General features: G+C 63.4%; 41 protein-coding genes and 3 tRNA genes (1 of these 44 cut by a window edge). 20 read left to right on the top strand and 24 right to left on the bottom strand.

The window, feature by feature from the left end; all coding sequences use genetic code 11:
* Positions 1–30 precede the first annotated feature (30 nt).
* Positions 31–2,676 carry a hypothetical protein gene (locus tag ACH6CV_RS01710; protein ID WP_456356424.1) on the bottom strand — a complete coding sequence of 882 codons (2,646 nt, stop codon included), beginning with the start codon at positions 2,674–2,676 and terminating at the stop codon, positions 31–33.
* Between the two features lie 179 nt (positions 2,677–2,855).
* Between ACH6CV_RS01710 and ACH6CV_RS01705 the strand changes: the two genes are divergently transcribed.
* Positions 2,856–5,495: an AAA domain-containing protein gene (locus ACH6CV_RS01705; protein ID WP_456356423.1), complete on the top strand. Its 2,640-nt coding sequence runs from the start codon at positions 2,856–2,858 to the stop codon at positions 5,493–5,495.
* A 5-nt stretch (positions 5,496–5,500) separates the two neighbouring features.
* Positions 5,501–5,740 carry a YdbC family protein gene (locus tag ACH6CV_RS01700; RefSeq protein WP_456356422.1) on the top strand — a complete coding sequence of 80 codons (240 nt, stop codon included), beginning with the start codon at positions 5,501–5,503 and terminating at the stop codon, positions 5,738–5,740.
* A 417-nt stretch (positions 5,741–6,157) separates the two neighbouring features.
* Here ACH6CV_RS01700 and istB read toward each other — a convergent pair whose 3' ends face one another.
* The 8 genes from istB to ACH6CV_RS01660 all read right to left on the bottom strand — a co-directional run bounded on the left by istB (position 6,158) and on the right by ACH6CV_RS01660 (position 16,295).
* The gene (gene istB / locus ACH6CV_RS01695) at positions 6,158–6,919 is read right to left on the bottom strand and encodes an IS21-like element helper ATPase IstB (protein ID WP_456356421.1); all 762 of its coding nucleotides are present in this window, start codon (positions 6,917–6,919) and stop codon (positions 6,158–6,160) included.
* Positions 6,912–8,027, bottom strand: a complete 1,116-nt coding sequence (locus ACH6CV_RS01690) for a Mu transposase domain-containing protein (RefSeq protein ID WP_456356420.1) — start codon at positions 8,025–8,027, stop codon at positions 6,912–6,914. Before ACH6CV_RS01690 ends, istB begins: the two co-directional genes overlap by 8 nt.
* 269 nt (positions 8,028–8,296) lie before the next feature.
* Positions 8,297–9,040, bottom strand: coding sequence for a copper homeostasis protein CutC (locus ACH6CV_RS01685; protein ID WP_456356419.1), 744 nt, complete (start codon positions 9,038–9,040; stop codon positions 8,297–8,299).
* Positions 9,041–9,057: 17 nt separating this feature from the next.
* On the bottom strand, positions 9,058–11,574 hold the full coding sequence (locus ACH6CV_RS01680; protein ID WP_456356418.1) for a transglutaminase domain-containing protein: 2,517 nt from the start codon (positions 11,572–11,574) through the stop codon (positions 9,058–9,060).
* Positions 11,575–11,577: 3 nt separating this feature from the next.
* Entirely contained in the window at positions 11,578–12,405 is an 828-nt protein-coding gene (locus ACH6CV_RS01675; protein ID WP_456356417.1) for a carbohydrate ABC transporter permease, read from the bottom strand.
* 16 nt (positions 12,406–12,421) lie between these two features.
* Entirely contained in the window at positions 12,422–13,306 is an 885-nt protein-coding gene (locus ACH6CV_RS01670; protein ID WP_456356416.1) for a carbohydrate ABC transporter permease, read from the bottom strand.
* 280 nt (positions 13,307–13,586) lie between these two features.
* Positions 13,587–14,873, bottom strand: a complete 1,287-nt coding sequence (locus tag ACH6CV_RS01665; protein WP_456356415.1) for an ABC transporter substrate-binding protein — start codon at positions 14,871–14,873, stop codon at positions 13,587–13,589.
* 93 nt (positions 14,874–14,966) lie between these two features.
* Positions 14,967–16,295 (bottom strand): alpha-L-fucosidase, encoded by a 1,329-nt coding sequence (locus ACH6CV_RS01660; RefSeq protein WP_456356414.1) that lies wholly within the window; start codon positions 16,293–16,295, stop codon positions 14,967–14,969.
* A gap of 140 nt (positions 16,296–16,435) precedes the next feature.
* On the opposite strand from ACH6CV_RS01660, the gene ACH6CV_RS01655 reads away from it, so the two are divergent.
* The gene (locus ACH6CV_RS01655; protein WP_456356413.1) at positions 16,436–18,175 is read left to right on the top strand and encodes a sensor histidine kinase; all 1,740 of its coding nucleotides are present in this window, start codon (positions 16,436–16,438) and stop codon (positions 18,173–18,175) included.
* Positions 18,147–18,974, top strand: coding sequence for a response regulator transcription factor (locus tag ACH6CV_RS01650; protein WP_456356412.1), 828 nt, complete (start codon positions 18,147–18,149; stop codon positions 18,972–18,974). The genes ACH6CV_RS01655 and ACH6CV_RS01650 overlap by 29 nt, the downstream gene beginning before the upstream one ends.
* A gap of 9 nt (positions 18,975–18,983) precedes the next feature.
* Here the strand turns inward: ACH6CV_RS01650 and ACH6CV_RS01645 are convergent, their stop codons facing one another.
* Together ACH6CV_RS01645 and ACH6CV_RS01640 are read right to left on the bottom strand one after the other, a co-directional pair.
* Positions 18,984–19,178 (bottom strand): putative motility protein, encoded by a 195-nt coding sequence (locus ACH6CV_RS01645; protein ID WP_456356411.1) that lies wholly within the window; start codon positions 19,176–19,178, stop codon positions 18,984–18,986.
* Between the two features lie 186 nt (positions 19,179–19,364).
* Positions 19,365–19,637, bottom strand: a complete 273-nt coding sequence (locus ACH6CV_RS01640; RefSeq protein WP_456356410.1) for a late competence development ComFB family protein — start codon at positions 19,635–19,637, stop codon at positions 19,365–19,367.
* Positions 19,638–19,811: 174 nt separating this feature from the next.
* On the opposite strand from ACH6CV_RS01640, the gene ACH6CV_RS01635 reads away from it, so the two are divergent.
* From ACH6CV_RS01635 to ACH6CV_RS01600, 8 genes are all read left to right on the top strand, one after another.
* A tRNA-Leu gene (locus ACH6CV_RS01635) sits at positions 19,812–19,896 on the top strand.
* 15 nt (positions 19,897–19,911) lie between these two features.
* Positions 19,912–19,987: transfer RNA gene (locus ACH6CV_RS01630), tRNA-Gly, on the top strand.
* Between the two features lie 255 nt (positions 19,988–20,242).
* Positions 20,243–20,316: transfer RNA gene (locus ACH6CV_RS01625), tRNA-Gly, on the top strand.
* Positions 20,317–20,569: 253 nt separating this feature from the next.
* Positions 20,570–22,927, top strand: coding sequence for a diguanylate cyclase domain-containing protein (locus tag ACH6CV_RS01620; RefSeq protein ID WP_456356409.1), 2,358 nt, complete (start codon positions 20,570–20,572; stop codon positions 22,925–22,927).
* A 3-nt stretch (positions 22,928–22,930) separates the two neighbouring features.
* Entirely contained in the window at positions 22,931–24,187 is a 1,257-nt protein-coding gene (locus ACH6CV_RS01615; RefSeq protein ID WP_456356408.1) for a diaminopimelate decarboxylase family protein, read from the top strand.
* Positions 24,188–24,328: 141 nt separating this feature from the next.
* Positions 24,329–24,892, top strand: coding sequence for an aminoacyl-tRNA hydrolase (gene pth, locus ACH6CV_RS01610; protein WP_456356407.1), 564 nt, complete (start codon positions 24,329–24,331; stop codon positions 24,890–24,892).
* A gap of 17 nt (positions 24,893–24,909) precedes the next feature.
* The gene (gene mfd, locus ACH6CV_RS01605; protein ID WP_456356406.1) at positions 24,910–28,599 is read left to right on the top strand and encodes a transcription-repair coupling factor; all 3,690 of its coding nucleotides are present in this window, start codon (positions 24,910–24,912) and stop codon (positions 28,597–28,599) included.
* 10 nt (positions 28,600–28,609) lie between these two features.
* Positions 28,610–30,547 carry a YgiQ family radical SAM protein gene (locus ACH6CV_RS01600; RefSeq protein WP_456356405.1) on the top strand — a complete coding sequence of 646 codons (1,938 nt, stop codon included), beginning with the start codon at positions 28,610–28,612 and terminating at the stop codon, positions 30,545–30,547.
* An 82-nt stretch (positions 30,548–30,629) separates the two neighbouring features.
* Here the strand turns inward: ACH6CV_RS01600 and ACH6CV_RS01595 are convergent, their stop codons facing one another.
* A complete protein-coding gene (locus tag ACH6CV_RS01595) occupies positions 30,630–31,403 on the bottom strand; it encodes a helix-turn-helix transcriptional regulator (protein WP_456356404.1) in 774 nt (257 codons plus the stop codon).
* Positions 31,404–31,500: 97 nt separating this feature from the next.
* The gene (locus ACH6CV_RS01590) at positions 31,501–32,370 is read right to left on the bottom strand and encodes a DNA-3-methyladenine glycosylase family protein (RefSeq protein ID WP_456356403.1); all 870 of its coding nucleotides are present in this window, start codon (positions 32,368–32,370) and stop codon (positions 31,501–31,503) included.
* A gap of 155 nt (positions 32,371–32,525) precedes the next feature.
* Here ACH6CV_RS01590 and gltX point away from each other — a divergent pair, with 155 nt between their 5' ends.
* The 4 genes from gltX (at position 32,526) to ACH6CV_RS01570 (ending at position 36,375) form a co-directional block, all read left to right on the top strand.
* Positions 32,526–33,971 (top strand): glutamate--tRNA ligase, encoded by a 1,446-nt coding sequence (gene gltX, locus ACH6CV_RS01585; protein ID WP_456356402.1) that lies wholly within the window; start codon positions 32,526–32,528, stop codon positions 33,969–33,971.
* A 1-nt stretch (position 33,972) separates the two neighbouring features.
* Positions 33,973–34,884, top strand: a complete 912-nt coding sequence (locus tag ACH6CV_RS01580; RefSeq protein WP_456356401.1) for an ATP-grasp fold amidoligase family protein — start codon at positions 33,973–33,975, stop codon at positions 34,882–34,884.
* A gap of 178 nt (positions 34,885–35,062) precedes the next feature.
* The gene (locus ACH6CV_RS01575) at positions 35,063–35,752 is read left to right on the top strand and encodes a PHP domain-containing protein (RefSeq protein WP_456356400.1); all 690 of its coding nucleotides are present in this window, start codon (positions 35,063–35,065) and stop codon (positions 35,750–35,752) included.
* An 11-nt stretch (positions 35,753–35,763) separates the two neighbouring features.
* Positions 35,764–36,375, top strand: a complete 612-nt coding sequence (locus ACH6CV_RS01570) for a YdcF family protein (protein WP_456356399.1) — start codon at positions 35,764–35,766, stop codon at positions 36,373–36,375.
* A gap of 378 nt (positions 36,376–36,753) precedes the next feature.
* Here ACH6CV_RS01570 and ACH6CV_RS01565 read toward each other — a convergent pair whose 3' ends face one another.
* From ACH6CV_RS01565 to ACH6CV_RS01555, 3 genes are all read right to left on the bottom strand, one after another.
* On the bottom strand, positions 36,754–36,927 hold the full coding sequence (locus tag ACH6CV_RS01565; protein ID WP_456356398.1) for a hypothetical protein: 174 nt from the start codon (positions 36,925–36,927) through the stop codon (positions 36,754–36,756).
* A 37-nt stretch (positions 36,928–36,964) separates the two neighbouring features.
* The gene (locus tag ACH6CV_RS01560; protein ID WP_456356397.1) at positions 36,965–37,852 is read right to left on the bottom strand and encodes an RluA family pseudouridine synthase; all 888 of its coding nucleotides are present in this window, start codon (positions 37,850–37,852) and stop codon (positions 36,965–36,967) included.
* A gap of 130 nt (positions 37,853–37,982) precedes the next feature.
* Entirely contained in the window at positions 37,983–40,814 is a 2,832-nt protein-coding gene (locus ACH6CV_RS01555; RefSeq protein ID WP_456356396.1) for an Ig-like domain-containing protein, read from the bottom strand.
* A 201-nt stretch (positions 40,815–41,015) separates the two neighbouring features.
* Between ACH6CV_RS01555 and ACH6CV_RS01550 the strand changes: the two genes are divergently transcribed.
* Positions 41,016–42,392, top strand: coding sequence for a glycine--tRNA ligase (locus ACH6CV_RS01550; RefSeq protein ID WP_456356395.1), 1,377 nt, complete (start codon positions 41,016–41,018; stop codon positions 42,390–42,392).
* Positions 42,393–42,459: 67 nt separating this feature from the next.
* Here ACH6CV_RS01550 and rpmA read toward each other — a convergent pair whose 3' ends face one another.
* The 3 genes from rpmA to rplU are packed head-to-tail and all read right to left on the bottom strand — an operon-like array spanning position 42,460 to position 43,390.
* Entirely contained in the window at positions 42,460–42,756 is a 297-nt protein-coding gene (gene rpmA, locus ACH6CV_RS01545) for a 50S ribosomal protein L27 (protein WP_456356394.1), read from the bottom strand.
* Positions 42,744–43,082, bottom strand: a complete 339-nt coding sequence (locus ACH6CV_RS01540; RefSeq protein ID WP_456356393.1) for a ribosomal-processing cysteine protease Prp — start codon at positions 43,080–43,082, stop codon at positions 42,744–42,746. Before ACH6CV_RS01540 ends, rpmA begins: the two co-directional genes overlap by 13 nt.
* Positions 43,082–43,390 (bottom strand): 50S ribosomal protein L21, encoded by a 309-nt coding sequence (gene rplU / locus ACH6CV_RS01535; RefSeq protein WP_456356392.1) that lies wholly within the window; start codon positions 43,388–43,390, stop codon positions 43,082–43,084. The genes ACH6CV_RS01540 and rplU overlap by 1 nt, the downstream gene beginning before the upstream one ends.
* 278 nt (positions 43,391–43,668) lie before the next feature.
* Between rplU and ACH6CV_RS01530 the strand changes: the two genes are divergently transcribed.
* The 3 genes from ACH6CV_RS01530 (at position 43,669) to fusA (ending at position 48,815) form a co-directional block, all read left to right on the top strand.
* On the top strand, positions 43,669–45,459 hold the full coding sequence (locus ACH6CV_RS01530) for an Ig-like domain-containing protein (RefSeq protein WP_456356391.1): 1,791 nt from the start codon (positions 43,669–43,671) through the stop codon (positions 45,457–45,459).
* A gap of 400 nt (positions 45,460–45,859) precedes the next feature.
* Positions 45,860–46,609 (top strand): glutamate racemase, encoded by a 750-nt coding sequence (gene murI, locus ACH6CV_RS01525; RefSeq protein WP_456356390.1) that lies wholly within the window; start codon positions 45,860–45,862, stop codon positions 46,607–46,609.
* Between the two features lie 124 nt (positions 46,610–46,733).
* Positions 46,734–48,815 carry an elongation factor G gene (fusA, locus tag ACH6CV_RS01520; protein ID WP_456356389.1) on the top strand — a complete coding sequence of 694 codons (2,082 nt, stop codon included), beginning with the start codon at positions 46,734–46,736 and terminating at the stop codon, positions 48,813–48,815.
* 27 nt (positions 48,816–48,842) lie between these two features.
* Here fusA and ACH6CV_RS01515 read toward each other — a convergent pair whose 3' ends face one another.
* The 5 genes from ACH6CV_RS01515 to ACH6CV_RS01495 all read right to left on the bottom strand — a co-directional run.
* A complete protein-coding gene (locus tag ACH6CV_RS01515; RefSeq protein WP_456356388.1) occupies positions 48,843–49,742 on the bottom strand; it encodes a carbohydrate ABC transporter permease in 900 nt (299 codons plus the stop codon).
* Positions 49,743–49,756: 14 nt separating this feature from the next.
* The gene (locus tag ACH6CV_RS01510; protein WP_456356387.1) at positions 49,757–50,686 is read right to left on the bottom strand and encodes a carbohydrate ABC transporter permease; all 930 of its coding nucleotides are present in this window, start codon (positions 50,684–50,686) and stop codon (positions 49,757–49,759) included.
* Positions 50,687–50,780: 94 nt separating this feature from the next.
* A complete protein-coding gene (locus ACH6CV_RS01505) occupies positions 50,781–52,001 on the bottom strand; it encodes an extracellular solute-binding protein (protein ID WP_456356386.1) in 1,221 nt (406 codons plus the stop codon).
* A gap of 74 nt (positions 52,002–52,075) precedes the next feature.
* On the bottom strand, positions 52,076–53,854 hold the full coding sequence (locus tag ACH6CV_RS01500) for a glycoside hydrolase family 2 protein (protein WP_456356385.1): 1,779 nt from the start codon (positions 53,852–53,854) through the stop codon (positions 52,076–52,078).
* Positions 53,855–54,031: 177 nt separating this feature from the next.
* Positions 54,032–54,807, bottom strand: the 3' portion of a protein-coding gene (locus ACH6CV_RS01495) for an ArsR/SmtB family transcription factor (RefSeq protein ID WP_456356384.1). The gene runs 169 nt beyond the window's last position; 776 of the gene's 945 nt are visible here — the last part of the coding sequence; its start codon lies beyond the right edge, outside the window; it ends in the stop codon at positions 54,032–54,034.

Below are 54,807 nucleotides of genomic sequence, written 5' to 3'. Positions count from 1 at the left end.
CGGCCACCGTGGATCACCTCGATTGCTTTGTCATCTGACGCCCACTCCGGCGTACTGTGTCTTGTTGAACTGCGCCAATTCAATGGCGAGGCTGCGCACATCCTTTTCATCCCGGACGTAGAGCCTGTCCACGCGCACGGTTACGCTCTGATCCTGGTGATAGGTCTTGCGGTTGTAGTAGGAGGATGTGCCGCCAACACCCGCCTGTGCCACGCCGGTCAGGAAACGCGCGGCGTTGCGAATGACCTTGGCCTGGGCCTCGCGCTCCAGCAGCACGCCTTCGCCGAGGCCTTTCATTGCCATACGACCCACCTCGTCGCGGAACACAGCCGAGGGCGACTGGATCTTGAGTTCGGACTTCGCCGTCAGCACCGCGTCACGCGCCACGGTCCCCATTGCGGCGACCACGAGCGCGCGCCCGGACAGGATGCCGAGGGCGAGGCCCAGCATGGCGTTTAGGCCAATGGCCGCGAACTGCGGGCCGGCCAAGGCGGCGGCGAGCGCGGAGGATACGCCGGCTGCGACGGCGGAGGCTGCGCCGGTCAAGTCGTGGCCCTTCATGCCCTCGCCGACGCCGGCGGCGACGCTTGCGCCCACCGGCTTCACGCGCGTGGAGGGCGACTTTATGCCCAGCGCGGCGTTGAGCGCGTTTTCGAGGTTGACGGCGACCGTCTGCGCCGCGGTGTCGGTGCCGGCCGCGGTCATGCCCTCGGCGATGCCCGCCAGGATGTTCTCGCCGACGCCAATGGAATCCATGAGGCTGACGAGGTTGGAAATCTCCTGCAGGTTGGCAATTACATCCGCCGAAAGCGCCTCTCCGTTGTTCAGGGCCGTGATGGCCTCGTTTACCACAGCCTGGATGTGCCCGATCTCGGTGGCGTCCAAGTAGTTGGAGATGGTATCCGCCGCCGCGCCCCGGTCCCAGCCGTCCATCCAGCCGCCGAAATTGAGCCACGAGTTCATCTCGTTGTTGATGCCGGTCAGGTACTCGTTCAGACGCTGGACATCGGCGAGCGTGTCGTCGCCGAACAGCTTTGCGCCGATGGAGCCTTGGTGCTCGGTGGACTTCAAAAGATCGGCCGCAGCCTGCACGGATTCGGGTGTGCCCTGCACCTCCGGGGTGATGAGGACGTGCATCGTGCCGTCTGCGCCGTAGACGAACAGCGTGTCGGCGGTGAGCTTCTCCCTGGGCACCACGTCCACCGGCACCTGCTTGCCATCCATGTAGAAGCTCGCCTTGGGTTCATGGAGCACATCCTGCGGATTCTGGTACATTTCGCCCAGCCGGACGCGGCCCTCGACCTCTATGGGATGATTCTTCACGAACCCGTTGTAAGCGGCGAGGTCATACCCGGTGATGGATACCTTGATGTTCAGGGTCGGTTTGACGGCGCCCGTATCGTCGTAAGCAGTGATGGTCGCGGTGAATGCCTGCATGAGCGTGGATTTGTCGCAGCCGGTGGCTTCGGCATAGGCATCCACGATAGCCTCCACCTGATCCGGTTTGAGCGCGGAGAGGTCGCAGCCCTCCGCTTCCAAGTAGGAGGCGACCTGCGCCACCACGTCGCTTGGCGAGAGTTGCGCGGTGGACGCGCCGGTTTCGATTTCCTTATAGGAAGAAACGAGCGCGTCCACGAGGGGCTGCGGCACGGCGGCTTCCTCTGCCTGCGTATAGTTGCCGATCACCGCGTCGGTCGTGATCGCGCCCGGATTGGCGGCGAATTCGGCCCAGCGCTGCTGCGCAAGTGTCAAATCGAGATCGACGGAGAGCTTCTGCATTTCCTCGGGGATCATCTCGTTCAGGATTTTCGAGAGGCCCGTAAGCTCCCCCGAACGCTGGGACGCAAAGTCAGCCAACGCCGCCAGCTCGTCAAGGTTTTGGGAAAAATCGAAGTCCGGGAACATGGCCTGCACTTCGGCTTCCGTCATGCCGCCATCCAGCAGAGATTGTACCTGATGCAAAAGACCGATGTAGGAAACGAGATCGTCCTCGTTCATCCCCGTCGTAAGCGCATCCATCTGCGAAAGCAGCGCCGGGTCTTGATACCCGTCCCCGCCAATGGTGGAATACTCGCGGAAAAGCTGCATCAGCTTGTCCATATCGGAGCTGGCCTGCTGGATTCCGTCCTCATTCCATACCGGGAGCACGATTTGCGCCAGAACATCCGCGTATTCCTGCGCGGCGGCCTTGCGGTCGGCGTTGTACCCAGCATCCAGCGCGGCTTGTGCGGCGGTCTTGTCGCTGCCTTCGGCCATGAGCTGGATCACCTTATATTCCGCATCGTACCGTTCGTCAATGGCGGCGGTCACGGCGGAATAGCCCTGGGCGGTGGCTGTCAGCCCGCGCTCATAGACGGCATTGTCCACATGCTTCTGCCCGCGCGCCTGCGCCTTGGCCTTCTCGGTTTCAATGCCCTGAAGGATTTGCGCATAGCCGTTTTCACCGTCAGGCACGAGGTTGTACTTGATCTGAATGGCTTCGCGTGCGTCGATCAGCTCGTCCAGCCGCAGCTTGTCCTTTTCAGACAAAAAGCCATTTTGCCGCTTTTTCAGCAGCTTTTCGACTTCGCTGTCCATCGCCGCCAGCGCGTCGATGTCCTTCTGGATGGTATCGGCGACATCCGAATGCCCGGTGGCGGTGGCGTCGGATTTGAGCTTTTGAAGGCTCTCGGTCATGCCGACGTTCAGCGCCTTGAAGGAATCCGTCCATTCCGCGACGATCTCCTTGGTTTCCTTCTTCCCGTCCGTCCATATCTTGAGCAGGCCGTCCTTCCAGGCGGACGCGCTTTTCAGCGCGAAGGCGCCTTTGAAGTCATCTTTTGAGAGGCCGAAGGACGCAAAGCGGATACCCTGCCTTGGTTCAGGCCATCCAGCGAGCTGGGATTAACTTGGCGCTCTTCGCTGGCCTTGAGCATGTAAACCTGACCAATGAGCAAGCCGTGGCATCAATACTCCGCGATTTGCATGGTCAGATTGAAAAAGCCCTCACCATGACAGCCTACATTTTGCTGCTATCTGAACCTGCACGGCTGATTCGGGGAACGCAAATGCTTCTCGGCGGCTGTGAGGATTCCGGGTTGTGCCAGCTGCTGCTGAACGCCATATTAGAGCGTGATACGGAAGCTTATGCGCAGCATTTTGCCGTGTTCCTTGATGTGACCTCCAAAATGCCGCTATTGATTCGTCGCCATCAGCTGCTCGGCAAAATCAAGCAGGTTGCGCCCATGTGGGCGGAAGCCATCAGTCAGCGCGTCGGTATCCACGGGCTTGCCGAAATTCCCGCAAGTATCCAGGAAAGCTGGCAGCTTAAGCAACTGGACATCATCGTTCAAAGAATCTGCACAACGCCCCTGTCAGATGCCGAGCGCCGTGTCAGCCGCCTGAAAGTGCAGTACCAAAGGGCTACCGAAGAACTGGCAACCGCCTTGGCATGGTATCTCCTATCCAAACGCATCACAGGAAACTTGCGCATCCGATCCGCGCTGATCGGCTGGAAGCAGACCATCAAGCGAATCGGCAAGGGTACTGGTAAGAATGCCAGAGAGCTGAAAAAACGGGCGCAGGAGTTGATGGCCGACAGCCAACAGGCTGTCCCGGCATGGATTATGCCCATCGGGAAGGTGATGGACAGCATTGACCCTTCTAAAACAAAATTTGATATCGTCATCATTGACGAGGCAAGTCAGGCGGATATAACGGCCATACCGATTCTATTCATGGGCAAGAAGGTCATTGTGGTCGGTGACGATGAGCAGGTTAGCCCCATGGCCGTTGGGATCCCCGAAGAGAAGATAAAAGTGCTGAAAGCCACCTATATCAAGGACCGGATTCCCAATTGGCACCTGTATGATGCTAGCTACTCGATTTATGACCTTGCCGGCAGCATCTGCAAGCCGCTCATGCTTCGCGAACACTTCCGGTGTGTGCCGGACATTATCGGCTACAGCAATTGGTTGTCCTATGAGGGAAGAATAAAGCCCCTGCGCGAGGCGGGAAATGATGCGGTTCAGCCTGCCGTTATCCCCTTCCGCGTAGAAGGCCAGCGCAAGGGTAAAACCAACCTGGCCGAAGCGGAAGCCATCGTGGCCGCCATTCAGGTTTTTATGGAAATGCCGGAATATAGAAATGAGACTTTCGGCATTATCTCCATGCTGGGCGATGAGCAGGTCAAGCTGATTGATAAGCTGCTCTATGAGCATATCCATCTTGTAGATCGCGAAAACCGGCGAATACTATGCGGCACCGCCTCGGATTTCCAGGGTGACGAACGCAGCGTTATATTACTATCTCTTGTGGACAGTAATGAGGGAGATGGACCGTTGCGCAAGATTACGGAAGGCAAATCCGATTCCACCAAACAGCGCTATAACGTTGCCGTCAGCCGCGCACAGAATCAAATCTGGATTGTTCATTCTATGGACCCCGCCGTAAGCCTGAAGACCGGAGACCTTCGGCGAGACTTGCTGGATTACGCGAAAGATCCGAAATCCTATGGCCAGAAGCTCAAACAAGTTGAAGGGAGCTCCGAATCTATATTTGAGGAGGGAGTTGCCAAGAGCCTTGTGACGGCAGGCTATCAGGTGACCCAGCAATATCCCGTTGGCGGGTATCGTTTGGATATGGTGGTCAGTTGTAAGGGCAAACGCATCGCATTGGAATGCGATGGTGAGCGTTACCATAGCAGTGAGGAAGAAATCCGGAACGATGTGGAACGGCAGAACGTACTCGAGCGACTTGGATGGCAATTCATCCGCCTACGCGGCAGCGAGTATTTCCGTGACAAAGAGCGTGCAATGGAGCGAATCAAGCAAAACCTAAATGAAGCTGGTATCGTCCCGGAGGCGTCCAGTATTTGCAACACCGACTTTATGCAGCAGCATGCATTGAAACAGAAGGTCGCAACGCGTATCCAGCAGATTGTCCGTTCTTGGCATTCGGATGACGATGACTATAATCCGATCCAAGAACCTGATAGGCATCCGATTGCGGAAAAGCCTGCCACCCAGCCGCAAAAACAAACGAGTATTGAACAGTTCCCTGTGGCATCAAATGGTCGTGAAACGCCCACTGCGACGAATACCCCGATTCCTATAGGGGGGAAGGATGCCGCGCAGCAGGAGTCAATGCCAGGGAAACCAAGCATCACTCCATCTCCCGTAAAGCCCGTGCATGCAGGCCATCCTTCTTCTGGAAGCGAAGCAAAACCGGTGAAGACTCCGGCCCCAGGGGTAGAACAGATTGGTTGGGGCGACCTTATTCCGGAATCCAAACTCAAGGGTGGCTTCTTGGAAGCATTGGATGCTGCGTCCTTTGAGTACATTGACAATCGGAGCACCAGCGGTATCCTGTGGGTCCTGTACAGCGTGGAACGGAAAGTGGAATTTGAACAGTTGGCAGCAGCCAATGTGATCAAGGCCTCGCTGGAAAAGCGAGGTGCGGTGGCTACAGCCAATCGTCCGGCATGGCGCATCATGGAGAACCATATAAAGGAGTGACTCCAATGGCGGATAAGCAGAATGAAGAAATCAAATTTGAAATTATCAACGAGATCGGTGTTCTCTCGGAAAGCGGCTCCTGGCGGCTGGAACTGAACAGGATCAGCTGGAACGGCCGCGAACCCAAGTGTGATTTGCGAAAATGGTCGGTTGATCACGCGAAAATGGGGAAAGGCATTACCTTCACAGATGAAGAATTGATTGTTTTGCAGAAGCTGTTGACTGAAGAAGTGGCATTTTTGTAGACTGATTGAGTACAAATCTACCAATGCCTGCAACATGCCGCTTAGCTTGATGTGTTTCCAAAGCCTTGGAAGCTTTATCAGCAGTTAGGGGCTTTGGACGCGTTTGAGTCTAAAAAATGTGCAATAAAACGGAGGCGGAACGGCTTCGGCGGTGCAGTATGACAAGGAGAAGCAACAGGTCTTTTTCAGAACTGGTTATTACCGCAAATCTTTAACTGTATTATAATTGTATCCGAAGCGCTTGCGTTGATGGAGCTGCGTATTCCGGCAGACTTGAATGGTAAAACGGAAAATACTTGAACACAAGAACGGAAACACTTGAACACTCTGCCGCGAGAAGGATTGCCCCATAGTATACTCGTTCATTGCAGGTTGCGCAAGCAGGGAATGCGCCCGGAGGGCGCGGTGGTGGTCGCGTCAGCGCCCGGGGTTCTCGTCCTCGAATTGCCGCAAGGCAAGCGTCTTTCGCATGGAGTCGCCGGCCAGATTGTACTTGTAGGCGTTGTGCACCAGTCGGTCCAGGGTGGCGTCGGCCAGTGTAGGATCGGGAAAGAGCTCATGCCAGGAAGACGGCGGGAGCTGGCCTGAGATCAATGTGGATGCCCGGCCGTAGCGGAGCTCGGCGAGTTCCATCACTTCGTGACACTCGTCCACCGAGAACGGCTTCATCCCCCAGTCGTCCAGGATCAAGAGAGGCACCTTCGCCAGCCGCCTTCTGAACAAAGAATACGAGCCGGAGGCGCGCGCGTCCTCGAGGCTTAGGAAAAAGTCGCTGGTGCGGATGTAGCGGACGGCCATGCCCAACTGGCAGGCGCAGCGCCCTAATGCGCAGGTAAGGTACGTCTTGCCGACGCCGGTCGGGCCGGATAGGATCACGTTCTGCTTCTTCTGGATGTAGGAGCAGTCGCTGAGCCGCAGAACGTCGTCCTTCGTGATTCCGCGCTTGTCGTGGTAGTCAATGTCTTCCACAGCGGCGGGGAAACGAAACTCCGCCTGCCGGACGAAACGCTCTATTCGGCGTCCGCGCTTTGCCAGCCACTCGGCGTCAACGAGCATGCCGAAACGTTCCTCGAAGGAGAGACCCTGCATGCCCGGCTGCTCCTGCAGCCAGGCGAGCTTGTCGGCCATGGCGGTGAGCTTCATCTCACGGAGCTTGTGATGCGTCGCCTTGTCAAGCATTCGCGTCACCCCCGTAATAGCTGCCTCCGCGCAGGTTTTCATGCCGGATCGGCGCGGACGGTCTTTTGTCCCGTTCCGAAGCCATGCGCTTGAACAGCATGCTGAAGTACTTGTAGGTGAACACGTTCTTCTCCTTCGCCGCGCGACACACGGCCTCCATGCCGGTGGCGGACAGCGATTCGCCCATGCGCAGGATACCCGCGCACGTCTTGAACGCCTGTTCCGGATGCTCCCTCCTCAGGATGAGGAAGCGGATGTAGTCGTGGGTGTCGGGACCGAACTTCCGGGCCCACGCTTCCAATCGCTCCGGCGTCCAGTCCGCCACGGCGCGATGGTTGGACGGCATGTGCTCCGGCAGCGTAACATACCGAACCTGGCTGGCGTAACTGCGGATGTGGGACGCGATCCGCTCGTGGTCACAGAATACCTCCATGGCGCCCGCCGTCGCCCGCAGTTCCAACCGCTTGCCCGCGTAGAGGTATGGAACGCTGTAGAAATGCCCGTCATACCGGACGTGGCAGTCCATGCCCGCCCGGACCTGTTTCCAGTCCGCGCATTCGTAGCGGGTGGGCGGCAGCGGACGCAACTGGGGTTGTTCCGTCTCCCTGAAAACGGACAGCTTGCTCCCCGGAAGCTTCTGGAACGGCTTGCGGTTCACTTCCTCCAATTCGTCGCGGACCGCCTCCCACACCTCGTCAAAGCCGTGAAGCTGTCGGTCCCTCAGCTTTGCGATGATCCGCCGCTCGGCAATCTGCACACCCGTTTCCACCGGCGCCTTGTCCTTCGGCTTCCGAACCCGCGCCGGGACGATCGCCGCTCCGTAGTGCCGCGCCATGTCCGCGTAAGTCCGGTTCGCTTCCGGATCATGCAAATCGATCTTCGAAACAGCGGTCTTCGTATTGTACGGGACGATAATCCGGGGAACGCCGCCAAAGTACTCAAACGAGTGGACGTTGCTCAGCTTCACAGCATAGCCGATCCCCGCCGCACGTGCCTTCGCCAGAATTCCGGATACCGTCCCCAGCGACACCTTTACCGAATCCGCAATCTCGCGTTGGCTTAGTCCCACCTCGAAGTGCTGCCGTAGAATTTCGCGTGCCTTGTCCATCCCCGTTCTCCTCATTCCGCCTTCCTCCGCCTCTGTACTGGCGGAAGAATAGCTGTATTTCCAGCTCGCGGCAAGAGGTGTTCAGGTATTTCCGTTCCGGCGTTCAAGTGTCTCCGTCCCGCCGTTCAAATACCGCCGTCCTTGCGTTCAAATCACGCCGTTGCGGTGTTCAAGTAATCCCGGAATTGGCGTTCAAGTGTTGCCGAAATATGCACTTCTGCTTTGTCAGGAGGCCGATGATTCCCCGAATTTGCACCCAATCCCAATGCCTATGCAAGCGCATCCAATGCCGACCGCGCCGCGCGGACGCGCTGCTCGTCGGTGCGCCAAAGCTGATACTCGCTGAGGGAGGGAAGGCCCATGCTGACGTGCGGGTTGCGGTGGCGCATGGGGCTGTCAACCACCGCCTTGCCCGACATGTGGTAGCTCGTCAGACCGGTCAGAGGGCGGAGCTTCGTGATGACTTCCGCATTCACGCCGCCGCCCGCCATGATGTCCACGAGGCCCAGAGCGCCCAACTCCTTGAGCAGCGGCGCGCCGTCAAGGGCGGTGTTGCGCCCGCCCGAGGTCAGCACGGTGGCAACGCCGAGCGCCTTGGCCGCGCGCAGCGCCGCGAACGGGTCGCGGCACATGTCGAATGCCCGATGCAGCGTGACCGACAGGCCGCCCGCCGCCCCGATCATCGCGCGCATCGCCTGCTCGTCCAGACCGCCGTCGGGGGTCAGCGCGCCGATTACCACGCCGTTCGCCCGTTCATGCCGGAAGCATTCGATCTCACCCACCATGATGTTGAGCTCGGCCGGCGAATAGCAGAAGTCGCCGAACCGGGGCCGGATAATGGCGTTGATCGGGATATCCGAGCGCTTGCGGATCTCCCGCAGCAGGAAGACGCTGGGCGTCGTGCCGCCGATGACGAGGTTTGCGCACAGCTCGAGGCGCGTAGCGCCGCCGTTCACCGCCGCCATGGCCGATTCGAGGCTGTCGACACACACTTCCAAGGTATAGCCGGTCATGGTAAAACCTCCAAATCTTATCGGGCGAGGATGCGCGCGAGCATGTCCGCCGTGCCCACGTTGTAGCCGCAGGTGCTGTAGACGGCCTCTCCCTTCCCGCCCGTGCAGATGACCAGCGGATAAACGCCCGGCTCGAGGTAGACCCGGCGCGCAAGCGTATGCACGTCCGCGTCGTTGTCCGCATGGCACAGGCGGATGCCGGGCAGCGCCTCGCGCAACCGAGCCACCAGCGGATCGGCCGCGTCCCTTTCGTCAAACAGGATCAGGTGCAGCTGCTGCGCGTAGGGCGCGAAGGCCGCGCGGTGCTCGTATAGCTCGTTCAGGATGTGCGCGCTGGGCTCCTCGGCGCTCTTCAGCCAGATCAGTACGCCGCCTGAGCGCGCCGCGATGTCTCGAAGCGCGATCGCGCCGTCCGCGCAACGCAACGCAAAATCCGGCAGCGGCAGGCACGATAGCATCTCGCTCAGATCGACGCTGTAGAGCGACAGTCGGGCCGTCGACTGCCGGCCGGGGCGAACCTCGATCATCGATTGGCGCGCGCATTGATGGCCGTTGGGCAGGCGGCCCGCCGTGAGCAGCCGGTACCGCCCGGCGGCGAGGTTCAAGCGCAGCGCGCCGTCGGCCCAGGACGCGTTCGCCAGGTCGAGCGGCTGGAAGCGTCCGTCCGCGAGCCTCGAGAGCGTCCAGTTGCGCTCGTAACTCCAAGCGCCCTCCGCGCCGGCGGTCAGCAGCAGCACGCCGTCGGCCGCGTCGCCGCGCTCAGGCACGGGGTCTTGCCCCCGGTAGTATACCACGGAGCCGTCGACCCTGTCGATGTAGGCCGCTACGCCTAAGGTGCGCGCGATCGCGACGCACAGGATGTCGCGCGACAGCGGGCTGCCTGCGCCCGACCGCAGGCAGGCGGCCGGCAAGGTGACGAGGCCGGGGTATTCCTCGTCCGGCATGCCCTTGACATGGCGCTCGACGTAGGCGCGGATGCGGCCCGGATCCAGGCGCATTTGATCCTGTTCGCGCGCGGGCAGCAGTGACTTGAGGTCTCGCCGGTAGTCGGTCAGCGGCTCGAACCAGATGCGCGGGCAGGCGACGTGTCGGACGAAGACGTCCTCGGGGTATTGATCCCGGTAGGGCAGCGCGGCCTCGAGGTGGCGGTTCAGCACGTCGGCGCGCGCGTCGCAGAAGTCCTTGTCGCTGAGCGACAGCAGCAGCGCCGCGCGCAGATCGGCGGTGGCCGGGCCTTTGCGCAGGAAGGCGGTCAGCTCGCCCTCGTTGCCGTAGGCCAGGCTCAGCGCCCGCCTGAGCGCGTCCGCCTGTTTGAAGGCGCCCAGCGTCGCACCCTCGGTGCGCGCCCGTTCGGCAAAGTCCGCGCGCTTCGCGTCGTGCTTCGCGCGCACGGCCGCCGCCAGCGCGGCCGTGCGCGCCCGCTCGTCGGCCGGGCCGGCCGCGACGTTCACGTCGGACTCCGCCGGCGCGTAGAACATGAAGCCCTCATCCTCGGGCAAATGGACGCCGAGCGTCATTTGTGCGCGGGTGTCGTCCGGATCGACCAGCGCCTCGCCCCGCCGCTCGCCTTGCACGGCGGTCAGCAGCAGCGACCCCTTGCCCACCGTGATGCTCGCTTGGCCGCGCGCGTCGGCGGTCATCACCGCGATCGGGCGGAAGGCCGCGTAGTTGAGCACATCAAGCTGCACGCGCGCGCCCGCGGCCGGATGGCCCGCCTCGTCCAGCACGGTGACCGTCAGGCGGCGGACGCGGGCGTAGCGTTCGATTTGATTGTAGGCGCGCGCCAGGCCCATCCGCTGCGTTTGCTCGCCGCCGGGCAGCTCTGTTTCCCCGAAGCAGCGCGCGTGCGCGAGCATGGCGCGCGAGGAGGCGCGCACAAACCAGCCGCGGTCGAGCGCCGACTCGGGCTCGCACGCGCCCAGGAAGTGCCAGACCCCGTCGCACCAGCATTCCACCCAGGCGTGGTTGTCGTCGCAGTGCGACCAATGAGGCGCGTACACCTGCCGCGCCGGGATGCCGACGCTGCGCAGCGCCTGGGTGACGAAAGTCGATTCCTCGCCGCAGCGGCCGTAGCCCGAGCGGTACACGGTCAGCGCCGAGGCGGTGCGGATGTCGGCCTGGTGGTAGGACGCCGCCTCGCCGCACCAGCGGTTGACTTCGAGCGCGGTCTCTATCATGGTAAGGCCCGCGGCGCGCGTTGCCAGCGCCTGCGCGAACACGCTTCGGCAGGGGGAGAGCTCCTCGGTGTTGACCCGGTGGCAGAGCACATAATGTAAGAAGATGTCCTTCGGAATCCGCGCGCCGAGCGCCCCGCGAGCAATCGCCACGCCGTTGCAGACGTAGTCGAGGATGACCGAGGGCGGGTAGTTGACGGCGTCGCTGAGCGGCATGGTTTGATAGAGAAAGGCCGCCGCGCCCCGGTGGGCCCGGTCAAGCCCGGCGAACGCCGCCTCGATTGCCGAGGTATTGATGCCCGCGCGGGCGAGACGGTGAAGCGCCTCGCCCAGATCGAAATCAAAATCGGTCGTATACATACGCTACCCTTTCACCGCCCCCGCGCTCAAGCCGCCTTCCACCTTCTCCTGGAACAGCAGGTAGATGGCGAGCGGCACCGACACCGTGATGATGATCGCGGCCATCAGCGGCGCGTACTCCGAACCGCGCTCGCCATTAAAGCTGAGCAAGCCCAACGATATGGGCTTCAGCCGCCGATCGTTGATGAACAACAGCGGGAACAGCACGTTGTTCCACGCGCCCAGGAAGTTGAAGATGGACACGGTGGCCAGCGCCGGCACGCTGAGCGGCAGCGCGACGTGGCGGTAGATCTGCGCGTAGCCGGCTCCGTCGATCACGGCGGCCTCCTCGAGCGCACCCTCGATCTGCCCCATGAAATTGGTCAGCACCATGATCGTGAACGGGATCGAGAACGCCGTAAACAGCAATATCAGCACGAACAGGTTGTTCTTGAGCTTGAACAGCCCGATCATGTAGGCGATCGGCACCAGCACCGTGTGCATGGGCACCATCATGCCGATCATGAAGAACACCAGGATCAAGCGGCCAAACCTGAACCGGAACCGCGCGATGACGAAGGCGGCCATCGAGCATAAAAGCGCCAGCAGCGCGACGGTCGCGACCGCGAGCAGGATGCTGTTGAAGAAGTACTGGCCGATGTTGGCCTGCTTCCAGGCGGTCGCATAGTTTTCAAACCGCCACGCGGCGGGCATGGAAAACGGCGCGGTGAAGATTTCGCGGTTGTTTTTAAACGACGAGAGCAGCGTGAACAGGAGCGGCGAGACGAACAGCGCCGCACAGATAACCATGAACGACACCCGTCCGACGGTCCCGGCAACATTCTTCTTCATAATAATAACGGCCTCCTTAGTCCCGGTTGCTCTTTTTGCCGAGGGCCTCGGTCAATCCCGTCGCGGTCAGGCAAATCAGCATGATTACGACGCCGATCGCGCTGCCGACGCCGTAGTGATCGTACAGGAAGGCCTCCTGATACATGAGCGTGGTCGGCAAGTTGGTCAGGCCGTTGGGGCCGCCGCCGGTCATGGCGAACACCAGGTCGAACACCTTGATCGAACCCATGATGTCCATCAAGATGCACATGACGAGCGTGGGTTTGAGAATCGGGACGGTGACTTGAAACAGCTTTTGCGTGGCGTTGACGCCGTCGATCTCGGCGGCCTCGTAGATGTCGGGCGAGATCGTGGTGAGCCCGGCGAGCAGGATCACCATGTAGTAGCCGATGCCCGCCCATATGTTGACGAATGTGATGGTGTTCATCGCGGTGGCCTTGTCGATCAGCCAGTTCTGCGCGAGGAACGTCAGACCGATGTTCTTAAGCAGCGCGTTCAAGGCGCCGTTGGGCATAAACACGAACATCCACATCAGGCCGATCGCGGTCAACGGGAACACGGTGGGGATGAAGTATATGGCCTTGAACAGCCGGAAGCCGCGCTTGGTGGCTTGCAGCGCCACAGCCAGCAGCAGCGCGATCGGCGTGTGAAACACGACGCTGCCGACGACCATGACGGCCATGTTCTTGAGCGCCAGCAGAAAGGCTTTGTCCCTGAACAGGTTGATGAAGTTCTTGAGGCCCACGAATGTAACCTCGGAGCCGGCGATGCCGTCCCAGCGGGCGAGCGCGAAGTAGACCGCGCCGATCAAGGGCACGATCTGGAACGCGATGTAGACCAGCAGCGCCGGCAGCAGGAAGCAGGCGGCGAACAGCCTGGCCCGGGAGGTTTTCATGTGCATGCAGGGTAACCCCTCTTCTTTATAGGTTAGGGCTACACGGCCTATTTAGGCGCGTGTAGCCCCAGGGAAATTGCGGACGAACCTCCCTGGGAGGGTTGGAGGGCCGAGGCCCTCCATGTCCAATCGTACCGGCGGCATGTACGCCGGGGCGGGCGGCATTTCGCCGGAGCGAAATGCTCACCCGATCCCGGCACCGCCCGGAAACCCCGCAGGGTTTCAGGTGCCGTCCTCGAACCCCTCTCACGCGGATACGCCCGCAGGCGGATTCGCGTGACTGGCCTTAACCCTTGTCCACTTCGGCCTGGATCTCTTCGGCGGCCTGCTCGGGGGTGGAGCCGGTGAAGATGCCGACCAAGGCGTTGCGGGTCTTGTCCTGCATGGAGGGCAGCGGATCGTAGTCGAACACGTCCACGGCCACGCCGGTCGAGGTGGCGCACAGGTCGACGTTGGCCTGGAACAGCGGATCGACGTTGGCCTGATCGACTTGGATGTCATTTCTCGGGATCAGCTGCGCGGCCTCGTTGGCGAAGCGGGATGCGGTCTCGGAACTGGTCAGACGCTTCACCAGCTCGATGGTGAGTTCGAGCGCGCGGCCCTCGAGCTTGCCGTTAATCATGTAGGGAGAGATGATCTGCATGTCGTTGTCCTTGAACTCGGGCTTCTCCTCGAAGTAGGGGAACTTCGCGAGGCGGATGTTCTCATACTCGGGGCAGAGCTCGGGATCGTTGAAACGGGTGATGTTCCAGGGGCCGGTAATCATCATGGCAGCCTCGCCGTTCTGGAAATTGGCCAGCACCATGTCGTCGCTCAGGCCCGCGGAGCCGTCCGGGAACGCGCCCGCGTCCACCAGTTCCTTGACGAAGCCCAGCGTTTCTACGACCGACGGATCGGTCCAACTGAGCGTCCGGTTGCCCAGCGCCTTGGCGGCGTCGGTGCCCAGCCACTTGTAGAAGATCTGGTTGTGCAGATGGCCCGCCATGTAGGAGGCCTTCGCGCCCAGCGCGATCGGGATGATGTTCTTGTCCTTGAACACGGCGATGGCGCTCTTGAGCTCGTTCCAGGTCTCCGGGAACTTGTCGATGCCGTTCTCCTTGAACAGGCGTTCGTTGTAATACACGCCGATCAGGCCGCCCTCGCAGGGCACGGCGTAGATGCCGTCCTTGCCCGGCACGCGGTAGTAGTTGAGCGCGCCCTCGGCGAAGCCGCCGCCCCAGACCGCGTCGTCCTTGATGAACGGCTCGACGTTGAGCAGGTAGCCCTCGTCGATGTACTTGCCGAGGTTCGCCACGCCCTGGATGCGGAAGATGTTGGCCAGGGTGCCGGAGGACAGATCGGTCTTCAGGATGTTGTTGAAGGCCGATTCGTCGCCCTGCGAGTCGTCGATGATCGTGACTTCGGGGTAGTCCGCCTTGAACTTGTCGATGACCTCTTGGTAGATCAGCACCTGCTTCGATGTGCCCGCCATACGCGTGAGCAGCCGGATTTCGATCGGCTCGCCGGCGGACGCCAGCGAAGCCATGCCGAGGGCCATCAGCGCGGCGAGGACCAATGCCGTCAGTTTCTTCATGGGGAAACCTCCTATCTTAGTATCGGTCACAGCGCAATCATAGCAAATGGATCAGGTTTAATCCATATACATTTTTTCGCTTTTTGCACTTTTTCACGGCGACTTTTGCGCATCCTTCAATTTTATCGCAACGACCGTGTCTAATTCGTCGGGCAGCGGGTAGCAATCTTCGGCTGATTTGCCGAAAAAGAAAAACGCGTTCTCGAGATACTCGGCCAGATTCCAGAACCTGGTTTCGACCACCTCGGATTTATCCTTGAGCAGGCGCATGCGCTCGATCCGGCCCGCGAGGCCGGCGAGGCAGATCGCGCCCGCCTGTTCCTCCATCACGTGGGCGTAGATCGTGTCGCCCTTCTGCGTGTAGCGGCCCCACTCGGGCTTGCTGAGCTCCGCGATGCCGCAGCCGTAGATGCTTGCGTGATTGTCGTCCATCCAGCGGCCGACTTCGGTCAGGATGTCCACCGATTCGCGCGGGATGCGCCCGGTGGCGTCGGGGCCGACGTTGAGCAGCAGGTTGCCGTTCTTGCTGACGCACTCGACGAGCATGCGCACGACCAGCTTCGCCGACTTGTAGTGCATGTCGTGGGCGTGATAGCCCCAGTGGTTGTTGAGCGTAACGCAGGCCTCCCAGGGGATCGGGTTGCCCGCTATGTCGGTCAGCCCGGCCGGCGGAATCATCTGCTCGGGCGAGGCAAAGTCGCCCGAATAGGGCGTGGGGTCGAGCGTGCGGATCGAGCCGGAATTCTCGGAACTGCCCTCGAGCCGGTTGTCGATCACCAGATGCGGCTGGATCGATCGCACCATGGCGATCAGCTCGTCCGCCTTCCAGGTGTCGCAGCTCATGTTGTCGTAGGAGAAATCAAACCACATCAGATCCAGGTGGCCGTAGTGGGTCAAGAGTTCCCGCACCTGCGCATGCATCATCTTGAGGTAGGCGTCGAAGTCGTGCTTTGCGCCTTTATAGGCCTCGTTGTTTCGCATCGGGTGGAACTTGTCGCCGTAGTGCGGGTAGTCGGGGTGCCGCCAGTCGATGATCGAATAGTACAGCCCGACCTTGATGCCCTCGGCCCTGAACGCCTCGACGAATTCGCGCACCAGGTCGCGCTTACAGGGCGCGTTGGTGGACTTGAAGTCGGTATAGGCGGTGTCGAACAGGCAAAATCCGTCGTGGTGCTTCGCGGTCAGCACCGCGTACTTCATGCCGGCCCGCTTTGCCAGCCGCGCCCACTCGCGGGGGTCATAGTTTTCGCAGGTGAATTCATCGAGAAATTTGTCGTACTGTGCGCTCTCCATCTGCTCTCGGCTGCGCACCCACTCGCCGCGCGCCGGTATGGCGTACAGCCCCCAGTGGATGAACATGCCAAACCGCGCCTCGCGGTACCACTCGGTTCGTTGGGTTCTCTCCTGAACGACCTTGTTCATCGCGCCTACTCCTTACGGTGAATTACCCGCCTAAGCATACCACATTTCAGCGCGTCATTTGCAATCCACGGCCATTTCGTATATAATTATGCCATGGAAGCGGAAAAAGCACAAATCGTCGGCGGGAAGGGGACGGAAGCTTGAAGGGCTGGTTCAAAGCGCGCTCGATCCAGCGCAAGATCTTCTTCGCCATGCTCCTGAGCTCGGTCTTCGCCATGCTGGTCGTCGCGCTGACCGCCGTCTTTTTGTTTGTAGCCTTCTTTGTCTCGAGCGAGGGCAAGTCGTCGCTGGCGCAGCTCGGTTACCTCGAAAACCAGCTCGACTACTTTGTCCAGTCGTTTGAAAACTACGGCAAGACGCTGCGCGCCAACGACGGCATACAAAAGCTGTGCGCCGCCTACGACGCGGCCGGCGGCCGCTTCAACTACGCTCACGCGGCCCAGGCGCTCGCCCAGATCTACGCGATCATCCCGAGCGCCGATTACATCAGCTCCACCACCGTCTACGGCGCCGACTGGCGGGTGCTGGCCTCGACCGCGCCGGTACCCACGCCCGATGCGCCGCCTGAACGGGAGGCGCGCGCCGCGTTCTGGCGGGCGGGCTGGAAGAACGACAAGTACGACGCCAAACGCAAGAACTACTCGTTCTCCTTCTATTCGCCGATCTTCGACTACCGGTCGGGCCGGCACATCGGCTACCTCGAATTGGTGCTGCCGGAGGCGGCGATCGCCAAGGCCTACGCCCGCTCGGTTTCCGACACCCACAGCATCGCGGTGCTCGACGCCGATGGGCTGGTACAAAGCAGCTCCCTGGGGCTCGAGCCGGGTTCGCCTTACGCGCCCGCGCCCGCGCTCGATTCGGGCGATCAAAGCGCACAGCAAATCGGCCTGACGAAGGCGGTCTTCGCCCGGCGCTACGCGAGGCTCAATTGGACGCTGGTCTACGAGATCACCGCGGACAAGTTCTTTGCGCCGGCGCTTTACTTCCTCGTGATCTTCGGCTGCGTGGCGCTCGGCTGTTTGATGCTGTACGCGCTGGCCGCCCGCCGGATATCGCGCACGATCACCCATCCGATCGACGCGCTGATCGGCCACACCCGCACGATCCGGCACGGGGCCTGGCTGACGATCGACGAGTCGATCGCCGAGGACGGCGAGATTCGGGCGCTGCTGCGCGCGTTCAACCGCATGATTACGGCGCAGGAGGAACTCAAGAACCGGCTCGTCGAGTCGGAGGAGGCCAAGGCGCGGCTGCTGCTGAACGCGCTGCAAGAACAGATCAACCCGCACTTTCTCTACAACACGCTGGACAACATATGCTCGCTGGCCGAGATCGGCGAGACCGAGGCGCTCACGAAGATGGTGCTCCGGCTGTCGGCGTTTTACCGCAAGTCGCTCAGCGGCGGCGGCTCGATCGTCACGATCGCGGAGGAGCTCGAGATCACGCGCAACTACCTCGAGATCATGAAGATCCGCACCGTGGGCCGCTTCGACTTCTCGATCGACTGTCCGCGGGAGCTCGCGGGCGTCAAGATCCCCAAGCTCGTGCTGCAGCCGGTGGCCGAGAACGCGATCGAGCACGGATTCGCGCATGTCGACCATCCGGGGTTCATTCACATTCGCGTACGCAGGGCGCAAGGGCGCATCGTGCTGTCGGTCGAGGACAATGGCGCGGGGCTCATGACGGAAGGCGGCATGCCGGCCGATGGGCAGCCGGGCTCCCGTTACGGGCTGACCAATGTGCGCAAGCGCCTGGCGCTCTACTTCGGGAACGACTCGGGCCTGAGCATCCGAAACGGCGAGCAGGGCGGCTGCCTCGTGGAGCTGACGATCCGGGAAGGGGGCGCGGACGATGCTGAAATACCGGCTGGCGATCGTTGACGACGAATACTACATCCGCCAGCGCCTCAAGAAGATCATCAACTGGACGCGCCTCGGCGTCGAGCCGGCCGGCGAAGCCGCGAACGGTCGCGAGGCCATCGGGCTGCTGGACGCCGGGGTCGACCTGATGGTGCTGGACATCAAGCTCCCCGACATGAGCGGCATCGACGTGGCGCGGTACGCGTACGAGCGCCACCTGGGCACCCGGATCATCCTGCTGTCGGGCTTCAACGACTTCAGCTACGCGCAGGGTGGCATCCGCCACGGCGTGGTCGACTACCTGCTCAAGCCCTGCGAGGAGGGCGACCTGAACCGGTCGATCGAACGAGCGATCCAAATGCTCGAGCAGGACTTGGAGCAGGGGCGCATGCTCAAGCTGGCGGGCCGCGGTGAAGCCGCGCCGGGCGACGGCGCAACGCAGCCCAGCCTCCCCTCCGACGTCGCCACCAGCCGCAAGATCTGCCGCTACATCGAGCGGCACTACGCCGAGCCCGACCTCAGCGTCACGGGCCTCGCCGAGCTGTTCCAGATGAACATCTCCTACCTGGGCAGCATCTTCAAGAAGGTCAACAAGCTGTCGATCCACCAGTACATCACGCTCGTGCGCATGCAGCGCGCCGCGGCGCTGATCCGCTCGCGCGGGCATAAGATCACCGACATCGCCTTCCTGGTCGGCTACAGCAACATCTTCTACTTTAGCAAGCGGTTCAAGATGGTCTTCGGCGTGTCGCCCAAGGAATACGAAAGGGCCTGTGTGGAGAAGGCATTGCGCGACGAAGAAACCGATGACGGAGAGTAACCGGATTCCTCAGACGGTGATCTCAATCAGGTGCCCGGACGGCGGCGGGGCGACGGCGGCGCTGCTTAGCTGCTCGACCAGCGCGGCGGCCTGCGATTCCTGTCCGTCCATGACCTTCTTGATCAGCGCGACGCCGACCGACTGCGCGAGCTGCGACTGGCTCGACGATATGGCGGCCGATATGAGGTAGTTGGAGATTTCCACCGACACGCACCTCCTGCCATGTATATCGGAGCGCAGCGCCAAAAGATGAGCGCGTCAAACCCGCCCGGCGTACCGCGTCAGCCGACGCGCGCGTACATCGACCGATCGATTCCGGCGGCATGCAGGGACCGGATAAGCGCCGATCTATTCTGACGCTGCCGCACGCGTGCTTTAATCGGCGATGGCCTAATGCCGCGGATTATCCCTGACGATCACCACGCCCTTCATAATCGCGGTGAGGATGTCGGCGTAGAACTGAATCGACAGCGCCTGGGTGCGCGTCATCACGTCGCCGAAATCGGTCACCACGTAGAACGGGCGGAAGTTGTTGAGCGCGTAGGCCTTCACGTCGGCCCGGCATCTCGCGCAGCCGCACATGCCCGTGTCGGCGATACACTGATCCAGGTACATCTCCACCAGCGCTTCCGACACATTTTGCACGTTGTAGGTCTCATCCATGGTCATACCTCTTTCGCCGCGCGCGGCGCATGTTGCGGACATATCCGCCTTGTCCCAAATCATATCATTCTCCGCTCGTAAATGCAAGCCGTTCGACCGGGAAAATTGTTGCGCCAAACGGTTGACAAACGCGCGCCGAATGGATATAATAATAAATCGTTGGCGGTCCTTGATGCGGGCGTGGCGGAATGGCAGACGCGCCAGATTTAGGATCTGGTGCCACAGAGGCGTATGAGTTCGAGTCTCTTCGCCCGCACCAATTATCATGAAGCGCGCGGTAGTAGCTCAGTTGGTAGAGCGCCACCTTGCCAAGGTGGAGGTCGCGAGTCCGAGTCTCGTCTACCGCTCCATCCAAAAATCGGGTCACTGACCCGATTTTTGCAATGAAACGCCCCCTGCGGGGCAAGGGGAGTTCGCCGCCCGCTCGTTGCTGCAAAACGCCTGACGCAGCGCCGCCGCGCCCGCGCATTTTGCGGGAGCAGTCGGACGAAAAATCCCCCCGCCTGAGGCGCCCGAGTCAATCCCTACGAATCAATCGCCGATTGCCCGGCGGTTGACAAACGCGCGCCGGGAAGGTATAATACTCACCGTTAACGGTTCCTGATGCGGGTGTAACTCAATGGCAGAGCGCCAGCCTTCCAAGCTGGATACGTGGGTTCGATTCCCATCACCCGCTCCAATCTTCCGAGAACAGGTCGGCGCGCGATGGCCTCTTAGTTGGCGGAGCGCCGCCTTGCCAAGGCGGAGGCCGCGCGTTCGAGCCTCGTCCGCCGCCCCCAAATCATCCCGGTGACCCAAACGCCTCTTTCTTCACGCAAGAAAGGCGTTTTGTTTTACGCTCGCTCCATGTTCGCCCGCGCCGGCATGTGCTATAATGGTAGTAAAACCCCGTGGGTCGGGCATTTTGCGTGGCGGGAGGCGAATGACGGCGCATGAAGCTGAGGGAAAGAGTGGTTGCTTGGGTGGTGGCGGCCGCGCTGTTCGCCGCAGGGGCTGGCGCGATATGGGGCTACCGGCGTACGAGCGAGCGAGGACAGCGCCAGAGCATCGACATCGCGCTCGACGATTTGATCCGCGAGCAGCAGGTGGCCTTCCAGGGTGAGATGGACGGCAAGCTGTGCCTGCTGAGCGCGCTGGCGATGGGCGCCGCCGCGCAGAGCGGCGCGGTCAGCGCCGAGCGGGCCGCGGCCATGCGCGCGGGCGCGGACGAGGCCGCGTTCGACATGGTAGGGCTGATCGGCCCGGACGGCATGGGTTACCTGGACGACGGGCAAATGCTGGACGTGCGCGAGAGCGACTACTACCGGGCCGCGCTTCAGGGCGAGGCGCGCCTGTTCCATGGCGTGTGGCCGCCGGACGGCGGCGAGGCGCGCTTTGTGGCGACCAGGCCGATCATGAAAGACGGCCGGCTGGCCGTGCTGGCGGTGGGCCGGCTGAGCAACGCCCCGCTGGCCGAGTTTCTCGCCGACCAGTCGCCCGACCAGAGCAGCTATTGCTTTGTGACCGGTAAAGACGGCGAGATCCTGGTGGCCGCCCGACACATGGGGCTGCTGTCGATCGCCGGCAACGTGCTGAAGTTCTACCGCGAGGCGGTACTCGAGTACGGGGCGAGCGTCGAGGCGCTTGGGCAGGATATGCAGAACGGGCAGTCGGGCACGCTGGCCTACCGCTACGGCAACCAGCGCCGCTACGCCAGCTACACGCCGCTGGGCGTGGGCGATTACTACCTGTTCTGCGTCATGCCGCGCGAGCGGATGGAAGCGCCGATCGTCGAGGCGCGCTCGGCGCTTTGGCGGCTGGCGTTGCAGTTGGCGGCAATCGCGGTGCTGCTGCTGGTGTTCGCCTGGTGGTGGCGGCGGCGGCTGGAAGCCTTGCTTGCGCATGCGCGGCGCGACGCGCGGCGCCAAGGCGCGATGCGGCGCGAGGCCGAGGCGCTGTCCTACACGATCCTGTTTGAAGTAGACGCTGCGACCGGCGCGCTGACGCTGAACGGCGCGTTCGAGCGCCAGCTCGGGCGCAAGCTGTCGATCGACAACTTGTACGCGATCGCCGAGGGCGAGCCTCGGTCCGAGGACGAGGCGGCGCTCAAGAAGCTTGCCGAGGCGATGAAGCGCGCAGTGCCCAAGTCGACGGCCAGCGTGCAACTGCGCCATCAGAACGGCGCGCTGATCTGGTATCGGGTGGCCTACAACGCGCTGTTTAACGCAGACAAGTCCGCGCCTTACGCCTTCATGGGCCGGATCGCCAACATCGAGCGCCAGGACCACGAGGACGACGCGCCCGACGTGCGTCCCGGCAGCGACGCGCTCACCGGCCTGATGGGGCACCGCGCCTTCATGGAGCAAGCTTCGCAGCTGCTGCCCGGGCTTCCGCCCGGCTGCGCGCTGCTGGTGGTGGACATCGACGGGTTCAAGGGCGCGCGCGATCCCAAAGGCCGCTACGATGGCGACCAGCTGATCCTGCACCTGAGCGAGACGATGCGGCGCGTGTTCGGGTCGGGCGACATGGTGGGCAGGCTCGGCGGGGATACCTTCGCGGCGCTGATGATGGGCGCGCCCTCGCGCGAGCAGATTGCGAAGAGCGCGCAGGCCATGTGCGACGCGTTCGAGGATTTCGAACGCCCGGACGGGGGAGACAAACCCACCTGCTCGGTCGGCGTCGCCTTGGTGGAGGACGGGGTGGACGACATCGCCGAGCTCAGCCGCCGGGCGGATCAGGCGCTGTACCGCGCAAAGCTCGCGGGCAAGCACCGCCACGCGTTCTATCAGGACAACCGGCGCGCGGCGGACGAGCCGCGCGGCAAGGCCGGCGACATCAGCTCCGTGCTGCTTCGGTGCACGACCGCCTTGCTCACCGAGCCGCTGCCCGCCGCGATGGACGTGCTGCTCGGCGAACTGGCGCTGTACTACCGGGCCGAGCGCGCCTTCGTGCTGGGTGCCGGGGCCGACGCTCTGCTCAAGGAGCGCTTTATCTGGTACGCGCGCGGCGTGGGACCGCATGAATGGCAAAGGCTCAAGCTTGACGAGATGCCGGCGATCGCCGAGGCGCTCAAGGGGCACAAGCCGGTCGTGCTGACCGGTGCCAACGTCCGCGAAATGACCGGCGGACGCGGTCTTGCGATGCTCGGCGGGGACAATATCTCGTCGATCTTCCTGATGCCGATCGGCCGCGACGGCGCGGGTATCGGGTTTATTGGGCTCGACAACCCATCCGACCACATGGGTTGCGTGGCGCTGCTCAAGTCCATCAGCCAATGCCTGTACGGCGTCCTGTCAGAGAAGGAGCAATGACCGATGAACGATAGAATCGTCCCCTCCAAGGATACGCTTGAGCGGATCATCCGCGAAATCCCCACGCCCTTCCACCTGTATGACGAGGCCGCGCTGGTTCGGCGCATGCGCGCGCTGAACGGGGCGTTTGCCTGGAACGCGGGCTTTCGCGAGTACTTCGCGGTCAAGGCCACGCCCAATCCCCATTTGCTTCAATTGATGAAGGCCGAGGGGCTGGGCGCGGACTGTGCGTCGCTGACCGAGCTGATGCTGGCGCGCGCCGTGGGCTTTTCGGGTGAGGAGATCATGTTCTCGTCCAACGAGACGCCCGCCGAGGAGTACCGGCTGGCGCGCTCGCTCGACGCCACGATCAACCTCGACGACATCACCCATATCGACTTTTTGAAGGAAAACGGCGGCATCCCCGAGCGGATCTGCCTGCGCTACAACCCCGGCGGGGACTATCGGGTGGCCAATCGGGTGATGGGGAATCCGGGCGAGGCCAAGTACGGCATGACGCGCGCGCAGGTCGTCGAGGCCGTGCGCCGGCTGACGGCGCTCGGCACAAAGCGGTTCGCGCTGCACGCGTTCTTGGTCAGCAACGCGATCGACCCGGCCTACTACCCCGGTATGGCGCGGCTGCTGATGGAGCTGGCGATTGATGTGCACCGCGAGACGGGCGCCGAGGTATACACGGTCAACCTGTCGGGCGGCGTGGGCATCCCCTACCGGCCCGAAGAGCGGCCGGTCGACATCGCGCAAGTCGGCGCGGGCGTCAAGGCCGCCTACGACGAGCTGATCGCGGGCACAGCCCTTGAGGGGCTTCGCATCGCGACCGAGCTCGGCCGCTGGCTGACCGGCCCGGTCGGCTGCCTCATCACGCGCGCGATCCACGAAAAGCACACCCACAAGGAATACATCGGCGTGGACGCCTCGGCCTGCGACCTGATGCGTCCGGCGATGTACGGGGCCTATCACCACATCACCGTCGCCGGCAAGGAAGACGCGCCGGCCGACCACACCTACGATGTGGTGGGCTCATTGTGCGAGAACAACGACAAGTTCGCGGTCGACCGCCAGCTCCCGCCAATCGAGCGCGGCGACCTGCTGATTATCCACGACACCGGCGCGCACGGCCGCTCGATGGGCTACAACTACAACGGCAAACTGCGCTCGGGCGAGGTGCTGCTCAAGGCCGACGGCAGTTTCAAGCTGATCCGCAGAGCGGAGACGCCGGAGGATTATTTTGCGACGCTCGATTATCCGGGGCTGACGGGCTGATAACCTTCCCGCGCTTGACAGCGGGAGGGACGCGCGGATACAATAATGGGACGCTTGCCGGACGGCGGCATCGTGATCTGCGATCGGGCAGCGGGGGGACGCGCGTCTCCCCGCCGCACATGCGTTTTTGGGGTGGGGCGGATGGTGGTCATCGTGGGGCTGGGCAATCCCGGGGCGAGGTATCGGCGCACGCGGCACAACGTCGGGTTCGACGTGGTGGAGATATTGGCCGAGCGCAACAAGATCGCGCTGACCCGGTCGCGCGGTAAGGCGCTGGTCGGCGAGGGCATGATCGGGGGCGTTCGGGTGGCGCTGTGCCAGCCGCAGACCTATATGAACCTGAGCGGCGAGAGCGTGGTGCAGCTGGTCAACTGGTACAAGCCCGAGCCGGGCGGGTTGATCGTGACCTACGATGACGTCGACTTGCCGCTAGGCAAGGTGCGCGTGCGCGCGCAGGGCAGCGCGGGCACGCACAACGGCATGCGCTCGATCATCGGTTTGTGCGGCCGGGACGACTTCCCGCGCGTGCGCGTGGGCATCGGCCGCCCGCCCGAGGGCTGGGACCTGGCCGATTTCGTGCTGACGCGCTACGAGACCGCAGACGAGCGCGAGATTGCTTTCGCCGGCTACATGAAGGCTGCGCAGGCGATCGAGGTGCTGGTTAAGGAAGGCGTGACGAAGGCCGCGGCCTTCGCCAGCCTATAATCGTTTAGGGGAGATTTATGTCAGACGTTCAAAACTGCCTGTTCGGACCGCTTGAGGAGCTTGACGCGTTTCATGCGCTGTGCGCTTCGGTGGCACGGCCGGGCGCGCAGGCGGTGGCGGGGGTGAGCGACAGCCAGCGGCTGCATCTGCTGGCGGCGCTGGCGGTCAAGACAGGCCGTCCGCTGATCCTGGTCACGTCGAGCGAGCAGGCGGCGGCGCGCGCGGTCGGCGACCTTCAGCAGTTGATGCCCGGCCAGGTGTCCGCGTTTCCGGCGCGCGAGGTGTCGTTCTTGCGCACCGCCGCGTCCAGCCACGACCTCGCGATGCGCCGGCTGCACGCGCTGGGCAGCGCCGTCACCGGGAAGCTGAGCGCGCTGGTCGCGCCGGCCGACGCGCTGATGCACCCTCTGATGCCGCGCGCGCTGTTCGAGGCGCATGTGATCCGGGTCAAGGAGGGGCAGCGGCTCGACCCGCAGGAACTGATGGCGCGCCTGGTCGCTGCCGGCTACGAGCGGGTGGACGTGACCGAGGCGCGCGGCCAGTGCGCGCTGCGAGGCGGCATCCTCGATGTCTACCCGATCGGGCAGGACAACGCGCTCAGGCTTGAGTTTTTCGACGACGAGGTGGACTCGCTGCGCGACTTCGACGTGATGACGCAGCGCTCGATCGCGCGGCGGGCCTCGGCCGAGATCTTTCCCGCGAGCGAGGTGCTGCTCACCGCCGACATGGCGCGCGAGGCCGCCGGGCGGCTGTCGGATGCGCTGGTCGCCGCGCGCGCCGGCGGACGCGCCTCCGGAGCGCCGGTCGACCGCCAGCGCGCGCTCGAGCAGGAGTTCGGGCTCATGCCCTACGAGCAGTTCTTCGAGCTGATGGGCGGGGACGACGACGGCGAGCTGCCTTCGGCGTTCGACCTCAAGCCATCCGCCAAGCGCGCCGCGCCCGTTCATCAGGACAAGAAAATCGACTACGCGCTGCGCACGGCGCTCGGGCGCAACTTCGCGGCGAGGCTGGACGCGCTCAAGGACGGGCGCAGCTTTGCCGGGGCCGAGTCGCTGATGCCGCTCATCTACGAGCACACCGAGGCGCTCGAAGACTACTTCGACCGCCCAATCATTGCGCTCGACCAACCGGAGCGGCTGCGCGAGCGCGTGGACAACCGGCTGCTCGAGTTCGAGGAGCACGTAAAAACCGCGCTCGAGCGCGAGGACGCGCTGCCGGAGCAGGGCGCGCTGCTCAAGACGTTCGCGCAGCTGCTCGTGGGCTTTGAGCGCTGCGCGCTGATCGCGATGAACCCGTTTTTGCGTACGCTCGAGGGGTTTCGCTTTCGGGGCATCCACAAGTTCGACGGCATACCCGCGACCGGCTACCAGGGCAATGTGCACGAGCTCGCGCGCGACCTCAAGCGCTGGCGGGACGAGGGCTGGCGCATCGCGCTGCTGGCGGGCGGCGTGGCGCGCGCGCAGCGGCTGAACCGGCTGCTGTTTGAAAACGGCTGTCCGGCCCCGTTCGTCGATCCCGCGCCCGAGCTGCTTACGGCGGGCGAACCGGTGATCCTCTCTTCGGCGCTCGAGCACGGCTTCGCCTACCCGGACATCAAGCTTTCTGTGGTCACCGAGGCCGACATCTTCGGCGCCAGCAAGCACAAGCCGGCGGCCAAGGCGTCCTCGGGCGAGAAGCTGGCGGCGTTCACCGACCTGAACGTCGGCGACTACGTGGTGCATGAAAACCACGGCATCGGCCGTTACATGGGCACGGTGCGGCTGGCCAGCGAGGGCACGTTCCGAGATTTTTTGCACATCCAATACGTGGGCACCGACAAGCTGTACGTGCCCACCGACCAGCTCGACCGGGTGCAGAAGTACATCGGCTCCGAGGGCGAAGCGCCCAAGCTCAACCGGCTGTCGGGCGGCGAGTGGCAGCGCCAAAAGGCCCGCGTACAGAAGGCGGTGCAGGACATCGCGGGCGAGCTTGTCAAGCTGTACGCCCGGCGAACCAGCGCGCCCGGCTATGCGTTTGCGCCCGACACGCCCTGGCAGCGCCAGTTCGAGGACGCGTTTGAGTACGAGGAGACGCCCGACCAGGCGCAGGCGATCGAGGAGATCAAGCGCGACATGGAGAAGCCGCGCGCCATGGACCGGCTGCTGTGCGGCGACGTGGGCTACGGCAAGACCGAGGTGGCGCTGCGCGCCATCTTCAAGTGCGTCTGTGACGGCAAGCAGGCGGCGCTGCTGGCACCGACTACCATTTTGGTGCAGCAGCACTACGCCACCATGCTGAAGAGATTCGACGGCTTCCCGGTCAAGGTGGACACGCTTAGCCGATTCAAGACGGCGGCCGAACAGAAGCGGGTGATCGATCAGCTCCGGGCGGGGGAACTCGACGTGGTAATCGGCACCCACCGGCTGCTGGGCAAGGACTTGGCGTACAAGGACCTGGGGCTGCTGGTCGTGGACGAGGAGCAGCGCTTCGGCGTCAAGCACAAGGAGACGATCAAGCAGTTCAAGAAGAACATCGACGTGCTGACGCTGTCGGCGACGCCGATCCCGCGTACGCTGCACATGTCGATGGTGGGCATCCGCGACATGAGCCTTTTGCGCACCCCGCCCGAGGAGCGATATCCGGTGCAGACCTACGTGGTCGAATATTCCGACGGGCTGATGCGCGACGCCATTTTGCGCGAGCTGTCGCGCGGCGGTCAGGTGTACGTGCTGCACAACCGGGTGCAGACGATCGAGGTGATGTACGCGCGGCTCAAGCGGCTGGTGCCCGAGGCGCGCATCGCGGTGGGACACGGCCAGATGCGCGAGCACGCGCTCGAGGACGTGATGCTCGACTTCTACGAGGGCAAGTACAACGTGCTGCTGTGCACCACGATCATCGAGGCCGGGCTCGACGTGCCGCGCGCCAATACGCTGATCGTGTGCGACGCCGACCGGTTTGGCCTCGCGCAGCTGTACCAGCTGCGCGGGCGCGTGGGCCGGTCGAATCGGCTGGCCTACGCATTTCTGACGGTCAGCCCGGGTAAGGTACTGACCGAGACCGCCGACAAGCGGCTGAACGCGATCCGCGAGTTCACGGAGTTCGGCGCGGGTTTCCGCGTGGCGATGCGCGACCTCGAGATTCGGGGCACGGGCAACATTTTGGGCGCGGAGCAGTCGGGGCACATGGCGTCGGTGGGCTACGACCTGTACGTCAAGATGATCGAGGACGCGGTGCGCCTCCTGCGCGGCGACGCTTCGCAAGGCGACATCGAGACCCGTGTGGAGCTCAAGATCGACGCCTACCTGCCGCAGGCCTATGTGCCCAGCGATATGACGCGCGTCGAGGTGTACAAGAAGATCGCGTCCATCCGAGATCGCGACGGGCGCGAGGACCTGATCGAGGAGCTGGTCGACCGTTTCGGCGACCCGGGCAAGCCCGTCATGAACCTGATCGAGATCGCGCACCTGAAGGCGCTGTGCCAGCGGCTGGGCATCGAGTCGGCGTCGATGCTTCGGGGCGAGCTCAAGCTGCGGTTCGCCAAGAGCGCCGACCCCGACGTGGCGCGCCTGGTCGCGGCGCTTGCGAAGCACGAGAAGCACGTGCGCCTGATCGCGGGCAAGGAACCGGCACTGCACTATGTGGACATGGGCAAGGATGTCGAGGAGCTGCTGCGCGGTGCGGTGGAAATGCTCGAGGATGTGGTGCCGAAGGTAGTGGAGGTATAAAGGAACTCTTATGTCAAACGGATTTCTCCCGGTCACCTTGGACGAAATGCACGCGCGCGGGTGGGAGATTTGCGACTTCGTGCTGGTCAGTGCGGACGCCTACGTCGATCACCCGTCGTTCGGGCACGCGATCATCGCGCGGGTGCTCGAGCGCGCGGGCTACCGCGTGTGCGTGCTGCCGCAGCCGAAGTGGACGACCGCCGAGGACTTCAAGCGCTTTGGCGCGCCCCGGCTGGGCTTTTTGATCTCGGGCGGGGTGATCGACTCGATGGTCAACCACTACACCGCCGCCCGCAAGCCTCGAAGTCAGGACGTCTACAGCCCCGGCGGCGTGGCCGGCCGCCGGCCCGATCGCGCGACGATCGTGTACGCCAACCGCGTGCGCGAGGCCTTCTCCGGCGTGCCCATCCTGATCGGCGGGGTGGAGGCGTCGCTTCGGCGGTTCGCGCACTACGACTATTGGGACGACCGGGTGCGCAACTCGGTCCTGGTCGACAGCGGCGCGGACATGCTGCTGTACGGCATGGGCGAGCGGGTGATCGTCGAGGCGGCGAAATACCTTGAAACCGGCGCGCCCGTCGCGGATTCGCGCATCGCCGGCACCTGCGTGATGCGCAGGGAGCCGATCGACGGGTACATCTTGCTCGACTCGGCGGCCGAGGTGGCGCACGACAAAGCGGCCTACGCGCGCGCGTTCAGGATCCAGTACGACGAGCAGGACCCCGTGCGGGGTGTGGGGCTGTGCCAGCAGCACGGCAAGCGCTACCTGTGCCAGCACCCGCCCGCTATGCCGCTCACGACGCAGGAACTCGACCGGGTCTACGCGCTGCCCTACGCGCGCGCCTGGCACCCGATGTACGATGCGGCGGGCGGCGTGCCGGCGCTGGGCGAGGTGGAATTTTCGCTTTCCTCGTCGCGCGGCTGCTTCGGCGCGTGCAACTTCTGCGCGCTGACCATGCATCAGGGACGCATCGTGACCTCGCGCAGCCGACAATCGCTGGTCGCCGAGGCGGTTAGGCTCACGCATATGAAGGACTTCAAGGGCTACATCCACGACGTGGGCGGCCCGACGGCCAACTTCCGCCATCCGGCGTGCGCGAAGCAGCTCACGCACGGCGCATGCAAGAACCGGCAATGCCTGTTTCCCGAGCCCTGCAAACAGTTGGACGCCGATCACGGCGACTACATCGCGGTGCTGCGCGCGCTGCGCGCGGTGCCCGGGGTCAAGAAGGTGTTCATCCGATCGGGCATCCGCTATGATTATCTGCTCAAGGACAAGAGCGGCGCGTTCCTCGACGAGCTGGTGCGCAACCATGTGTCGGGCCAGCTCAAGGTGGCCCCCGAGCATGTGTCGGGCGCGGTGCTGCGCAAGATGGGCAAGCCGGGGGCGGACGTATTCGAGCGGTTCGTGCAGCAATACCGCGAGGCCAATAAGCGCGCGGGGCTCGAGCAATATCTGGTGCCCTACCTGATGTCCAGCCACCCCGGCTCGACGCTGCACGACGCGGTGACGCTGGCCGAATACCTGAAGCAATCGGGCCTGCGCCCCGAGCAGGTGCAGGACTTCTACCCGACGCCGGGCACGATGTCCACCGCCATGTTCTTTACCGGCCTCGACCCGCGCGACATGCAGAGGGTTTACGTGGCGCGCGACCCGCACGAAAAGGCGATGCAGCGCGCGCTGATGCAGTACTTCCGCCCGGAGAACCGCGCGCTGGTGCTGGAAGCGCTCAAAAAAGCCGGCCGGCAGGACCTGATCGGCACCGGTCCGCATTGCCTGGTGCGCGAGATGCGGCCTGCGCCGGGACAAAGCGGCTGGCCCGGACAGCGGGGCGCGCCCCGCAAGAGCGGCGCAAGCCGCCCCAAGGCCGGCAGGGGAGGGGCCGCGCCGACGCGCGGCGGCAGGCCATCCCGCGCACCCAGGCGTCCCGCCTCAAAGAAGCGCTGAGGTTACGCTCCGTGCGGCCCCTATCTTGCTTTCAATTGGCAAAGACAATTAAGGGCAGATGGCCGCCGCGATTGAACGGTTCTTACCCCATCCCAAAGACCGACATCAACCGCGCCGGCCACTCGCCGATGCTGGGGCTGTGCTGGCGGATGAACGCGGCGATCATTTCGCGCGACGCGCCGGTGGCGTCGAGGGTCCATTGTCCGTCGGTGACCTGGCCGATGGCCACGCGTCCGACTGCCATGCCGCCGATGGCCAGTTCCCTCGCCACAGCCATACCGCCCATGGAGTACAGGCCGAGCGCCATGCCGCCGATGGCCAGCGCGCCCACCGCGATGCCGCCGAAGGCGACGCCGCCGAGCGCCATGCCGCCCAGCGCCAACAAGAGCCCCGCCGACAGCCCGCCAAGGCTGATAAGCCCGGCGGCAATGCCGCCCAGTGCGAAGCCGCCCAGCGCGATATCGCCCACCGCGATCACGCCGCGCGCCACCGCGGGCCGACCCGAAAAGCGAGAGAACTTAACATGGATGAGCGGCAGGCCCAGGAAAGCGGCTTCGCTCTTGTATTCATAGATATCGCGCCGCTCGATGGCGCGCTCAAGCTGACGCAACTGCTCGAGCAGCGCAGCCTGGTCGAGGGAACCTGCGCCCGCATCGGGCGATGGCTTGCCCAGCACCAGTTCGTCGAGGCTTGCGCCGAACAGATCGGCCAACTGAATCAGTTTGGGCAACTCGGGCATGCTGCCGCCTGACTCCCACTTGCCGACTGCCTGTCGCGATACGTCCAGCCGCTCGGCCAGCATTTCCTGCGACCAGCCCTGTTTGCGCCGAAGCGCGATCAATCGTTCAGAAAACACAGAAAAGCCCCCCTTCAACGGGCTTCAATATATCAAAAACGCCTGCCTTCCGCAAGCAAGCAACCCATTGCAATCAGGCAACCTGTGGTTGCAGGCCCTATTTGACGGGGATTAACCCCGTGCGCGCGCAGTGGAACATGAACTGCTGCACCAAGCCCGCGTCCTCGCCGAACAGCGCACGCGAGGCGCGCTTAAGCGCCGGGCGGCTCTTGGCCTGCGCGAGTTCGGGAAACCAGGCGCGGGTCAGCCGGTCGACCCACACGTCGACCGGGAAGGCGGAGCTGTGGCTGCAGCCGAACAGCAGCACGCAGTCGGCCACCTTGTCGCCGACGCCGGGGAGTTTGGTGAGTTCCGCGTGCGCCTCGTCGTAGGGCAGGCGATCGAGCTCGCCGAGCGGGAAGCCGGCCGCCACCATGCGCGCGGTGTTCACCAGGAACGGCGCGCGATAGCCAAAACCCAGCGCGCGCAGCGCCTGCTCGCTTACCCCGGACAATACCTCGGGCGAGGGCAGCGCGTTAAGCGTCAGGCCGCCCGCCTCATGCGCCTCGCCGTAGTGCTCCGCCAGCAGCCGGCACAGCCGCCGGATGCGCGAAAGGTTGTTGTTGGCCGACAGGATGAAGCCGACCAGCGCCTCCCAGGGAGGCTGATTAAGCACCCGCAGCCCCGGCAGGCGCTCGAGGGCCATGACGGCGTAGGGGAAGCCCGCATAGCGGCCCGAAAGCGCGCTATAGTCGCGCGGCAGATCGAGGTAGTGCACATAGGCCTCGACCAAATCCTCGCGCACCGGGTAGAGCACGAGCCCGTCCGGGCGCGGCTCGACCGAAATCGCGCTGCCGTACAGCACATTGTAGAACTTGCCCTGATACTCGCGCCAGGTGAAGCATTGCGCGCTGTCGATCAGCATGAGCCGCGCATCGAGCGCCACGCCCTCGATACGCAGGGTATTGTCTTGCCAGGTCGTGTTCATCATTCGATGATTATAATATACAGGGATTCGCCGTTGCAAGCACTCGTGACAAATTTCTGCCCGCCCGCGCTTTTTTCCTATAAGTTAACCGACGCATGCTATACTAAATCTATATTTACGCCCGCTTAAGGGCGGTCACGAAGGAGTCGATCTCCATGGTACGCACCCGTTTCGCGCCCAGCCCCACCGGGTATCTGCACTTGGGCGGCCTGCGCACGGCGCTTTACACCTACCTGTTCGCGCGCAAGATGGGCGGCGCGTTCATCTTGCGCATCGAGGACACCGACCAGGAGCGCGAGGTGCCCGGCGCGGTGGACAGGATCTACCAGTCGCTTAAGCTGGCGGGGCTCAAGTACGACGAAGGTCCGGACGTGGGCGGCGGCTACGGCCCCTACATCCAGACCCAGCGCAAGGATATCTACCTGCCCTACGCCAAGCAGCTCGTGGAAAAGGGCGGCGCGTACTACTGCTTCTGCACCAAGGAGCGGCTGGACGAGGCGCGCAGGCAGGCGGAAGCTGCGGGCGAGACCTTCAAGTACGACAAGCACTGCCTGCATCTATCCAGGGATGAGGTCCGCCGCCGCCTCAATGCGGGCGAGCCCTACGTGATTCGCCAGAATGTGCCGCTGGCCGGCAAGGCGTCGTTCGACGACGCGCTGTACGGCCATGTGGAGGTGGATTGCGCGACGCTTGACGACAATGTGCTGATCAAGGCCGACGCTCTGCCCACCTACAACTTCGCCAACGTCGTGGACGACCACACGATGGGCATCACCCACGTGATGCGCGGCACCGAGTACCTGTCGAGCGCGCCCAAGTACAATCTGCTGTACGAGTCGTTCGGTTGGCGGCCGCCGATCTACGTGCACCTGCCGGTGGTCATGCGCGACGCCACGCGCAAGCTATCCAAGCGCTACGGCGATCCCTCGTTCGAGGATCTGATGGAGCAGGGTTACCTGCGCGACGCCGTAATCAACTTCATCGCGCTGCTCGGTTGGAGCCCGCGCAGCGAGCGCGAGTTCTTCACGCTCGAGGAGCTTGAGCAGGCGTTCGACCTCGAGGGTCTGAGCAAGGCGCCCTCGATCTTCGACATGAACAAGCTGACCTGGTTCAACGCCGAGTACATGCGCGCTCTTCCCCCCGAGGAATTCCTCGAGCGCGCGACGCCCTGGCTCAAACAGGTGCTCGACCCCGAGAAATTCGACTTTGCGCGCATCGCGGAGCTGCTGCACACGCGCACCGAGGTGCTGGGCCAGATCCCCGGCATGGTCGACTTCCTGGCGCAGATGCCCTCGTTCGACACCGCGCTCTACACGCACAAGAAGATGAAGACCGATCCCGCGGTGGCGCTCGATTCGCTCAGAAAGCTGCGCCCGGTGATCGAGGGCGTCGCGGATTTCAGCGAGGCGGGCATTCACGCGGCGGTGACGGCGGCGATCGAGCAGTTCCAGATGAAGACCGGGCAGGCGCTGTGGCCGCTGCGCATCGCGATTTCGGGCAAGGCTTCAACGCCCGGCGGCGCGATCGAGATCGCGTACCTGCTGGGCAAGGCCGAGACGCTGAAGCGCCTCGACCGCGCCATCGCACAGTTGGAGGCTTGACATGGCGCAGACGGTGACCGAACCCAAGGGCCTGTGGAAGCTGCGCGTCTTCCTGTTCAACAAGATGTGCGGCCTGGCGCGGCGGGGGCTGCTCGATTGGCTGCCCGACAGGCTGTTCCTCAAGCTGCAATACTATCTGAAGCTGGGGCGTCGGCTCAACCTTAAGCGCCCTGCGCTGTACAACGAAAAGCTGCAGTGGATCAAGCTCTACGACCGCGACGAGCGCTACCCGGGCTTCGTCGACAAGCTCGCGGTGCGCGACTACGTGCGCGAGCAGGTGGGCGAGGAATACCTGATTCCGGAGATCGCGCGCTACGAGCGGCCGGAGGACATCGACTGGGACGCGCTGCCCGAGAAGTACGTGCTCAAATGTACGCACGGCTCGTCGACCAACATCATCCAGGACGGCACCAAAACGGCCGAAGCGATCGAGCGCGAAAAGCGCAGGCTGCCCGGCTGGATGGCCGGCGACTGGTTCCGGCTCAGCCGCGAGTGGCCCTATAAGGGCATCCGACCGCGCATTTTGGTCGAGCAGTTTCTCGAGGGGCCGGGCGGGCAGGTGCCCTACGACTACAAGATCCTGTGCTTTGACGGCGAGCCGCGCTACATCATCGTGGACGTCGACCGCTATCAGGACCACAAACGCAACTTCTACGATCTCAACTGGGAGCGGCAGGCGATCTTCAACCGCCACCCCGGCTACGACGGGCAGGTTCAGCGGCCCGAGTGCCTAAACGAGATGCTGGATGTGGCGCGCAAGCTGTCCAAGGGGCTAAAGCACATCCGTATTGACCTATACGAGGTAGACGGCCGGGTGTACTTCGGCGAGATGACCTTCTTCCACGGGTACGGCATGGAGGTGTTCCGCCCGCGTTCGTTCGAGCAGCACCTGGGCGAACTGATCCGGCTGTAAGCCGGTCACGCGAGTCCGGCCGCATGAATGAATTCCCCGCCGGGCGGGCAAGCTCGCCCTTTGGGGGAATCCATTTGCACCGGCAAAGCCAGCACAAATGATTGAACATGGAGGGCTGCGGCCCTCCAGACCTCCCGGGGTTTTCGAGAATGGCTGCCTGGGTGGGAGAGGGGTATCGATGAGCAAGTTCTACGCGCAGCTGCACCTGCACACCGCCGAATCGAGCGCGTGCGGGCGCGACGGCGCCGAAGCGATGATGCGCGCCTGCGCCGGGCAGGGTTACGGACTGGTCGTGGTGACCGACCACTTTTTCAACGCCAACACCACCAGCCCCCGAAATCTGCCCTGGCCGGAGCGGGTCGGTTGGCTCATGAAGGGTTACCGCGCGGCCAAGAAAGCGGGCGACAAGTTGGGTGTCGCCGTGCTGTTCGGCTGGGAAACCGACCAAGGCGGGCCGGAGATATTGACCTACGGACTGGGTGAAGAATATCTGCTTACGCATCCCGACATTGCCGAGTGGGACCTCGAACGGTACGCGCGCGAGACGCGGGCGGCGGGCGCGTTTCTCGCGCACGCGCACCCGTTCCGCCAGGCATATTACATCGATCCGTTCCGGCCTCGGCCCGAGCTGTACGACGCGATCGAGGTCTACAACGCTCACCACCACCACGCGGGGCACAGCGAATGGGATGCGCAGGCGCTGCGGCTGGCGCACAGGCACGGCTCGTTGATGACCGCCGGCGCCGACGCGCACAAGGCGGATGAAGTGGGCTTCGGTGCGATGGAACTGCCCTGGCCGGTCGCCGACATGGACGGGCTGATCGCGGCGCTCAGGAGCGGGCGCGCGCGGGTCATTGAGAAATTATAGGAGTCATACCATTGAATCAAGCGAAGAAAAAGAGGGCGTGGGCGAAGGTGTTATCGTGGGTGTTGGCGGCCGGGCTGATCGCGGGCGGCGCGTTGGTGGCGGTGGTGCACGTCGCGTCGCGCGCGAGCTATCCCGTCAGGCGCGCCGACGCCATCGTGGTGCTGGGCGCGCGCGTGATGCCGGACGGCGAGCTGTCCACCACGCTCGAGCACCGGATCGAGACGGCCTACGCGGCCTATGAGCAAAAGCTGGCCGATCAGTTCATCGTGTGCGGGGCGCGCGGGAGCGACGAGCCTGTGACCGAGGCTTTCGCGATGGCCCAATACCTGCGCGCGCGCGGGGTGCCGGAATCCCACATCCATCTCGAGGATCAGTCGATTGACACCGAACAGAATCTGCTGGGCGCGCGCTCGATCATGGAGGCACGGGGCCTTACGAGCGCGCTGCTCGTGACCAGCGACTACCACATGACGCGGGCGCTGTGGCTGAGCGCCGACGTGGGCGTGGACGTCGCGGCCTATCCCGCGCCCGGCCCCGACCTGTGGCACAACCGCGCGGTCGCCCGCCTCAAGGAAGCGCTGAGCTGGACGAAGTATTTCGTGCAGCGAAGGGTATTGCGCTGATCGTATGATTTGGCTGCGCACGGTAAGTTGCGGGCGGCGGGTGACCGCAGGCCTGTGGTTTTACGGCGCAGGGGAGACTCGTCCTATCGATGAAGGTGCCGCCCGTCGGGCGGCACCTTCATCGATAGGACATCGGGAACGCCGCGCCGCCGCCGTTTGGACTCGGCCTTGCGTTCCTTTTGTTTGAATGTTTGATACGGCGGCGCGGGGTTACGGGGTTACGCCAAGGGCTCCGCCCCTGGACCCCGCCAAAGGGCTTCACTCAATTCGCAATGGTCGCCCCACGCCATCCGGCGTGGATGCTCGCTTGCTCATTGGGCTGGCGCCCTCCCTTCCTCGCCCGCCGGGCGCGGTCGGGTGCGCCCCTCTGGACGCCCTTCAGCGCTCACGCGGGGGAGGGGTGTCCTCGCGCTCGTTTTGCGCTTTGTTGGCAGCCTTCATCGCCTGAAATGCTTCTCGGCTCATCACCGTGTTTGTGCCCAGACAGGCGTCGCAGCGCGCGCCGCATTCCGGGCACACGCAGCCCAGCCGCATGCTCTCCGCGTGAACCATGTACGCGTCGCACCGCGGACATCCGCATCGCATCCGATCACTCCATTCCCTTCATCAGTGCCTCAAGCGCCGCCGGCAGCGGCGATTCAAACGACAGCCGCTTCCCGCTTGCCGGATGCGTCAGCGACAGAAACGCCGAGTGCAGCGCGAACCGGCCCGGCAGCCGCGCATCCTCCGTCCCATACAGGAAGTCACCCAGCACCGGGCAGCCGATCGACTGCAGGTGCACCCGGATTTGATGCGTACGCCCGGTGAACAGCTTGAGCCGCAAAAGCGCCATACCGCCGCGCGTCTCCAGCGTCCGATACGCCGTGCGCGCGGCCTTGCCGTCCGCGCGCACCTCGCGCCTGACCGTCGCGCCGTCCGCTTTGCCGATCGGGGCCTCGATCTCGCCCTCGCCCGGCTCGGGGCGGCCCGCGACCACCGCCAGGTATTCGCGCTCGAAATCGCCGCTGTGCAGCTTTTGCGACAGCAGCATCTGCGCGTGCGCGTGCTTGGCCACCACCATCAGCCCGCTCGTGCCCTTATCCAGCCGGTTGACCGGCCGGAACGCGTAGCTGGGATCGCCCGCATAGCGGTGCGCCAGCCGGTTTTCGAGCGTCCCGCCCGCCTGGCGCGGCGACGACTGGCAGGCGAGCGGCGCTTCCTTATCGACAATCAGCAGGTGTTCGTCCTCATAGACCACGAAGACGGGCCCCGCCTCCGGCATGGGGGCGCGGCCCGGCGCTTCCACCAGCGTCAACTCGATCACGTCGCCCGCGCGCACCGGTTCGTTCGCATGCACCGCGCGCCCATTGAGCATCAGCGCGCCCGCCGCCTTCAGCATGCTCAGTTGGTGATACGACAGCCCGATCGAGCCGCGAATGACCCGCTTGATTAGCCGCCCGTCGTCCGCGGGCGGCACGGGGTAGGTGATGGTGTGCACGGAAGCCTCCCAATCACTGAGGCTGCAGCGCCAAGAGACGCCGCAGCCCCGGTTTCTTGCTTATCTAACGGAAAACGGCGGTTGCAAAGCGCAGATCGCCCCTACGGCACCCGGCCTTGCCCTGTTTTCATCAGTCGTTCGCGGCCGCGTCGCCGCCCTCGGCGTCATCTGCCGGGACATCCGCCTCCTGAGCGTCCGCCTCCGGCGTGTCGGTCTCGGGCGCGGCCAAGCCTTCCGGCATTTCCCCCTGGGGGTAGAGCTTGGCCGTCGCGCCGCGCAGGTCGAGGCCATAGAGCGCGTCGCCCTCCTGAACCTTCACCTTGAAGCCGAGCGTACCCGCCTTGCCCGGAGCCAGCTTCTTGCCCGCTTCGAGCTCCTTGAACGCGACCGAGGTACCGTCCTTGAGCGTGATGTAGATGGTGCCGGCCTCGGGCGCGGCCGCAGCCTTGGTGCGGTTGACAAAGAACATCTGAACCATCAGATGGCCGTCCTTGTAGAAGATCTGGCGCGCGCTGGTGTAGATTTGTTCTTCGTCGCCGACGACCGGTTTCTTATACTGGGCGCGGTTGCCCGCGACCGCTATCTTGCAATCGACCATCGCCTTCTTGCCCGCCTTGGCGCGGATGATGGCCTTGCCGGGCGAGCGCGCCGTGACATTGCCCTCCTGGTCGACCGAGGCGACCTTGGGGTTCGAGCTCGCGTATTTGACCTGTACGGCGCCCGCCGAAACCGGCGCGTCCACCGTGAGCTGCGCCCTGTCTGCGCCCGGCAGGCCGACGACCAGGTTGAGTTCCGAAGGCGTGACCGTCAGTTCGGACACGTTCGCGCTCTCGCCGCCCTCGCCGGTCGCGTCGCCCCTGACCGTCACCAGGCAGCGCGCCTTGCCGCCGCCGAACGTCTTGACGCCGATGATCGCGCGGCCGGGGCCGACCGCGGTCACGAGGCCGGTGTCGTCCACCTGCGCCACGCGCTCGTCGCTGCTTTTCCACGAGAGCGACGCGAGCGAGGCGTTCGCGGGCTTGACCTGTACCTCGAGCGCCTGCTTCGCGCCCCCGTCGAGCGTGAGCTTGCCCGGCTTGAGCTTGACGTTCTTGGCCGGCGTACCGCCCACCATCACGCGGCAGGTGGCGCTGGCGCCGTTCTCGAGGCTGGCGGTGATCGCGCACGTGCCCTCGGCCACGGCCGTGATCTTGCCTTCCTCGACCGTCGCGATTGCCGGGTCGCTGCTCTCCCAGGTGATCGCCGATTCCGTTCCGGCCGGCTTGACCTGGGCCTTCAATTGTGTGCCCGCGCCCGGCTTGAGCAGCAGGCTGTCCTTGCTCAGCAGCACCGACGCGCCCTTGACGTTCACCTTGATCGGGACCGACTGGCCGCTCGACGCGGTGGCGTACACCGTGCACTCGCCGCGGGCTACGCCCACGATGATGCTCTCGCCGGTGATGTCGGCAATCGAGGGATCGCTCGAGGAGAACTGCACGATCGGGTCGGCGGCGTCCGCGGGCTTGACGCGCGAGCGCACGTTGCGGCTTTCGCCCTCGAAGATCTCCAGGCGGGTCTTATCCACTTCGACCTTGGTGACCACCTTGTCCTTGGGCACCACCGTGAGCGCGCATGTGGCCTCGAGGCCGCCGTCGGTGGACACGGTGATGAAGGTCTCGCCCAGGCCCACGCAGTTCAGGTTGCCCTCCTGGTCGACGGTGACCACGCCGGTGTCGTCCGACGCCCATTTGATCGGCTCGCTGGCGTTTTCCGGCAGCACGGTCAGGTTCAGCTTGGTCGTGCTGCCCATGGCCAGCGCCAGCCTCGGCGTATTCAGCCGCAGCTCGTCGACCGGCGTGATGTCGCGCACGTTTACTTCGGTGGACACGGTCAGACCGTTCGATGTGGTGGCGGCGATGCGGGCCGCGCCCGGCTTCACGCCCTGCACGGCGCCGGTCTCGTCGACCGTGGCGACCGACAGGTCGGAGCTCGACCAGTAGATCGTGTGCCGGGACGCGTTGATCGGCTGCGTCTGCGCCTCGAGCTGGCGCGTACGGCCGAGCGGCACGTCGACCGGGCCTTCCTCGAGCTTGACCTCCAGCACCTCGGCGGTCGCCCGGCGCGCCAGCACCGGGAACGAGCTGCCCGCCGGCTGGATCTGCACATCGAACACCAGGTCGGTGGCGTCCGGGCGCTTGAGGATCTGTGATTCGATGTAGTCGCGGATTTCGCCGAGCGATACCGCGCCGTTTAAGTTGGTGTCGGCGGGCAGCTCGTCGGCCGGGCGCAGGCCCACGTAGTCGTAGCCGCAGCCCGCGGTCAGGTAGTAGGTGATGAGGCCGCGGGGTTCCTCGCCCGCCTGAAGCGCCGCTTCGACGCTCGAGGACAGCGTGGAGGCGCTGAGCACGTAGTAGTCGGCGGCCTTCGGCGACGCCTTGAACGCGTCGATCACCGCCGTATTGTATTTCGACAGCGCCTTGGCCAGCGTGCCGTCCTGCTTGCTGAGCTTGGGCAGCAGCGAATCGGCATAGCGGTTGTCGAACGCCACGAGCTTGACGCCCGGCACCTGGTCGAGCAGCGAGACCAACTCGCTGATCTTGAGCATCTTGCTGTCCTTGCCCACGATGGCCGGAGTGCCCTTGTCGCTCATGAAGCCATGGCCGGCGAAGTAGAAGAAGGTCACGTCGTCGTCGTCCACGCCCCAGTTGTGCACCTCGGAGAACGACGAGACGATCTCGTCGGTCTGCAGGTTCGCGAGGACCGTGGGCGACTGGTAGAACGCCCCCGCTTCGTTGGCGGCCTGCAGCGTCTGCGCCATGCGCGCGGTGTCGTTGACGCAGCCGCTCAGCGCGTTGGTCTGATATCCGTCGATGCCGATCAGCAGCGCGCGATAGGTGGTTTCCCCATTGCCCGCTGCCAGCGCCGAGCTGCATGTGCCGAGCACAAGCGTCAGCAAAAGCGCTATCCAGGAGAAGCGTTTCATAGGCAGATCCATCCTCCGTATCATGGCGGTGTGCGCCGGAATCAACAAGACAACCTATTATAGCACACCCCAGTATATCATAAGGGAGCCGCTTCACGCCATACCGCGCCTTCCATTGGGCGAATTTAACAGGAAAGGCTTGCATTGCTCAGACTCGATTTGGTATCATAAAGTTCAAATTAACAGGATCGAGGGGATACCATGGCCGCGCTCACGATGGACAAACTGGTCGCGCTGTGCAAAAACAGGGGATACATCTTCGCGGGTTCGGAAATCTACGGAGGGCTCGCCAATACGTGGGACTATGGCCCGCTGGGCGTCGAGTTCAAAAACAACGTCAAGCGCGCCTGGTGGCGCAAGTTTGTGCAGGAGAGCCCGTACAACGTGGGGCTCGACTGCGCGATTCTGATGAACCGCGAGGTGTGGGTGGCCTCCGGCCACGTGGGCGGCTTCAACGACCCGCTGATGGACTGCCGCGCGTGCAAGGCGCGCTTCCGCGCCGACAAGCTGATCGAGGAATATTCCAAGGGCGAGGTGCAGGCCGACGGCTGGTCGAACGAGAAGCTCGAGCAGTACGTAACGCAGCAGAATATCCCCTGCCCCTCCTGCGGCAAGCACGATTTCACCGGCATCCGCCAGTTCAACATGATGTTCAAGACCTTCCAGGGCGTGAACCAGGATTCCGCCGCGGAGATCTTCCTGCGCCCCGAGACCGCGCAGGGCATCTTCGTCAACTTCAAGAACACGATGCGCGCCTCGCGTAAAAAGCTGCCCGCCGGCATCGCTCAAATCGGCAAGTCGTTCCGCAACGAGATCACGCCGGGCAACTTCATCTTCCGCGTGCGCGAGTTCGAGCAGATGGAACTGGAGTTCTTCATGAAGCCGGGCGAGGACCTCGAGTGGTTCGCCTACTGGCGCGCGTTCTGCCGCGACTGGCTTACGTCGCTCGGCATCAAGAAAGAAAACCTGCGCCTGCGCGACCACGACCCCGAGGAGCTGGCGTTCTACTCGAAGGCCACCACCGATTTCGAGTTCCTGTTCCCGTTTGGTTGGGGCGAGCTGTGGGGCATCGCCGACCGAACCGACTACGACCTCAGGCAGCACCAGGAGCATTCGGGCGAGTCGATGGAGCACCTCGACCCGGTGACGGGCGAGAAGTACATCCCCTACTGCGTGGAGCCGTCGCTGGGCGTCGACCGCATGGCGCTGGCGTTTCTGTGCAATGCCTACGAAGAGCAGGAGCTGGACGGCGGCGATTCGCGCGTCGTCCTGCACCTGCATCCGGCGCTGGCCCCGTACAAGGCGGCGGTGCTGCCGCTGCAGAAGAAGCTTTCTGAGAAGGCGCGCGAGGTCTACGCGAAGCTTGCCAAGCGCTTCGCGGTGGACTACGATGAGACCGGCTCGATCGGCAAGCGCTACCGCCGCGCCGACGAGGCCGGCACGCCCTACTGCATCACGATCGACTTTGATACGCTCGAGACCGGCAAGGTCACCGTGCGCGACAGGGATACGATGCGGCAGGAACTGGTCGCGATCGAGGACCTGGCCGCGTACCTCGATGCAAAGATCGACTTTTAAGTGAACAAATCAAACGGGCGATTGGGGAAATCAATTCCCCAATCGCCCGTTTGACGTATGAACGAGCCTACTCCGCGGCGATTTCCGCGCTGGGGTAGATGCTCACCTGCTTTCTGTCCTTGCCCAGGCGCTCAAACTTGACCACGCCGTCGAGCTTGGCGAACAGCGTGTCGTCGCTGCCCTTGCCGACGTTCGTGCCGGGATGGATCTTGGTGCCGCGCTGACGCACCAGAATGTTGCCCGCGAGCACAAACTGCCCGTCGGCGCGCTTGGTGCCCAGGCGCTGCGCGTGGCTGTCGCGGCCGTTGCGCGAGGAGCCGACGCCCTTCTTGTGGGCGAAGAGCTGAAGGTTCAGCTGAAACATGTGAATTCCCTCCGTTCTTGGTAGCCGATCCGAATATGATCGGGGTATTGGTCGTGGATGGCTTGAAGCTCCTTTTCGAGCGCCCGGAGCATGGGCTGCGCCTTCGTGAGATCCGCCTCGGCCACCAGGATCCGGACGCCTGAGTCCGCCCTCTCGGCCCGGACGCGCAGGCCCATCACTTCGCAAAGCCCCAGCGCCGTCATGTGGCTTACGGCGGATATCGCGCTGCACACGATGTCGCGTCCCGCCTGCGCGTATCCCGCGTGCCCCACAATCGAGACGCCCGCGAGCAACGCACCTCTTTGAAAAAAGGTAGCCCGGGTCATCAGCCGGTGATGGACGCGATCTCCACCTTGGTGTACGGCTGGCGGTGGCCCTGCTTCTTGCGCACGTTCTTCTTGGCCTTGAACTTGTAGACCACGACCTTCGCGCCCTTGACCTGGCCCAGTACCTTGCCGGTCACCTTCGCGCCGTTGACGGTCGGCTGCCCAACCTTCACGGAATTCTCGCCTCCGAGCAGCAGCACCTCGAACTCGACGTTCGCGCCCTCCTGCTCGTTCAGCTTTTCCACATAGATCACGTCGCCCTGCTGGACGCGGTACTGTTTGCCACCGGTTTGTATGACTGCGTACACGCGTAGCACCTCCTCATCGAATACTCGCCGAGCAAAGGCCATGTTTGCACATGTTTACGAGCCCCTCTCGAGCGGCTTACCGACCTAGTATAGATGAAACGGGCCTTGTTGTCAACCGTAACTTCGGTTAAAAACGACCGCGGCGCTATGTGCGGCGAAAGTGTGGCAAAGTTGGAAAATACTAGGAGAGACTTGATTTTAGGGAGATATCGTAATATAATTGAAATAAATTGAAATGTGTGATACACATCTTGCCTCGGAAGGAGTGGGTGGCATTGATGAAGAGGACGCTGCGCGCGCTGCTGTTGCTGCTGGTGGTGGCGTTGGCGCTGGAGGCGCCCGCCGCGATGGCTGTAGCGGTTAAGATCAGCCAGAAGACCGCCGTGATCGACCTGGCCGACGGCAATACGCTGACATTGACCAGCGACGCGCCGGCCAGGCTGAAAAGCAAGGTGCGGTGGAAGAGCAAGAACCCGAAAATCGCATCGGTTTCGGGCGGCGTGGTGACGGCGCGGCGCCGGGGCAAGACGCAGATCGGCGTGCGCATCGGCAGCGGCCCGTGGTCGGGCTGCACGGTGACCGTGGTGGACTCGCGCCCCAGCGCGAGCACCCCCGGATCGATGACGCTTTCGGCCCCCAAGGCGGAGCTGGTCGTGGGCGAGACCTTCGAAGTGAAGGCCACGATCCTGCCCGCGAGCGCGCCGCAGACGGTCAAGTGGCAGTCGAGCAAGCCTTCGATCGCCAAGGTATCGCCGGACGGTGTGATTACCGCGTTAAAGCCGGGCAAGCTGCGGGTGCGCGCCGTGTCCACGAAAAACCCCAAGCTGTTCAAGGTCATCAACGTGGAGGTGTCCAAGGTCGTTGCGCCGACGAGCCTGAGCCTGACGCCGGCCACGTCTGTAATGGATATAAACACCCGACTGACGCTCAAGGCGACGGTGTCGCCCGCAACCGCCAGCAACAAGATCAACTGGACCTCGAGCGACCCCGCGACGGCCATGGTGACGAACGGCGTGGTGCTGGCCCGAAAGGAAGGCAGCGTGACGATCACCGCGACCAGCGCGGCGGCCGCGTCGGTGCGCGTGGCGCGCACAATCCGGATTACCGACCCCGACGCGGTCACCTCGGTGACGATCGACCAGCAGGACATGTACCTGGGCGAGGAGAAGGCGACACAGCTGACGGCCAAGGTGCTGCCGACGACCAGCCGTTCCAAGGTGTCCTGGAGCAGCAGCAACACGGCGATCGCCGCGGTGGACCCGAGCGGCAAGCTGGTGGGGCGCAAGGCGGGAACAGCCCGGATTACCGCCAAGGCAGGCAACAGGACGGACAGCGTCGAGGTGCGCGTGCTGTCGGACAAGCGCGTGAGCGTGGAGCCCGACCGGTATGTGGCGGCAGCGAGCGCCATTACGGCCAACCACAACAAGATCCTCAGCATATTCGACAGCGCGGTCATGGAACTCGAGGCCAACCTCGCGGCCAAGAAGATCGGCGCGCGCGAACGCGCCAATCGCACGGACATCCTGCGGCGGGGCTTTTTGATGTACGACGTGCCCTGGGCGACCGATCGCAACGTGACGTATTGGTCGGGCAGCACCTCCTATGTGGCGAACCGCATCTATTTCGGCATGCCCTACACCCAGACCAACCGCACGTTCCACCTGGACAAGTGGCTCAAGAGCCTCGCCAACTCAAAGCGCGACGGGTATTATCAGGTCACGGGCATGGTGGACAAAAAGTATCCGGGCAACGACTGTTCCTCGTTCGTATCGATGGTGCAGTGGAACTACAACGGCGCGAACTCGTATCTGAACTCGCGGGACATATACGTTTCGTCCGGCTACACGACGGTGTCCGATGGGTGGAGCAAACTGGTTCCGGGCGACATCCTGGTCAAGCGGGGGCATGTGGCGATGTTCCTGTACTACGTAACCCCGGAGCGCATCATGGTGCTCGAACAGGGCGGCGGCAGCGAACCCAACACGGTGGACTGTAACATCAAGAGCATAGCGGGCGTGTACCGTTCGCAGGGGTACATCGTGCGGCGCAAGGCGGGGATTGGGAGTTAGCACAAACCGAACGGCAGCCGGAACCCTTCCGCGTGGGCGATGAAGAAAGCCCAGAGAACACAGCCCTTTGGCGGGGGCCGGGGCGGAACCCCTGCGTCCCCCGCTCCCCGCGCCGTCGTATCGGCTGCCCAACAAGAGAACCGCGAAGCCGAATTCCAGCCGAGGCGGCGCGGCGTTCCCGATGTTCTGAAAAATCAGGTGTCACCCGCCGGGCGGCGCCTGATTTTTTCAGAACGAGTCCGCCCTTGCCTCGAAAACGGGGAAGTCCCATCCTCCTCGCAAGGGCGCTGCCCTTAAGGACCCCATGACCGCTTGCGCGGGGCTTGCCGCCGCATTTGACAAACGCGCCGCCGGGCGTATAATATCAGTAAGGATCATCTCGCCAAGGAGGCGTTTTTTCATGGATGACCGGCCAATCGGCGTGTTTGACTCGGGCGTGGGCGGCGTCAGCGTGCTGCGTTCGCTCGTGCGGGTGCTGCCCGGCGAGCGCTACCTATACTATGGGGATACCCGGAACGCCCCCTACGGCGACCGCGCCGAGGCGGAGATCCGCTCGCTCACGCGCGCCGCGGCCGAGCGCCTGCTCGGACAGGGCGTCAAGGCGCTGGTGATCGCCTGCAATACCGCCACCTCCGCCGCGGCGGAGGCGCTGCGCTGCGCGCTTGACATCCCGGTCATTGGCATGGAGCCCGCGCTCAAACCCGCCGCCTTGGCGCGCGGGCGGGGCAAGGTGCTCGTGATGGCGACCGCCGCCACGCTGCGCCAGGGGAAATTCCGGGCGCTGATGGAGCGCTACGGACGCGATGCGCTGGTCGCGCCCTGCCCCGGCCTCATGGAGTTCGTCGAGCGCGGCGAGCTCGACTCGCCCGCGCTCGACGACTACCTCGACGAGCGCCTGGAAAAGTTCCGCGGCGAGACCGTCGACGCCGTGGTGCTGGGCTGCACGCACTACGTGTTCCTGCGAAGCATCGTCGCGCGGCACGTGCCCGGTGCACGGCTGTTCGACGGCAACCTCGGTACCGCGCGGCGGCTCGAGGCGTTGCTGACCGAGTCGGGCGCGCTGGCCGGTGGGCCGGGCTCGGTGGCGTTTGAGGCGTCCGATCCGGCGTCGCTTCCGGTGATGCGGATGCTATATGAGCTGCCGGACTAAAAAAATCGCAAAAGCCCTTTTCAAGGGCGGCGATTTCTGATAGAATATACGCTAGTGATTTGCGCGCAAGCACTGGTTCTTTATTTGCAGTGCGCGGCCAATTTATGAACAGGGGGAACGCTTAATGAAGGACTACCGAACGGGTAATATCCGCAACATTGCCGTCGTCGGCCATGGCGGGGAGGGCAAGACCACGCTGGTCGAGGCGCTGCTGTTTGCGACCGGTACGATCGACCGCCAGGGCCGCGTGGAAGACGGTTCCACCACCACCGACTACGATCCCGAAGAGATCCGCCGCGGCATCTCGATCTCCGCCGCCATGGCGCCCCTTGAATATAAGGATGTAAAAATCAACCTGATCGATGTGCCCGGCTTCTTCGACTTCGCGGGCGAGATGATGGGCCCCCTCACCGTGGCCGAGGGCGCGATCATCACCGTGGGCGCGGTGTCCGGCCTCAACGTGGGCGCGGAGAAGGCGTGGACACAGTGCGACAAGCACAAGACCGCCCGCATGATCGTCATCAACCAGATGGACCGCGAGAACGCCAACTTCCAAAAGGCGCTTGCGACCATCACCGACAAGTACGGCTCCCACATCGCGCCGATCGAACTGCCCATCATCGAGGGCGACAAGTTCGCAGGCGTGGTGTGCGTGCTCGAGAACAAGGCCTTTGTCGGCGAGGGCAAGTCGCTCAAGGAAATCGAGATTCCCGCGTCGATGTTGGGCGAGGTCGAAGCCGCGCGCGAGGCCATCATGGAAGCGGCCGCCGGCGCGGACGAGGAATTGATGGAAAAGTACTTCGAGTCGATGGAGCTGTCGAGCGAAGACACGATGAAGGGCCTGCGCAAGGGCATCGCCGACGGCACCGTGGTGCCGGTGGTGTGCTGCTCGTCGCTGACGCGCGTGGGACTTTCGAAGCTGCTCGACAACGTAATCGAGCTCATGCCCTCGCCCGAAGGGCGGACAACGACCGGCGTCAACCCCAAGAACAACGAACCGGTGTCGCGCGAGTGCGCGGAGAATCAGCCGTTCTCGGCGCGCGTGTTCAAGACGCTGGCCGATCCCTTCGTGGGCAAGCTGTCGCTTTTGAAGGTAACGAGCGGCGTGCTGACCGGCGAGACGCAGTTGTTCAATGTCAACGCCGAGAAGTCCGAGAAGGCCGGCACCATCTACATCCAGCGCGGCAAGAAGCAGGCGACCACGACCAAGGTGGTCGCGGGCGACATCTGCGCGCTGGCCAAGCTATCTTCGGTCAGCACCGGCCATACGCTGTCCGATCCGGGCAACCAGGTGCGCTTTGACGAGATCGTCTTCCCGCAGCCCTGCATCTCGATGGCGGTGTACGCCAAGAAGTCGGGCGAGGAGGACAAGGTGTTCTCCGGGCTCAGCCGCCTGATGGAGGAGGACCCGACCATCCGCATCGGCAAGGACCCGTCCACCACCGAGACCGTGCTGTCGGGCCTGGGCGAGCTGCACATCGAGGTCGTCTCGAAAAAGCTGGCCAGCAAGTTCGGCGCGGAGTGCCTGTTGCAGGATCCCAAGATCCCCTACCGCGAGACCATCCGCAAGAAGCTGGACAGCGAAGGGCGCCACAAGAAGCAGACCGGCGGCCACGGCCAGTTTGGCCACGTGGTGATCGAGTTCCGCCCCAACGACGACCCCTCGAACACCGACTTCATCTTCGAGGACGCGGTCGTGGGCGGCGTGGTACCGCGCAACTTCATCCCCGCCGTCGAAAAGGGCCTGCGCGAGAACCTGGGCAAGGGTGTGCTCGCCGGCTACCCGGTGGTCGGGCTGACCGCCAAGCTGCATTTTGGCTCCTACCACCCGGTCGACTCGTCGGAAATGGCGTTCAAGACCGCCGCGCGCCTGGCGTTCAAGAAGCTGGTCGACGCCGGCCCCACGCTGCTCGAGCCGATCTACCACGTCGAGGTGCAGGTGCCCGACGAGTACATGGGCGACATCATCGGCGACATGAACAAGCGCCGCGGCCGAATCCTGGGCATGGAACAGGCGGACGGCGGGCAGTTGGTCATCGCCGAGGTGCCGCAGGCCGAGATGTTCAAGTACGCCACCGACCTGCGCTCCATGACCCAGGCGCGCGGCTCATTCACCATGCGCTTTGAGCGCTACGAGGAAGTGCCCGCCGCCGACGCCAAGAAGATCATCGAGAACGCCAAGAAGGAAGAGGACGACGAGGAATAGCATATGGATAAAGCAGCCCGCAGGACGCTACCCCTTGATCCCCGCGCTCAGGTTGAGGCCGGTCAGGAAGTACTGCTGCGCGCCCAGGTAGATCAGGAACGTGGGGATGATGCCGATCACGCCGCCCGCCAGTTGGCGCACCACGTGACCGCCGCCGCCGTGGCCGCCCTCGCTGACTTGCAGCAGCTTAAGACCCGGCGTGAGCGTCAGGTTCTTGGGATTGGTCAGCGCGATTGAGGGCCATACAAAGTCGTTCCACGCGCCGGTGAAGGCGAACAGCCCCACCACGGTCAAGACCGGTATGATCGAGGGTAGGATGATCTGGTAGTAGATGCGCCAGGGGCCCGCGCCGTCGATGGACGCGGCCTCATCCAAGTCGCGTGGCACACTCTTCAGGAAATTGCGGATCAAGAAGATGTTGAACACGCCCGTCACCCCCGGAAAGATGACCGAGGGCAGCTTGTCCAGCCAGCGAAGCGCGTTCATGATCTGGAACTGAGGCACGAGGCCGATCACGTTGGGGAACATGCTGAGGCCAAACACCACCCAGAAAATCGCTTCCTTGCCGCGAAATTGGAGCCGTTCGTAGGCAAAGGCCGAGGTGGAGGTGATGAACAGCACGATCATCGTTTGCGCAATGGACACGACGAAGGAGTTGCGCATCCATTGGAGAATTGGCGTGGTGGCGGTTCCAAGCACGTATTGGTAGTTTTCCGGCGTCCACTTGATTGGTAAAATATTTTTCAGCTTCAAATATTGCTTGGCCTCCATGCTGGGCTTGAAGCTGGATAGCACCGCCCAAACGATGGGCATCAGCCACACCGCCGCCAATACGAGCAGGAACGCAAAGGCAATGATTTTTCCCGTGTTTTTCTGAAGCCAAGTGGCGCGGTTTGCGCGCGGAGCAAGGGCTTTCCTGGTTATCATAGCGTCCACCTCCATCAGTCCGCATTGGCGCGCATGAGCTTGAATTGCAAGGCCGAAACCGCCAAGATCACCGCACCCAGCACCAACGCCATCGCGGAGGCCATGCCGGGGTCGCCGCCCGCGCGACCGAAGCCATGGTCGTATATGTACATGAGCAGCATGTTGTTGCTCTTGTTGTCAAATCCATTGACCACCGAAGCCACCGGCCCGCCCAGGTTGAACATCAGCGGCTGGCCAAAGATGCCGAACTGCGCGACGACGCTGGAAATGGCGGTGTAGGTCAGGGGATAGCGCATACCGGGCAAGGTGACGTGCAGGAACTGCCGAAACCTGTCTGCGCCGTCCACCGAGGCCGCTTCGTAAAGCTCCTGCGGGATGCCGGCCAGCGCGCTTTGGTAGATGACCATGTTGGTGCCCGACACCCACCATAGGGTGATGATGATCAGCGCGATCCAGTTGTGGGGGATTGAGCTGATCCAGTTGAGCTTGCCCAAGCGGAAGAATTGGTTGATAAACCCGGCGGACATGTTGAACATGTAGTTCCAGCTGAGCATGACCACCGCAATCGACAATAGCGCCGGCAGATAGAAAATGGATTGGAATACGCGATGTCCGGCCGTCTTGGAGTGCAGCGCCACCGCCAGCAGGAGCGGCAATGCGATCTGAAATGGCACGGTCAGCAGTACGAACTTGATGGTGTTCATCAAGCCCCAGCGCAGCTGCCAGTAATACTGAGAATTCTGGTCGAAGAACAGCGTCTTGAAATTCGCCAGCCCCTCCCACACCATGGGCTGGCCCAGCTTCCAGTCGGTAAACGCAGAAAGAATACCCACCACCGCCGGGATCATGAAGAACGCGGCGAACAGGATGAGATGGGGCGCGAGGAACAGGTAGGGGGTCAGCCTTTGTTTCAGGCCACCGGCACGGGTCGTTTTGGGCGGCATTCTAATCTCTCCCTTCAGGTGGGCAATCAGAAACTGAAAGATTCCCGACCGCCGGAGCGCACAGTGGGCGGTCGGGAACCATTCGCTTTTTGCCTTACTGCGCGGCTACCTTCTCATCGACCTTCTGCTGCCAGGCCTGCGCAAACTCTTCGGGCGTCATGCGGCCGAACGTGCTCTCCCAACCCATCGGGCCCAGAATGTCCACGACGAGGCCGTAGTTCTTGTAATCCGAAACGACCATCTTGTCGGCGTAGTCGGCCAAGAACGCCTGCTTCATTTCCTTGTAGGCGGGATCGCTGAGCAGCTCGAGCGAGGCGACAGTCTGGCCCGCTTCTGCCCACAGCATGGAGTTATGGCGCACGTAATCGAGGAAGGTCGCAATGGCGTCCTGCTTCTCGGGGGTGGTGTCCTTGGTGAACTCGACGAATTGGTGCGAGGACGCCCAGAACTTGATGTCCGCCGCGTCGTACTGCGGGAACAGCGCCATCTGATAGTTCATGTCGGACTGCTTGAGGCCGTTGTTCATCCAGATGCCTTCGGGGCAGAACACCATCATGCCGGACACGAACAACCCGCCGAAGGGATCGTCGCCGTCCACCGAAGTGATGCCCGCGTCATGCATGGCCTTGAGGTCGTTGAGAACCGAGATCATGGCCTCGTTGTTGATGGTCGCGGCCACGCCATCCTCGGTGAGCTTACCGCCCTTTTGATAATACATCGAGAGGATATAGGGACGGTTCCAGGTGACGCCGATCGGGGTGATGCCGTCGTCCTTGCACTTCTCGCCCACAGCCTTGACTTCGTCCCAGGTGATGACGCCATCGGCGAGCACGGGGGTGTCGAGGTCATACTCCGCGAGCAGATCGAGGTTCACGTAGCACACCCAACTGTGCACGTCCAGCGGCAACGAGTAGCGCTGGCCACCGACATCGCCCAGATTCCAACCGGCGCTCATGTACATCTCAGGCGCGAACTTGCCGCTCGCCATCACTTGGTCGATGGGCATGATCATGCCATCCTCGACGAACTTGGGCAGGCGCTCGGCGTGCACGATCGCGATGTCCGGCACGCCTTCCTTGGCGGTGACGGCCAGCGGGGCCTTCATGTACAGGTCGTCGGCTTCCATCTTCATGTGGTTGACCTTGATGCCGGCGTTGGCTTCGTTGAAGTTGGCGACCAGCTGATCCATGTTCACGCCGTCCTCGCCGGTGAACACGGTCCAGAAGTCGAGCTCGACGGGCGCAGCGGCCATCGCGGCGGGCGCGAGGGCCAGAGCCATCAGGGCAACCAGCAACATGGACAGGACTTTCTTCATGATGTCTACCTCCCAATTCATTGACGAATGTAGTGATTCCGCTTGAAGCGGGAAAGCCTGATGAGAAGGCGGCATTACCAGCCGCCGCGCCCCGCCGGATTGACCGTCAGCGCCCGGAAGCGCTCCGGATCCACCTTGGGCTTGCGGTCTGCGGTCAGGATGCCGTTGGTCTCCTGCTGGACGTCGGTCAGCTGTGTGTAGCAGTAGCCCTGGCAGTAGTCGATGTCGCGCACGGCGTCGGTCACATCCTGATAGCGAGCGAAGAAGGCCTCCTCGCCGCGCACCTTGTCGTGGTAGCCCCAGGTATTCCCGCCGTTTTCGTCTTCGAACGCGATGCCGCCGTACTCGGTGACCATGAAGGCCTCCTTGCCCGTGGGGGTGAAGCCCTCGGCGCAGGCCATGCGCCAGTCGTTCGAGTGCGATGTCACTTCGTCGCGGTCCCAGAAGTGCAGCGCGATCTTTTCGCCGGTGTCGGCATAGTCGTGCAGCGCAAAGATGTCGGTCTTTACCTGTTCCCAGCCGTCGTTGGCCGACACCATGCGGGTAGCGTCGAGCGCCTTGGCCTGGTGATAGAGCGCGCGCGCCGCCTGCTGCATCCTTTCGTCCTTGTAGATGCGGGTCACGCCCCAGCTCTCGTTGAGCGGCACCCAGCAGATGATCGACGGGTGGTTGTAATCGCGCTCGATGAAGCCGGCCAGCGTGTCCGACAGGTTGTTGACCGTTTCGTCGGTGAATTCATAGGCGCTGGGCACCTCGCCCCAGACGAGCACGCCCAGCTTGTCCGCCCAGTAGTAGTAGCGCGCATCTTCCACCTTTTGATGCTTGCGCGCGCCGTTATAGCCCAGCTTCTTCGTCCATTCGAGGTCTTGCCTGATCGCCTCGTCCGACGGCGGCGTGAGCAGGCTCTCGGGCCAGTAGCCCTGGTCGAGTACCAGCCGCTGGTAGAGGGGCTGATTGTTGAGCAGCACCCAGCCGTCCTTCACCGCGACCTTGCGCATGCCGAAGTAGGTGGACACCTGGTCGAGCAGGGTATCGCCCTCGAGGATGCGGATTACGACGTCGTAGAGGTGGGGCTCGTTGGGCGACCAGCGGTGAAAGCCCTCGATCAGGTCGCCCTGGATCATCGAGACGGCCACCTCGGTCATGCGCTGGCCGACCTGTGTGCGCAGCTTGCGCACGACCTCGCCGGCAAAGGAGATGGTAATCTCGGCGTCGAGCCGGGACTTCGGCATGTCCTTGAGCGTCAGGCGGAAGCTTGCGAGGCCGCTGTCCACGTCGGGCGTTATGTGGGCGCGCAGCAGGTAGTTGTCGCCGACCGCTTCCAGGTAGACCGTCTGCCAGATGCCCGAGGTGGGCGTGTACCAGCAGCCCATCCAGCCGTCCTTCCAGTACTGCTTGCCTCGCGGCTGGGTGCAGTCGCGGTCGTCCTCTACGCGCACGCACAGGTCGTTCGCGCCGTCTTTCAAAAGCCGCGTCACGTCCAGCGCGAAGGGCGTGTAGCCGCCGACATGACGGCCGGCCGAAGCGCCGTTCACGAACACCTCGCAGCGGTAATCCACCGCGCCGAAGCGCAGCAGCACTCGCCGGCCCCGCATCGCGGCGGGCGCCTCGAACGAGCGGCGATACCACAGCACCTTTGAGAAGCGTTTATCGTGTACGCCGCTCATTGCGCTCTCGGGGCAAAACGGCACCAAGATGCGCAGCGGCAGCTCGGTTCCGGGCGACGCATAGCCCAAGGCGAAACCCTGATCCTGCTCGTCGAACGCGAACTGCCATTCGCCGTTCAGGTTGAGCCAGTCGGGCCGTTCAAAGTCCGGGCGCGGATGTTCGGGGCGTGGAATCGTGTGTTGCATGGCGGAATCTCCCTTTTCTTCGTGAAGTATGGATGTTAAGGAACATATCATTCGAATTTTATGCATAAAAAGGATAAAAACGCGACAATCCTTGTGCTGTAATCATAGCACTCGGTTTGTCACATGTCAATTGATTTGATTCAATTCACAAAACCCGTAAGAATCGGGTTGAATGATTCAATGATAGGCGTACCGGATCAGGATGTCTTGCCGGAAGTCGCCGAAGCCACGGCCAAACAGGTTCATGCCGCCGACATGCCTTGCCGTGGGTTCGACGCCTACGCGCAGTGTGAAGTGGTCGCCCGACTGAAGGCCCAGCTGGTCCAGACGCACGTCCGAGGCGTGCATGTGGTCGACGAAGCTGCCCGTATCGTCGATGCGCCAGGTGAGCAGGTGGCCGAACTGCGTGGCGCTGTCCGACCACCAGTCGGGATTGTTAAGCCCCCTGCGGCCGCCGAAGTCGCCGGGCGACAGCCAGTCGCCCACGCGCACGCCGTTGATGAACAGGCTTATGTCGCTCGGCCACTCGGGGCGGTAGTTGATCGCCTCCGAGCAGGCTTCGAACGAGACCTCGAGCGATTCCAGCAGCACGTGCCTGAACGGCAGCGTGGGGAATTTATACTCGAGATACCCCTGCCGAAACCAGATCAGTTGCGCCGCGAACCGCTCCGTTAAGAAGAAGGCCAGCGGGTTGTCCAGCGTGCCAATCGGGCCCTCTGTATCCGCTAGCCCGCAGGTGGGCTTGATGTCGCCCGCGCCTGTGAAGCAGCCGATGGGCATGCTGATCTCGCCGACGCGGTGCGGGCGTTGCTCCTGCGCCACCAGGTTGACGGTCATCAGGTCGGTCATGCGGCTGCACAGCTTCATCGTGCCGCGCACGCCGGCCTGGGCCTCGCTGGCGACCAGCCCCACCTTTTCGAGCACCGCCACGTTCATCGAAACGGTGGACAGCG

It is taken from the genome of Anaerozeibacter quisquiliarum (genome assembly GCF_051162045.1).
Taxonomy (GTDB): domain Bacteria; phylum Bacillota; class Clostridia; order Christensenellales; family Aristaeellaceae; genus Anaerozeibacter; species Anaerozeibacter quisquiliarum.
This window is presented reverse-complemented; position numbering and strand designations above follow the sequence as displayed.

Bases quoted from the DNA above. Each gene is read 5' to 3' on its own strand.
- ACH6CV_RS01710 (WP_456356424.1), bottom strand. From the start codon at position 2,676: ATGACCGAGAGCCTTCAAAAGCTCAAATCCGACGCCACCGCCACCGGG.
- ACH6CV_RS01700 (WP_456356422.1), top strand. From the start codon at position 5,501: ATGGCGGATAAGCAGAATGAAGAAATCAAATTTGAAATTATCAACGAG.
- istB (WP_456356421.1), bottom strand. From the start codon at position 6,919: ATGCTTGACAAGGCGACGCATCACAAGCTCCGTGAGATGAAGCTCACC.
- ACH6CV_RS01690 (WP_456356420.1), bottom strand. From the start codon at position 8,027: ATGGACAAGGCACGCGAAATTCTACGGCAGCACTTCGAGGTGGGACTA.
- ACH6CV_RS01685 (WP_456356419.1), bottom strand. From the start codon at position 9,040: ATGACCGGCTATACCTTGGAAGTGTGTGTCGACAGCCTCGAATCGGCC.
- ACH6CV_RS01680 (WP_456356418.1), bottom strand. From the start codon at position 11,574: ATGTATACGACCGATTTTGATTTCGATCTGGGCGAGGCGCTTCACCGT.
- ACH6CV_RS01675 (WP_456356417.1), bottom strand. From the start codon at position 12,405: ATGAAGAAGAATGTTGCCGGGACCGTCGGACGGGTGTCGTTCATGGTT.
- ACH6CV_RS01670 (WP_456356416.1), bottom strand. From the start codon at position 13,306: ATGCACATGAAAACCTCCCGGGCCAGGCTGTTCGCCGCCTGCTTCCTG.
- ACH6CV_RS01665 (WP_456356415.1), bottom strand. From the start codon at position 14,873: ATGAAGAAACTGACGGCATTGGTCCTCGCCGCGCTGATGGCCCTCGGC.
- ACH6CV_RS01660 (WP_456356414.1), bottom strand. From the start codon at position 16,295: ATGAACAAGGTCGTTCAGGAGAGAACCCAACGAACCGAGTGGTACCGC.
- ACH6CV_RS01650 (WP_456356412.1), top strand. From the start codon at position 18,147: ATGCTGAAATACCGGCTGGCGATCGTTGACGACGAATACTACATCCGC.
- ACH6CV_RS01640 (WP_456356410.1), bottom strand. From the start codon at position 19,637: ATGGATGAGACCTACAACGTGCAAAATGTGTCGGAAGCGCTGGTGGAG.
- ACH6CV_RS01620 (WP_456356409.1), top strand. From the start codon at position 20,570: ATGAAGCTGAGGGAAAGAGTGGTTGCTTGGGTGGTGGCGGCCGCGCTG.
- ACH6CV_RS01615 (WP_456356408.1), top strand. From the start codon at position 22,931: ATGAACGATAGAATCGTCCCCTCCAAGGATACGCTTGAGCGGATCATC.
- pth (WP_456356407.1), top strand. From the start codon at position 24,329: ATGGTGGTCATCGTGGGGCTGGGCAATCCCGGGGCGAGGTATCGGCGC.
- mfd (WP_456356406.1), top strand. From the start codon at position 24,910: ATGTCAGACGTTCAAAACTGCCTGTTCGGACCGCTTGAGGAGCTTGAC.
- ACH6CV_RS01600 (WP_456356405.1), top strand. From the start codon at position 28,610: ATGTCAAACGGATTTCTCCCGGTCACCTTGGACGAAATGCACGCGCGC.
- ACH6CV_RS01590 (WP_456356403.1), bottom strand. From the start codon at position 32,370: ATGAACACGACCTGGCAAGACAATACCCTGCGTATCGAGGGCGTGGCG.
- gltX (WP_456356402.1), top strand. From the start codon at position 32,526: ATGGTACGCACCCGTTTCGCGCCCAGCCCCACCGGGTATCTGCACTTG.
- ACH6CV_RS01580 (WP_456356401.1), top strand. From the start codon at position 33,973: ATGGCGCAGACGGTGACCGAACCCAAGGGCCTGTGGAAGCTGCGCGTC.
- ACH6CV_RS01575 (WP_456356400.1), top strand. From the start codon at position 35,063: ATGAGCAAGTTCTACGCGCAGCTGCACCTGCACACCGCCGAATCGAGC.
- ACH6CV_RS01565 (WP_456356398.1), bottom strand. From the start codon at position 36,927: ATGGTTCACGCGGAGAGCATGCGGCTGGGCTGCGTGTGCCCGGAATGC.
- ACH6CV_RS01555 (WP_456356396.1), bottom strand. From the start codon at position 40,814: ATGAAACGCTTCTCCTGGATAGCGCTTTTGCTGACGCTTGTGCTCGGC.
- ACH6CV_RS01550 (WP_456356395.1), top strand. From the start codon at position 41,016: ATGGCCGCGCTCACGATGGACAAACTGGTCGCGCTGTGCAAAAACAGG.
- rpmA (WP_456356394.1), bottom strand. From the start codon at position 42,756: ATGTTTCAGCTGAACCTTCAGCTCTTCGCCCACAAGAAGGGCGTCGGC.
- ACH6CV_RS01540 (WP_456356393.1), bottom strand. From the start codon at position 43,082: ATGACCCGGGCTACCTTTTTTCAAAGAGGTGCGTTGCTCGCGGGCGTC.
- ACH6CV_RS01530 (WP_456356391.1), top strand. From the start codon at position 43,669: ATGAAGAGGACGCTGCGCGCGCTGCTGTTGCTGCTGGTGGTGGCGTTG.
- murI (WP_456356390.1), top strand. From the start codon at position 45,860: ATGGATGACCGGCCAATCGGCGTGTTTGACTCGGGCGTGGGCGGCGTC.
- fusA (WP_456356389.1), top strand. From the start codon at position 46,734: ATGAAGGACTACCGAACGGGTAATATCCGCAACATTGCCGTCGTCGGC.
- ACH6CV_RS01515 (WP_456356388.1), bottom strand. From the start codon at position 49,742: ATGATAACCAGGAAAGCCCTTGCTCCGCGCGCAAACCGCGCCACTTGG.
- ACH6CV_RS01510 (WP_456356387.1), bottom strand. From the start codon at position 50,686: ATGCCGCCCAAAACGACCCGTGCCGGTGGCCTGAAACAAAGGCTGACC.
- ACH6CV_RS01505 (WP_456356386.1), bottom strand. From the start codon at position 52,001: ATGAAGAAAGTCCTGTCCATGTTGCTGGTTGCCCTGATGGCTCTGGCC.
- ACH6CV_RS01500 (WP_456356385.1), bottom strand. From the start codon at position 53,854: ATGCAACACACGATTCCACGCCCCGAACATCCGCGCCCGGACTTTGAA.